Origin of the sequence: Rahnella sp. CG8 (assembly GCF_023701875.1) — a bacterium.
GTDB classification, from domain to species: domain Bacteria; phylum Pseudomonadota; class Gammaproteobacteria; order Enterobacterales; family Enterobacteriaceae; genus Rahnella; species Rahnella aceris.
In genome coordinates this window covers 130409-185468 of record NZ_JABAED010000005.1, presented here as the reverse complement: position 1 = coordinate 185468, position 55060 = coordinate 130409, and the positions used below count along the sequence as shown (strand labels likewise).

The 55060-nt window shown below is 52.1% G+C and carries 65 protein-coding genes (2 of these 65 cut by a window edge); 31 read left to right on the top strand and 34 right to left on the bottom strand.

Going from position 1 to position 55060, the window contains the following annotated elements; all coding sequences use genetic code 11:
* On the bottom strand, positions 1-1066 hold the 5' portion of the coding sequence (locus HGO41_RS07070; protein WP_013575876.1) for a M20 family metallopeptidase. It extends 356 nt beyond the left edge of the window; 1066 of the gene's 1422 nt are visible here — the first part of the coding sequence; its start codon is at positions 1064-1066; the stop codon falls past the left edge of the window.
* A gap of 156 nt (positions 1067-1222) precedes the next feature.
* Between HGO41_RS07070 and HGO41_RS07065 the strand changes: the two genes are divergently transcribed.
* A complete protein-coding gene (locus HGO41_RS07065; RefSeq protein ID WP_013575875.1) occupies positions 1223-2146 on the top strand; it encodes a LysR family transcriptional regulator in 924 nt (307 codons plus the stop codon).
* Between the two features lie 3 nt (positions 2147-2149).
* On the opposite strand, the gene HGO41_RS07060 is transcribed toward HGO41_RS07065, so the two are convergent.
* Positions 2150-2863, bottom strand: a complete 714-nt coding sequence (locus HGO41_RS07060; RefSeq protein ID WP_250980898.1) for an HAD family hydrolase — start codon at positions 2861-2863, stop codon at positions 2150-2152.
* Positions 2864-2955: 92 nt separating this feature from the next.
* Positions 2956-3297 (bottom strand): GlpM family protein, encoded by a 342-nt coding sequence (locus HGO41_RS07055; protein WP_013575873.1) that lies wholly within the window; start codon positions 3295-3297, stop codon positions 2956-2958.
* A gap of 308 nt (positions 3298-3605) precedes the next feature.
* Between HGO41_RS07055 and HGO41_RS07050 the strand changes: the two genes are divergently transcribed.
* Entirely contained in the window at positions 3606-4817 is a 1212-nt protein-coding gene (locus tag HGO41_RS07050; RefSeq protein ID WP_013575872.1) for a serine hydrolase, read from the top strand.
* A 71-nt stretch (positions 4818-4888) separates the two neighbouring features.
* Here HGO41_RS07050 and ybjG read toward each other — a convergent pair whose 3' ends face one another.
* Positions 4889-5494, bottom strand: coding sequence for an undecaprenyl-diphosphate phosphatase (ybjG, locus tag HGO41_RS07045; RefSeq protein ID WP_153375778.1), 606 nt, complete (start codon positions 5492-5494; stop codon positions 4889-4891).
* A 280-nt stretch (positions 5495-5774) separates the two neighbouring features.
* On the opposite strand from ybjG, the gene HGO41_RS07040 reads away from it, so the two are divergent.
* From HGO41_RS07040 to HGO41_RS07020, 5 genes are all read left to right on the top strand, one after another.
* Positions 5775-6290 carry a GNAT family N-acetyltransferase gene (locus tag HGO41_RS07040; protein WP_119261729.1) on the top strand — a complete coding sequence of 172 codons (516 nt, stop codon included), beginning with the start codon at positions 5775-5777 and terminating at the stop codon, positions 6288-6290.
* Positions 6283-6570, top strand: a complete 288-nt coding sequence (locus HGO41_RS07035) for a hypothetical protein (RefSeq protein ID WP_013575869.1) — start codon at positions 6283-6285, stop codon at positions 6568-6570. Before HGO41_RS07040 ends, HGO41_RS07035 begins: the two co-directional genes overlap by 8 nt.
* 446 nt (positions 6571-7016) lie before the next feature.
* A complete protein-coding gene (gene ompC / locus HGO41_RS07030) occupies positions 7017-8126 on the top strand; it encodes a porin OmpC (RefSeq protein ID WP_223509799.1) in 1110 nt (369 codons plus the stop codon).
* 161 nt (positions 8127-8287) lie between these two features.
* Positions 8288-8653 (top strand): bleomycin resistance protein, encoded by a 366-nt coding sequence (locus HGO41_RS07025; RefSeq protein ID WP_112152303.1) that lies wholly within the window; start codon positions 8288-8290, stop codon positions 8651-8653.
* Positions 8654-8738: 85 nt separating this feature from the next.
* Complete coding sequence (locus tag HGO41_RS07020; RefSeq protein ID WP_250980897.1) at positions 8739-9050, top strand: hypothetical protein; 312 nt, start codon at positions 8739-8741, stop codon at positions 9048-9050.
* 60 nt (positions 9051-9110) lie between these two features.
* On the opposite strand, the gene HGO41_RS07015 is transcribed toward HGO41_RS07020, so the two are convergent.
* The 4 genes from HGO41_RS07015 to HGO41_RS07000 all read right to left on the bottom strand — a co-directional run bounded on the left by HGO41_RS07015 (position 9111) and on the right by HGO41_RS07000 (position 12454).
* The gene (locus HGO41_RS07015) at positions 9111-9587 is read right to left on the bottom strand and encodes a hypothetical protein (protein WP_013575865.1); all 477 of its coding nucleotides are present in this window, start codon (positions 9585-9587) and stop codon (positions 9111-9113) included.
* Complete coding sequence (locus tag HGO41_RS07010) at positions 9551-9916, bottom strand: tlde1 domain-containing protein (protein WP_013575864.1); 366 nt, start codon at positions 9914-9916, stop codon at positions 9551-9553. Before HGO41_RS07010 ends, HGO41_RS07015 begins: the two co-directional genes overlap by 37 nt.
* Positions 9917-9926: 10 nt before the next feature.
* Positions 9927-10412, bottom strand: coding sequence for an Hcp family type VI secretion system effector (locus HGO41_RS07005; RefSeq protein ID WP_013575863.1), 486 nt, complete (start codon positions 10410-10412; stop codon positions 9927-9929).
* Between the two features lie 359 nt (positions 10413-10771).
* Complete coding sequence (locus tag HGO41_RS07000) at positions 10772-12454, bottom strand: aspartate:alanine antiporter (RefSeq protein ID WP_013575820.1); 1683 nt, start codon at positions 12452-12454, stop codon at positions 10772-10774.
* A gap of 323 nt (positions 12455-12777) precedes the next feature.
* Between HGO41_RS07000 and ybjM the strand changes: the two genes are divergently transcribed.
* Entirely contained in the window at positions 12778-13149 is a 372-nt protein-coding gene (gene ybjM, locus HGO41_RS06995; RefSeq protein ID WP_013575819.1) for an inner membrane protein YbjM, read from the top strand.
* 78 nt (positions 13150-13227) lie between these two features.
* Here ybjM and HGO41_RS06990 read toward each other — a convergent pair whose 3' ends face one another.
* Positions 13228-13494 (bottom strand): GrxA family glutaredoxin, encoded by a 267-nt coding sequence (locus tag HGO41_RS06990; protein ID WP_013575818.1) that lies wholly within the window; start codon positions 13492-13494, stop codon positions 13228-13230.
* A 285-nt stretch (positions 13495-13779) separates the two neighbouring features.
* Here HGO41_RS06990 and nfsA point away from each other — a divergent pair, with 285 nt between their 5' ends.
* The 9 genes from nfsA (at position 13780) to rlmC (ending at position 22533) form a co-directional block, all read left to right on the top strand.
* Positions 13780-14502, top strand: a complete 723-nt coding sequence (gene nfsA / locus HGO41_RS06985) for an oxygen-insensitive NADPH nitroreductase (protein WP_013575817.1) — start codon at positions 13780-13782, stop codon at positions 14500-14502.
* 18 nt (positions 14503-14520) lie between these two features.
* Positions 14521-15423, top strand: coding sequence for a 30S ribosomal protein S6--L-glutamate ligase (gene rimK / locus HGO41_RS06980; RefSeq protein WP_013575816.1), 903 nt, complete (start codon positions 14521-14523; stop codon positions 15421-15423).
* A 148-nt stretch (positions 15424-15571) separates the two neighbouring features.
* Positions 15572-16054 carry a type III secretion system chaperone family protein gene (locus HGO41_RS06975; RefSeq protein ID WP_013575815.1) on the top strand — a complete coding sequence of 161 codons (483 nt, stop codon included), beginning with the start codon at positions 15572-15574 and terminating at the stop codon, positions 16052-16054.
* A gap of 431 nt (positions 16055-16485) precedes the next feature.
* Positions 16486-17595, top strand: a complete 1110-nt coding sequence (gene potF, locus HGO41_RS06970) for a spermidine/putrescine ABC transporter substrate-binding protein PotF (RefSeq protein WP_013575814.1) — start codon at positions 16486-16488, stop codon at positions 17593-17595.
* Positions 17596-17862: 267 nt separating this feature from the next.
* Positions 17863-18996 (top strand): putrescine ABC transporter ATP-binding subunit PotG, encoded by a 1134-nt coding sequence (gene potG, locus HGO41_RS06965; protein ID WP_013575813.1) that lies wholly within the window; start codon positions 17863-17865, stop codon positions 18994-18996.
* A 12-nt stretch (positions 18997-19008) separates the two neighbouring features.
* Positions 19009-19962 (top strand): putrescine ABC transporter permease PotH, encoded by a 954-nt coding sequence (gene potH / locus HGO41_RS06960; RefSeq protein ID WP_013575812.1) that lies wholly within the window; start codon positions 19009-19011, stop codon positions 19960-19962.
* The gene (gene potI, locus HGO41_RS06955; RefSeq protein WP_013575811.1) at positions 19959-20804 is read left to right on the top strand and encodes a putrescine ABC transporter permease PotI; all 846 of its coding nucleotides are present in this window, start codon (positions 19959-19961) and stop codon (positions 20802-20804) included. The genes potH and potI overlap by 4 nt, the downstream gene beginning before the upstream one ends.
* Positions 20805-20871: 67 nt before the next feature.
* The gene (locus HGO41_RS06950; protein WP_013575810.1) at positions 20872-21318 is read left to right on the top strand and encodes a YbjO family protein; all 447 of its coding nucleotides are present in this window, start codon (positions 20872-20874) and stop codon (positions 21316-21318) included.
* An 84-nt stretch (positions 21319-21402) separates the two neighbouring features.
* On the top strand, positions 21403-22533 hold the full coding sequence (rlmC, locus tag HGO41_RS06945; protein WP_241917088.1) for a 23S rRNA (uracil(747)-C(5))-methyltransferase RlmC: 1131 nt from the start codon (positions 21403-21405) through the stop codon (positions 22531-22533).
* A 5-nt stretch (positions 22534-22538) separates the two neighbouring features.
* Here rlmC and fliR read toward each other — a convergent pair whose 3' ends face one another.
* The 13 genes from fliR to fliF all read right to left on the bottom strand — a co-directional run bounded on the left by fliR (position 22539) and on the right by fliF (position 33822).
* On the bottom strand, positions 22539-23324 hold the full coding sequence (fliR, locus tag HGO41_RS06940) for a flagellar biosynthetic protein FliR (RefSeq protein ID WP_013575808.1): 786 nt from the start codon (positions 23322-23324) through the stop codon (positions 22539-22541).
* Between the two features lie 3 nt (positions 23325-23327).
* Positions 23328-23597, bottom strand: a complete 270-nt coding sequence (gene fliQ, locus HGO41_RS06935) for a flagellar biosynthesis protein FliQ (protein ID WP_013575807.1) — start codon at positions 23595-23597, stop codon at positions 23328-23330.
* A gap of 167 nt (positions 23598-23764) precedes the next feature.
* Positions 23765-24547: a flagellar type III secretion system pore protein FliP gene (gene fliP, locus HGO41_RS06930; protein ID WP_013575806.1), complete on the bottom strand. Its 783-nt coding sequence runs from the start codon at positions 24545-24547 to the stop codon at positions 23765-23767.
* Positions 24544-24981 carry a flagellar biosynthetic protein FliO gene (gene fliO / locus HGO41_RS06925; protein WP_013575805.1) on the bottom strand — a complete coding sequence of 146 codons (438 nt, stop codon included), beginning with the start codon at positions 24979-24981 and terminating at the stop codon, positions 24544-24546. The genes fliP and fliO overlap by 4 nt, the downstream gene beginning before the upstream one ends.
* A complete protein-coding gene (fliN, locus tag HGO41_RS06920) occupies positions 24981-25397 on the bottom strand; it encodes a flagellar motor switch protein FliN (protein ID WP_013575804.1) in 417 nt (138 codons plus the stop codon). The genes fliO and fliN overlap by 1 nt, the downstream gene beginning before the upstream one ends.
* Positions 25390-26412, bottom strand: a complete 1023-nt coding sequence (fliM, locus tag HGO41_RS06915; protein WP_013575803.1) for a flagellar motor switch protein FliM — start codon at positions 26410-26412, stop codon at positions 25390-25392. Before fliM ends, fliN begins: the two co-directional genes overlap by 8 nt.
* A 7-nt stretch (positions 26413-26419) precedes the next feature.
* A complete protein-coding gene (gene fliL / locus HGO41_RS06910) occupies positions 26420-26920 on the bottom strand; it encodes a flagellar basal body-associated protein FliL (protein ID WP_013575802.1) in 501 nt (166 codons plus the stop codon).
* A 208-nt stretch (positions 26921-27128) separates the two neighbouring features.
* Positions 27129-28517: a flagellar hook-length control protein FliK gene (locus tag HGO41_RS06905; RefSeq protein ID WP_015690045.1), complete on the bottom strand. Its 1389-nt coding sequence runs from the start codon at positions 28515-28517 to the stop codon at positions 27129-27131.
* Complete coding sequence (fliJ, locus tag HGO41_RS06900; protein ID WP_013575800.1) at positions 28514-28960, bottom strand: flagellar export protein FliJ; 447 nt, start codon at positions 28958-28960, stop codon at positions 28514-28516. The genes HGO41_RS06905 and fliJ overlap by 4 nt, the downstream gene beginning before the upstream one ends.
* 21 nt (positions 28961-28981) lie before the next feature.
* A complete protein-coding gene (gene fliI / locus HGO41_RS06895) occupies positions 28982-30346 on the bottom strand; it encodes a flagellar protein export ATPase FliI (protein ID WP_013575799.1) in 1365 nt (454 codons plus the stop codon).
* Positions 30346-30999, bottom strand: a complete 654-nt coding sequence (gene fliH, locus HGO41_RS06890) for a flagellar assembly protein FliH (protein WP_370447467.1) — start codon at positions 30997-30999, stop codon at positions 30346-30348. The genes fliI and fliH overlap by 1 nt, the downstream gene beginning before the upstream one ends.
* Positions 31000-31123: 124 nt before the next feature.
* Positions 31124-32116, bottom strand: coding sequence for a flagellar motor switch protein FliG (gene fliG / locus HGO41_RS06885; RefSeq protein ID WP_013575797.1), 993 nt, complete (start codon positions 32114-32116; stop codon positions 31124-31126).
* Complete coding sequence (gene fliF / locus HGO41_RS06880) at positions 32113-33822, bottom strand: flagellar basal-body MS-ring/collar protein FliF (protein ID WP_013575796.1); 1710 nt, start codon at positions 33820-33822, stop codon at positions 32113-32115. Before fliF ends, fliG begins: the two co-directional genes overlap by 4 nt.
* A 282-nt stretch (positions 33823-34104) precedes the next feature.
* Between fliF and fliE the strand changes: the two genes are divergently transcribed.
* On the top strand, positions 34105-34419 hold the full coding sequence (gene fliE / locus HGO41_RS06875) for a flagellar hook-basal body complex protein FliE (RefSeq protein ID WP_013575795.1): 315 nt from the start codon (positions 34105-34107) through the stop codon (positions 34417-34419).
* A gap of 855 nt (positions 34420-35274) precedes the next feature.
* Here fliE and HGO41_RS06870 read toward each other — a convergent pair.
* On the bottom strand, positions 35275-35574 hold the full coding sequence (locus HGO41_RS06870) for a hypothetical protein (RefSeq protein ID WP_191996173.1): 300 nt from the start codon (positions 35572-35574) through the stop codon (positions 35275-35277).
* Between HGO41_RS06870 and HGO41_RS06865 the strand changes: the two genes are divergently transcribed.
* A complete protein-coding gene (locus HGO41_RS06865; protein ID WP_037034430.1) occupies positions 35524-36429 on the top strand; it encodes a bestrophin family protein in 906 nt (301 codons plus the stop codon). The two genes, HGO41_RS06870 and HGO41_RS06865, sit on opposite strands and share 51 nt — an antisense overlap.
* 144 nt (positions 36430-36573) lie before the next feature.
* A complete protein-coding gene (locus HGO41_RS06860) occupies positions 36574-36813 on the top strand; it encodes a hypothetical protein (RefSeq protein WP_013575792.1) in 240 nt (79 codons plus the stop codon).
* Positions 36814-36893: 80 nt separating this feature from the next.
* Here the strand turns inward: HGO41_RS06860 and HGO41_RS06855 are convergent, their stop codons facing one another.
* Positions 36894-37358: a GNAT family N-acetyltransferase gene (locus HGO41_RS06855; RefSeq protein WP_013575791.1), complete on the bottom strand. Its 465-nt coding sequence runs from the start codon at positions 37356-37358 to the stop codon at positions 36894-36896.
* A gap of 330 nt (positions 37359-37688) precedes the next feature.
* Here HGO41_RS06855 and HGO41_RS06850 point away from each other — a divergent pair, with 330 nt between their 5' ends.
* Entirely contained in the window at positions 37689-37862 is a 174-nt protein-coding gene (locus tag HGO41_RS06850; protein ID WP_013575790.1) for a hypothetical protein, read from the top strand.
* 65 nt (positions 37863-37927) lie between these two features.
* On the opposite strand, the gene HGO41_RS06845 is transcribed toward HGO41_RS06850, so the two are convergent.
* Complete coding sequence (locus HGO41_RS06845) at positions 37928-38128, bottom strand: DUF7736 domain-containing protein (protein WP_013575789.1); 201 nt, start codon at positions 38126-38128, stop codon at positions 37928-37930.
* Positions 38129-38286: 158 nt separating this feature from the next.
* Here HGO41_RS06845 and HGO41_RS06840 point away from each other — a divergent pair, with 158 nt between their 5' ends.
* On the top strand, positions 38287-38556 hold the full coding sequence (locus HGO41_RS06840) for a hypothetical protein (protein ID WP_013575788.1): 270 nt from the start codon (positions 38287-38289) through the stop codon (positions 38554-38556).
* 69 nt (positions 38557-38625) lie between these two features.
* On the opposite strand, the gene HGO41_RS06835 is transcribed toward HGO41_RS06840, so the two are convergent.
* Both HGO41_RS06835 and HGO41_RS06830 read right to left on the bottom strand, forming a co-directional pair.
* On the bottom strand, positions 38626-38901 hold the full coding sequence (locus HGO41_RS06835; RefSeq protein WP_013575787.1) for a hypothetical protein: 276 nt from the start codon (positions 38899-38901) through the stop codon (positions 38626-38628).
* Between the two features lie 233 nt (positions 38902-39134).
* On the bottom strand, positions 39135-39656 hold the full coding sequence (locus HGO41_RS06830) for a DUF4186 domain-containing protein (protein ID WP_013575786.1): 522 nt from the start codon (positions 39654-39656) through the stop codon (positions 39135-39137).
* Between the two features lie 41 nt (positions 39657-39697).
* On the opposite strand from HGO41_RS06830, the gene HGO41_RS06825 reads away from it, so the two are divergent.
* Together HGO41_RS06825 and HGO41_RS06820 are read left to right on the top strand one after the other, a co-directional pair.
* Entirely contained in the window at positions 39698-39952 is a 255-nt protein-coding gene (locus tag HGO41_RS06825; protein ID WP_013575785.1) for a hypothetical protein, read from the top strand.
* A 70-nt stretch (positions 39953-40022) separates the two neighbouring features.
* The gene (locus HGO41_RS06820; protein ID WP_015690040.1) at positions 40023-40181 is read left to right on the top strand and encodes a YqaE/Pmp3 family membrane protein; all 159 of its coding nucleotides are present in this window, start codon (positions 40023-40025) and stop codon (positions 40179-40181) included.
* A 94-nt stretch (positions 40182-40275) separates the two neighbouring features.
* On the opposite strand, the gene HGO41_RS06815 is transcribed toward HGO41_RS06820, so the two are convergent.
* The 5 genes from HGO41_RS06815 to fliD form a co-directional block, all read right to left on the bottom strand.
* Positions 40276-40452 carry a GhoT/OrtT family toxin gene (locus HGO41_RS06815; RefSeq protein WP_013575783.1) on the bottom strand — a complete coding sequence of 59 codons (177 nt, stop codon included), beginning with the start codon at positions 40450-40452 and terminating at the stop codon, positions 40276-40278.
* A gap of 118 nt (positions 40453-40570) precedes the next feature.
* Positions 40571-41218, bottom strand: a complete 648-nt coding sequence (locus HGO41_RS06810; RefSeq protein WP_223509750.1) for a helix-turn-helix transcriptional regulator — start codon at positions 41216-41218, stop codon at positions 40571-40573.
* A gap of 419 nt (positions 41219-41637) precedes the next feature.
* Complete coding sequence (gene fliT / locus HGO41_RS06805) at positions 41638-42000, bottom strand: flagella biosynthesis regulatory protein FliT (RefSeq protein WP_013575781.1); 363 nt, start codon at positions 41998-42000, stop codon at positions 41638-41640.
* The gene (gene fliS, locus HGO41_RS06800) at positions 41975-42412 is read right to left on the bottom strand and encodes a flagellar export chaperone FliS (protein WP_013575780.1); all 438 of its coding nucleotides are present in this window, start codon (positions 42410-42412) and stop codon (positions 41975-41977) included. Before fliS ends, fliT begins: the two co-directional genes overlap by 26 nt.
* A gap of 14 nt (positions 42413-42426) precedes the next feature.
* Complete coding sequence (gene fliD / locus HGO41_RS06795; RefSeq protein WP_013575779.1) at positions 42427-43863, bottom strand: flagellar filament capping protein FliD; 1437 nt, start codon at positions 43861-43863, stop codon at positions 42427-42429.
* A 375-nt stretch (positions 43864-44238) separates the two neighbouring features.
* Between fliD and HGO41_RS06790 the strand changes: the two genes are divergently transcribed.
* From HGO41_RS06790 to tcyN, 7 genes are all read left to right on the top strand, one after another.
* The gene (locus HGO41_RS06790; protein WP_013575778.1) at positions 44239-45519 is read left to right on the top strand and encodes a FliC/FljB family flagellin; all 1281 of its coding nucleotides are present in this window, start codon (positions 44239-44241) and stop codon (positions 45517-45519) included.
* Positions 45520-45827: 308 nt separating this feature from the next.
* Complete coding sequence (locus tag HGO41_RS06785; protein ID WP_013575777.1) at positions 45828-46550, top strand: RNA polymerase sigma factor FliA; 723 nt, start codon at positions 45828-45830, stop codon at positions 46548-46550.
* 54 nt (positions 46551-46604) lie between these two features.
* A complete protein-coding gene (gene fliZ / locus HGO41_RS06780) occupies positions 46605-47111 on the top strand; it encodes a flagella biosynthesis regulatory protein FliZ (RefSeq protein WP_013575776.1) in 507 nt (168 codons plus the stop codon).
* A gap of 188 nt (positions 47112-47299) precedes the next feature.
* Entirely contained in the window at positions 47300-48310 is a 1011-nt protein-coding gene (locus HGO41_RS06775) for a D-cysteine desulfhydrase (protein ID WP_013575775.1), read from the top strand.
* A 135-nt stretch (positions 48311-48445) separates the two neighbouring features.
* Positions 48446-49246, top strand: a complete 801-nt coding sequence (gene tcyJ / locus HGO41_RS06770) for a cystine ABC transporter substrate-binding protein (protein WP_015690037.1) — start codon at positions 48446-48448, stop codon at positions 49244-49246.
* Between the two features lie 70 nt (positions 49247-49316).
* A complete protein-coding gene (gene tcyL, locus HGO41_RS06765; RefSeq protein WP_013575773.1) occupies positions 49317-49985 on the top strand; it encodes a cystine ABC transporter permease in 669 nt (222 codons plus the stop codon).
* Entirely contained in the window at positions 49982-50734 is a 753-nt protein-coding gene (gene tcyN, locus HGO41_RS06760) for an L-cystine ABC transporter ATP-binding protein TcyN (RefSeq protein ID WP_013575772.1), read from the top strand. Before tcyL ends, tcyN begins: the two co-directional genes overlap by 4 nt.
* 102 nt (positions 50735-50836) lie before the next feature.
* Here tcyN and HGO41_RS06755 read toward each other — a convergent pair whose 3' ends face one another.
* Together HGO41_RS06755 and putA are read right to left on the bottom strand one after the other, a co-directional pair.
* Complete coding sequence (locus tag HGO41_RS06755) at positions 50837-51103, bottom strand: hypothetical protein (RefSeq protein ID WP_250980896.1); 267 nt, start codon at positions 51101-51103, stop codon at positions 50837-50839.
* Positions 51104-51132: 29 nt separating this feature from the next.
* A protein-coding gene (putA, locus tag HGO41_RS06750) for a trifunctional transcriptional regulator/proline dehydrogenase/L-glutamate gamma-semialdehyde dehydrogenase (protein ID WP_250980895.1) crosses the window boundary here: on the bottom strand, positions 51133-55060 show its 3' portion. Its footprint extends 47 nt past the window's final position; the window shows 3928 of its 3975 coding nt (coding positions 48-3975); the start codon falls outside the window, past its right edge; its stop codon occupies positions 51133-51135.

The following is a 55060-nucleotide window of genomic DNA, read 5'->3' as shown; positions in this document are numbered from 1 at the left end:
GGAAACCCTGTGCATCAAGATGGTCACGCACGTGTTTCGCCAGGTTTTGCCAGTCAGTGCCGACCACAAACCGTAGCTGACACACTGCCGTGGCGTTGCCGGGAATCGCGTTCATCGGGCGCTGCGGATTACCGGTCAGGAATGACAGCACTTCCAGCGTATTCCAGGCATACAAACGCTCGGCTGGCGTCAGACCGGCTTCTCCCCAGTCCGGGTCGATCTGCGGATCACTTTCGCCGCCACCGACGTCAACATCACGGAGAATGTCTCGCACTGCCTCACTGACTGCCGGCGGTTTAAGCGCTTCCACCTGCAACTGACCCTGCTGACTGACCAGCGAGGCCAGCGCATTGGCCAGCTGAATGCCGGGATTGGTCAGCAGACCGCCCCAGTTGCCGGAGTGATAGGCGTTGTCGCGGGCATTGATGGTCAGACGGAAATTGACCGCACCCCGCGAGCCGAGGAACAGCGTCGGGCGCACAGCACTCAGGCGCGGGCCGTCGGAGGCCAGGAAAATGTCGGCGCTGAGTTGGTCGTGATAATCGCGGCACAGTTCGGCCAGCCCCGGCGAGCTGATTTCTTCACCCATTTCGAACAACAGTTTGCAGTTAAAGCCGAGACGGCCACCACGTGCTTTGAAGATTTGTTCCAGCGCCGCAATATTAACGCTGTGCTGGCCTTTGTTGTCGGCGCTGCCGCGTCCGTACCAGCGGTCACCTTCTTCTTTCAGCGTCCATGGCGACAAATCACTGCGCCAGTTTTCATCGTCGCCGAACACCACGTCGCCGTGGCCATAGCTCAGTATGGTGGGCAATTCGCTGTCTTCAATGCGCGTAGCAATCAGGAAAGGACGGTTGGCAGCATGAGGATTTTCCACGCTGAGCAGGCTGAAACCCATCGCCGAAAGTGCCGGTTTAATCTCTTCATCGAGATAACGTGCCAGTTCAGCGTCTCGCTGATTGCTCTGGCTTTCGGTGGCAATAGCCACCCTGCGTGCCAGTGTTCTTTTGTATTCACCCTGATCGAACCAGGCTAATGCCTGTTCAACGATATTTTCCGCTGTCATGAATAACCTGCTTTTTAATGTTTTGAGGATTTATTGTTGGTTTTTTTAGCAGTTTCACTCTACGCGCGGCGCAAGCGTTGCCACAATAATAATAATTGCAACTTAGCGTTGCTTTTATTGTAATGCTTGTCTGCACAGTTATGAGGCAATACGGCCATGCAAAGTACGGAAATTCGCTACTTCCTGGTAGTGGCAAACACCGGTTCGCTGAGTGCGGCGAGTAAGCAATTATTTGTCGCAGTGTCTGCCATCAGTCGCCAGATCCAGCGCCTCGAAGAACGTATCGGTGCGCCGCTTTTTGAGCGTCATGCCCGCGGCATGGTGCTGAATGATGCCGGACAAATTCTGGAAAACCATGTGCGCAAAAGCATGATGGACATGGAACACGCCATGGCAGAAATCCAGGGGCTGAACGCGGTACGCCGCACGGTGATCCGCATGGCCTGCACCGACGGGCTGGCGTTTGATTTGCTGCCGCAGCTGTTTTCACAGTTCCGGCTGAACAATCCGGGTGTGATGTTTTATCTCAACGTCGGCACGGCGGTTGAAGTGTCGGAGATGATCCACAACGGCGAAGTGGAACTGGCGTTGCAGTTCAGTCTGGCGGCGGAGCGCGGTGTGGATATTCTGGCGTCTTTTCCCGCGCCGGTGCGCATGGTGATGCGTCCGGATCATCCGCTGGCGGAATCTGAGGTGCTGCTGACGGATTTGCACCCGTACCCGCTGGCGATGAACGAGCAGGGCAGCACCATCCGCCAGTTGTTTGATTTGTCCTGCCGGATGAGCGGCATTTTTCTTGAGCCTGCGGTGAGTTGTAACCGTTTCTCGACGTTGTACGATTTTATGGTGCAGACACCGGGCGCGATTGCGGCATGCAGCCATTTTTCCATTATGTACAAAGCGCGCCGCGACAATTTGCGGGTGAAACCGGTGAATATTGAACAACTGAGTCAGCGTACGTTGCAGTTGCAGTCACCGGCAGGCAAGCGGCGTCCGGCGGCACTGAGTCAGTTCATCGATTTTATTCGTGATGAACTGACGCGTGAAAACGAGAATTTTATTCGTGATTTCCGGCTGTAGCCGTCAGCATGCGTCTTGTTGCCGATGCGCGTAGCGTGACCAGTGCAGGTTGTGCCAGCCTTTTGCAGCAGCGAGCTTTTGCAGGGGCTCGCTGGCATTAATGACCGTAGCGACATCGGCAAACTCCAGCAAAGGCTGATCATAAAGCGTATGGCTGTAGGCGAAAATTTGCTGATAGAACGTCGGCTCGCGATTCTCCAGCCACAGTTTTAAGCGCTCAAGACGCCCCTCATGAAAGGTCAGTTTACCTTCGACCCTGCCGCTGAAACGCTGGTTAACGATACCGGCTTGCAGCCCGAGTCCGGCATTCGCACCCAGACGTCGGGCGACCGGCATGACCAGATGGTCGCCCGATGCGGAGATAATCAGGATTTCATCCCCGCGCATACGGTGCCAGTCGAGCCGTTCACGCGCCTGCGGATAAACCCGTGGCATGATATCCCGATGGATAAACCGCTGAACCCAGTTCGCCACAGTGGCACAGTTCAGGCCGCTCATGGGCTGTAACGTCTGAGAAAGATAGCGGCGGTAACGCTCGGTGGTTTGCGGGCAAATAACACCGCTGGCCGGAGTATTGTGCTGATGAACGACATTCAGCCGGTAATGACTGAGTTCATCGCGGGGGGCGTAGCCCTGCGAAACCAGCCAGTGCAACCACAGATTGTGGCTGTCATCGCAAATCAGCGTGTGGTCGAGTTCAAATATTGCGAGATCCATGGGGCGGATTCCCTCATCTGAAAGCCTTCATTCAGCGTAGCGCAATTTCAAATATTGAGTGTTTTGTGAACAACATTGTCACGCGATCTTCATCAGGCGTGAAAGCGAGTCCACAGGCTTATCAGCAACCATGCTGCCAGTGACCAGCAGACCACGGCGCCAAACAGGGCGTAGGGGAGTTTCATCGAGCCGATGAAGAAATAGAGAGAAATCAGATACACCATGTAAGGGATAACGGCCCACAGTCCGAAAATAATGGTGGTGCGCAGGGCTTCAATGCTGCGTTCGGTGCCGACGATATAATGGGCAATCAGTGCAAAAGTGGGGAACAGCGGAACCAGTCCGGCAATGTAATAATTGCGGGTTTTAGACAACACGCCGATCAGAATCACAACCAGTGCGCCAATCAGCGCTTTTACCACCAGACCTGTCATTGATGCCCCTGCGCCTGTTCACTCGCATTGATTTCTGTGGTGAATAAGCCCTTTATTGTTATAGGTATTTTGTATGTGATTTACAGACAAACTGCCCCAGCCGGATGGAATGGTCAAGTGCTTACTGCTGTTTTTATCGTCAGTTGAATCTGCGCAAGCAGCGGAAAACTCTACTATTCTTAAGATCTTTACACTATTTAGGTTTATTCCCGACCCGGAAAGCAGTAGGTTTTACCTCTGACAGAGTTGCACAATCTGATTGAAAGATAAGATAAATTTCAGTTACCCGGACAAAAGCGCTGATACCTATGACAATTTCTTCCCAATTCAAACGGACTTTCATTTACGCGCTGGGCGGTGGAGTATTGCTGCTGGCGCTGCCTGCCGCTCAGGCGGATAACGCCCCGGTCGCGCCGCAGATTAACGCGAAATCCTGGGTACTTATGGATTACAACAGCGGGAAGATCCTGACGGAATCTAATCCCGATGCGCGTCTTGACCCTGCCAGCCTGAGTAAAATCATGGTCAGCTATGTGGTAGGGCAGGCGATCAAATCCGGCAAAATCAAATCAGATGATCTGGTTTCCGTCGGTAATGACGCCTGGGCAACCGGCAATCCGGTGCTGCGCGGCTCCTCCCTGATGTTCCTCAAACCGGGCGACCGCGTGCCGGTTTCTGAGCTTAACAAAGGTATTGTGATCCAGTCAGGTAACGACGCCAGTATTGCGCTGGCGGATTTTGTGGCGGGCAGCCAGGATTCATTCGTCAATCTGATGAATCGCTATGCCGAACAACTGAAACTGCAAAACACCCATTTCAAAACCGTTCACGGGCTGGATGCGGACGGGCAATATACCTCAGCTACTGACATGGCCCTGTTGTCGCAGGCGCTGATCCGCGATACGCCGGATGAATATGCGCTGCACAAAGAAAAAGAATTCACCTTCAATCACATCAAGCAGATTAACCGCAACCGCCTGTTGTGGAGCTCTAACCTGAACGTTGACGGCATCAAAACCGGTTACACGTCGGGCGCGGGCTACAATCTGGTTTCTTCCGCCAGTGATTCCACCGGCATGCGTTTAATCGCTGTGGTGATGGGTGCGCCAAGCGACAGGATCCGTTTTAATGAAAGCGAAAGCCTGTTGACCTGGGGTTTCCGTTTCTATGAAACGCTCACGCCAATCAAGGCGGGTGATGCCTTTACCAGCCAGCGCGTCTGGTTTGGTGAGGAGAAAATGGTGCCACTCGGCGTGGCTGAAAATGCCTCGCTGACCATGCCTAAAGGCCAGCTGAAGAATCTCAAGGCCAGTTTCAATCTGACCAGTCCGCAGCTTGAAGCACCGCTGGCGAAAAATCAGGTAGTGGGTACAGTAGATTTCAGTCTGGACGGCAAGGTCATCGAACAGCGTCCTCTGGTGGCGTTGCAGGAAGTGAAAGAAACCGGTTTTATTGGCCGTATCTGGGACTTCGTGATGATGAAGATCAGTGGATTGTGGGGCAGTATTTTCGGCAAATGATAATCTGCTGACATAAAAAACGAGGCTCAGGTGGCCTCGTTTTTTTATGCTTTGAATAACGGAGCAGGGGATCAGTGCTGAACCCAACCTTTCTTGATCGGGAAAGCAAAACCGAAACGGTAAACCTTGCACATCAGGGCATTAATCGGTTCGCCGAACAAGTTCCACACCAGTTGCGCGAACAGGCACCCCAGCATACCTACCAGGAAGCCGCCCAGCATATCCAGCGGCCAGTGCACACCAAGGTAAACGCGTGACCAGGCGATCGACAAGGCGGTTACCATCAGTAAAGCACCTGACCAGACACGGTGCCAGAACAGGAAGGCCAGTGCGAAGGTGAAACTGACTGTACCGTGATCACTCGGGAAGGAATCGTCCGGTGAATGATGCAGGAAGTTATAACCAAAACCTTCCACAAAAGGACGGGCATGAGGGAACAACATGGAAAACGTTTTAGCCGTCGTCATCGCAAAAAGAAGCGCAATGGCTGTCTTACTGATCATTTCGCGTTGCTTATCGATACGCTCCTGATGGCCCCACAGCCACAGGCCGATAATCAGCAGCGGGACAATCATAATCAGGTCATTAGCCAGAAAAGTGGCCAACTGAATCAGCGCTTTCGGCGAATCCGGTGTGGCGTTAATCCATAGAAAAATCAAATGATTTAGTTGCTCCATAATACTACCCTCATTTATACAGGCCAAAATAGCCATCAAAAGAATCCGGTAACTTGCTGACAGGACGAAAAAATTTCAGATACGTTAATTTGTGCTGCCCTGCAGGTAAAGGGGTCTGGTCTGAATATCCGCATTCATTGAATAACGGTATAGTTTCACGATGAAATAGAGTGTAAAGAGAAGAACTTAAGGAAGCCTTAAGCGGATGGTCATACCCCCTGATCGGGGGACAGACAAAGTCTGAATACGGTAACGAGTGATTTCACAGGAGAGTGTCAGAATGGAGATTCGTGAGGCTGATATCGGCGATTTAAGCCTGTTGCAGCGCCTGGGGCGGGAGACCTATCGCCATTATTTTGGTAGTTTATGGCAAAGCGGGGACGAACTGAATGCTTTCCTGGAGGAGGGTTTTGGTGATGAGGCGCTAGCCCTGAGCCTGGAAAGTCCGGATTGCTGCTGGCTGGTTGCGCAGGATAACGGTGAGGCGGTCGGTTTCGCCAGACTGAATTTTAATACGCCGCTGGACGTTGCAGAAGGTCAGGGGGCGAAGTTATGCAAACTGTACTTCACCCCGCTGAACCGTTCGCGTGGTTTGGGATCTGAAGTTTTTGCCTTCGCCGAACGTGTGGCAAGAGCGCGTAACCAGCCCGTTCTCTGGCTTGATGTGTTGCAAAGTAATTTGCCCGCCATCGGATTTTATCAGCGTCAGGGGATGCATCTGGCGGCTGAGACGACATATGTCACCGCCACCCAAACCACCCGGTTGTGGATCATGAAAAAGGATATCAATGATTAAATTACGCCTCGGCGGTCTGTTTATCACACTGGAAGCAGGGGAGGATATTCCTTATGCGCCGGAATTTTGTGAACATTATACCTACCTTCTCCACCCGGTTGACGGTGGCTATGAGATTTTGCGCTACGATGCTTATTCCGGCTGGCATAGACGTCCTGACCAGCTATTTGAAGATGGTCATCAGGCATTTGTATTTGCCTATCAGGCGTACGAAAAGGAATGGAATCAGACCGACGGGCGTTTAGGCGGTAAAGGCCAGCGCCTCGAACGGATTATGTAATAACCTGTTCTTGCGAATAGTCATCTACAGCCCCTATTTCAGGGGCTTTTTGTTGTCCTTAATGCAACCTTATTTTTAGAAAAATACAAAACATGACAGAGAACAGGCTGAATTCTGTGAATTATGTTTTCATGCCATAGTATCGCGGTGAAATTATTATAGGATTTAAATATCACTGTGAGAATGATATGAAATCACTCCAGGTCAAACAATGCCGTAACTGTATGTTTTTAATTGTCTTATTATTGTGTTGTGGGCAGTTTTAAACTTAAACAAACACCAAACGAAAGGTATTTCAAAATTTTTCTGGTTGCAACGAAACTTACCCTCGTTTATTTTTACGCCCATCTGTCCGGCCCGAAGGAGAAATATAACTTCATGGTGGCGGATAATAAAATTGCCGGACGGAAATTTAAACAGTTTATAAATAATCAAGGATATTGATGATGAAATTACGCGCGCTTTCTCTGGTAATTCCCGCACTGATGATGGCCGGCACTGTTGGCGCTGCCGAAATTTATAATAAAGACGGTAATAAACTCGATCTGTTCGGTAAAGTCGACGGCCTGCATTATTTCTCCAGCGATGACAGCGCTGACGGTGACCAGTCATATATGCGTTTAGGTTTCCGTGGTGAGACTCAAATCAATAATGAACTGACCGGTTACGGTGAGTGGGAATATCAGGCTTCCCTGAATACTGCAGAAAGTGAAGATGCAAACAATTTCACCCGCGTAGGTTTTGCCGGTCTGAAATTCGGTCAGTGGGGCTCACTGGATTACGGTCGTAACTACGGCGTGATGTATGACGTGGCAGCATGGACGGATGTTTTGCCTGAGTTCGGTGGCGATACCTACGGCGCGGACAACTTCATGTTCCAGCGTGCGAACGGTGTACTGACATACCGCAACAAAGATTTCTTCGGCGTGGTCGATGGACTGGATGTGGCGGTGCAGTATCAGGGCAAAAATGGCAGTGCGACTGAATCTAACACTGGCCGCGATGTCCTGGCGCAGAATGGTGACGGCTACGGCATGTCCCTGACATATGATCTGGGCGAAGGTTTCAGCGCAGCAGCAGCGATGATGGCGTCTGATCGTACCAGCGAACAAAATGGCCGTAACAATCCGGCAATCATTGGTAACGGTGATAAGGCAACGGCTTACAGCGGCGGCCTGAAATACGACGCAAACAATATCTATCTGGCAGCAATGTACACCCAGAGCTACAACGCCAACCGTTTCGGTAAAGCGGGCAGCACGGCTTACGGTTACGCGGATAAAGCACAAAACTTTGAAGCCGTTGCACAGTACCAGTTCGATTTTGGTCTGCGTCCTTCGATTGCGTATGTACAATCACATGCCCGAAATGTTCCGGGTTACAGCAACCAGAACCTGACTAAATATGTTGATGTAGGCGCGTCATACTTCTTCAACAAAAACATGCTCACCTACGTTGATTATAAAATCAATCTGATGGATGACACCCGCCTGACCCGCGACGCCGGCATCAATACCGATGACATTGTAGCCGTCGGTCTGGTTTATCAGTTCTGATAAGCCGGCGCGCCCCTGTTAGTTTCAGGAACCGCGAGCCATGTGTCTGATTCCCCTGCCAGTTGGCAGGGGATGACTCACTGACTTTTCCTTCTTTCCTCATCCTTCCCACTCAGGCATCATGGCGCAACATTCAATGCATTACTGCTGATGAGGCCAGGATGACCGACTACGCCACCCCTAATCTTCCTTCCCGTAATTTCGAAGAAACCCAGTGCTTTTATGGCAGCTTTGGATTCATTACCACTTACGTTGATGACGGCTGGCTGATCATGACCCGCGGAACCCTTACGCTGGAATTCTTCCTGCACACGGATCTCGACCCGCTCACCAGCTGGTTCAGCTGCTGCCTGCGCGTCGATGACGCCGATGCACTTTTTGATGCGTTTATGGCGGCAGGAATCGGGCAGGATAAAAAATCCCATCCGCGCATTCATCAGCCAAAAATGCAGCCATTCGGGCTGAGAATGGGCGCAATGATCGATATCGACGGCACGCTGGTGCGGGTGATTGAGAATGAGAAATAAGCGCTGAAACACGTTCAGATACTCTTCAACTCACGTTAAATTTTCGCTATGTTATTGAAGTGAATATGATTGAGGAGATGAAAACGTGATAGTTAGAACATGGCACGGATGCGTACCCGTAAAACATGCAGCAGGATTTGCTGAACATCTGCAACTGACGGGCGTCCAGCATTCTCAGGGTATCGAAGGCAATTTAGGCGTTTTGGTCAAAAGCGTTTCGCAAGGGGATTGGGAGCATTTTTTCCTGGCAACCTACTGGCGGGATATCGAAGCGGTAAAAGCCTTTGCCGGTGATGACTATCATGTTTCCGTGACCTATCAGGACGATGAACAGTTTGAACTACTGTCTGATCCTTATGTATTTCAGCATGAGGTTGAGGGTGTGGTGGGGTTGTAGGGAAAAATGTTATCTGACTGCCCGTTTCTGAGGCAGTCAGAGGATATTAAGCCGGTGTGGTTAAAACCCGCGTTCTACCGTGATATAACCGCCAAAGCCTACAGAGCATTCATCATCATTTCTGAATGCCGATCCTATGAAGATATTTTCCTTTCCAGCGTTATCTTCAAAAGTGAATTTCACTATCAGGTTGTAGACATTGCCTTCAGTATACGTTGAATAATAATCCTTCCACGTCATTCCCGTTTGATCTTTCCCTGACTCGACCTGATCTTTTTTGGCAAGTTGAGCTGCCAAAGCAGGGGTTACTTTCGTTTTACTTATTAACGTCATGAGTGTTTTTTGGTTATTAACTGCTCCAACGTCAACATCTAATTCATACTGCATAGCATCTTTCATGGCAGATTCAATGTATGAACCAGGCTTCATGCAAATATCTTGTGGTTCCTGTGCCATTGTGCTGAATGCGACGCCATTCAGGAAAAAAAGAAGGATATATTTCATTTTACGGTTAACTCCCTGTCGCCGCTTGCCCATATTCTTTTCCTTTCAGTGAGACTGGTTACAATACAGCCACTTGATGCCTCGCCGGGGTGCTGACTGCTATCTCCATGAATTTTAAATGCGTCCCGTCCGCACATATTATTGCTGCTGGAAGGTGTCAGAGATAATGAGTATTTTCCGGTTCTATGGGAGGTATGAGGCGAACCAATCTGATAACTACCTCTGGGTAAAGGTCCCCGGTCCTTAAGGCATTCCTGTGCCGGGTCATTTTTATAACCAGGTGCGCCAGCATAAGAACCGGTGAACTGATAAGTCCCGTCATGATAAAATTTCCGGGAGCTGACTTCATAAGTCCATGACATATATTATCCTTTATGCTCTTTCATTCCAGGTATCAGAATGGACTATATTTCCGTCCAGATAGTGCCAGATTATCTTTTCATAGCTTAATTCAACGTATTCATGATGAGTGTGGCGTTCGAATAATTCATTCTTGATGTCATGCATAAAAGGTTCGACAGATATAACCTTTACATTCTCTAATGTTACGCGGAAATATTCTTTCTCCTGTCCCCCATAATCAATGCAATAAAATTTAAACTCAGCATTCTTTAACGTCTGACCTGAAGAGACTGCTTTGTAGAGATAAGGGCTTGAGGCATCGACCTCCTTTTCAAACGCATAACCGCAATGGATACGTTTTGCGATGAGTTTCCCCGTCTGTGAATCGACGGGGACTTCAACTGCATGCATCAGTTCTAAAACCTCGATGCTGCCTTCTCTCTGAAGGATATCTACCGAACCTTTGATGTCTGTACCATCATCGTACTTAAGCCATAAATAAACAGGTATTGCCATTTTAACCTCCCGGAAAGTAATGAATGCCGGAAGCGAAATTACGCGCGTTGGAAGCAAGTTTCTTTTAAGTCCTAGTGCTTTAGGTATTTTTAAGACTGTTTGCAGAAAGGATTTTGCGTTTAAGCACGCAGAACGGCGGAGGTGTGATGAATTTGAAATCTACAGTAAGCAGAAAAGAAAAAACCCGGCAATCTTGAACCTAATAAGGCGGGATTGACGGGCTCTCCAAATTTGGGGACTTCAAAGAAAAGCAGTGGCACTAATTAAGACTCTGGCTAACTTTAAAAGTTCGTGCGAGGGGGCAAAAATTTAAAAAAATATTGATTTTTTTTTGCCCCATTACACTTCAATGAGTTACGTCATGCACCGGGCCAGATGATGACGATTAGCGTACCGGCGAGCGTCAGTAATACGTTAGCAATGGCATAGGTTCCTGCATAACCGAGTGCCGGAATGTTACTGCGTGCCGTGTCGCTGATGATTTCCATCGCCGGAGCGCAGGTTCGTGCACCCATGATGGCTCCGAACAGCAAAGCGCGGTTCATGCGTAAAACATATGCCCCGAAGATGAAGCAAATCACCACCGGCACCAGGCTGACAATCAGGCCGGAAAGCAGCATCTGGCCGCCTATTGCGCCGAGACCATTATTGATACCCGCACCTGCACTGAGGCCGACACCCGCCATAAACACCATCAGGCCAAACTCTTTCACCATATTTAGCGCGCCCTGCGGGATATAACCGAAAGTAGGGTGGTTGGCTCGCAGGAAGCCGAGCATGATCCCGGCGAACAGCAGTCCGGCGGCGTTACCGATGCCAAAACTGAAGTTTTTGAACTGGAAAGTGATGAGGCCGATCATCAGGCCGACAATAAAGAAGGCGCAGAAGGCCAGCAAATCCGTGAGCTGACTGTGTACGGAGATAAACCCGATACGCTCCGCCACGCTTTTCACCCGTTTTGCGTCGCCGCTGACCTGCAACACATCGCCTTTATTCAGCACGATACTGTCATCGATAGGCATTTCAATCTGACTGCGGATCACGCGGTTGAGGAAACAGCCCTGATCGGTGAGATTCAGTTGACTCAGACGCTTGCCGACCGCGTGGTTATTCTTGACCACCACTTCTTCGGTCACGATACGCATGTCGAGCAGGTCGCGGTCAAACACTTCCTTACCGTTACGGAAACTCGGGTCGAGGCGTGAATGTGCGTCCGGATAACCGACCAGTGAGATCTCATCGCCCACCTGCAATACGGCGTCGCCGTCCGGTGTCGCCAGGATGCCATTACGGCGGATTCGCTCTATATAGCAGCCAGTCTGACGATAGATCCCCAGTTCACGCAGGTTTTTGCCATCGGCCCAGGCCACCAGCTCCTGTCCCACGCGATAGGCGCGGATCACCGGCAGATACACTTTTCGTTTACTGTCGGTATCCAGGCCACGCTCGCGCGCGATCTGCTGGGCGCTGGTAGGCAAATCCTGATGTTGCAGCTTCGGCAGATAACGTGCGCCGAAAATCAGGCTCACCAGACCGATGAGATAGGTCAGGGCGTAGCCCAGGCTCAGGTTATCCAGTTCAGGCCCGAGCATCTTGTTACCGCCCATGGTATTACGCAGCGTGTCTCCGGCGCCGACCAGAACCGGGGTTGAGGTCATTGAACCCGCGAGCATCCCGGCGGTGAGGCCGATGTCCCAGCCGAACAAACGTCCGAGTCCGAGTGCCAGTAACATGGCGCTGCCGACCATCACCAGTGCCAGCATGAAATAATTTTTGCCGTCACGGAAGAAAATGGAAAAAAAGTTTGGCCCTGCTTCGACGCCTACGCAGAAAATAAACAACATAAAGCCGAGGTTGAGCGCTTCAGTATTAATACTGAAATGCTGCTGACCCAAAAGCAGCGAAACCACTAATACGCCGATAGAATTTCCGAGCTGAACGGAACCCAGGCGAATTTTCCCCAGGCACAGACCGAGTGCCAAAACCACAAATAATAACAGGATGTAATTCCCGTTTAACAAACTAGCGACGTTTATATTCACAAGGATAACTTATTGTTTACCAACAAATTCTTGATATAGGAGAATGTAAAGGATAAATTCAGAAACAGAAAATTCCTACTCAGGATCGCACGGTCTGTTTCAGCCCCGGCGGGGTGGAAAATTGGGTTTCGGGCGTCATTTTAGTCACAGAACGCCAGTTCAGCCAGAGAAATGCCCGTATAAATCTTCTGAAAGCTTTTTTTGTGTTTCGCGGGAGTGCGGAACGCTCTGGGGAAATGAGCCAGAAGGCTCTGACAGGTAACAAAGAACGCATTTTATGCAGAGAACCTGTGAAATCTCGCCAACTTTAAGGAGGAAGTAAAATGGCAATTTGGCGAAAAGTGGTAGCCCCATTAATTTGTTGCACAATGTTCTTAATTATTTTTCTTATGTTAAAAAATGGCTGGATTATTGTTAGAAATATCGCGCCAGGCCCGGAATATGGCCTGTTATTATTTTTAATTCCCGGCGTGGTGACGTCGCTGATTTCCCGCGATTCGGCGATATTTTCGTCCTTTGTCGGCGGGCTGGTTTCCATCCCTGTGTGCTTTTTATTGCGCATGGCCTTTTATCCACGCGTTCGTCCGCTGATGCAGGAACTGGCCTATGCCACCAGTGCGATATTTTGGTGTGTTCTGGGCGCTATGCTGGTTCATTTGCTGGTCATTGCTTACCGGCAGTTCAGGCAACACTGACATGTCATGATGTAGAAGCCATAAAAAAGGCGCTCACTGAGCGCCTTTTGGCTGTGTATATCTTTATTTTATCGCGGATCAGTTGCTGAACAGCGCCAGATGCTCTTTGGCATAGGCTTCGAAGTCAGTACAGCCACCGATGTGTTTCTGATCGAGGAAAATCTGCGGAACGGTTTCTACCGGTTTACCCACGGTTTTTTCCAGGTCGGCTTTAGTGATGCCTTCCGCGTGAATATCGATGTAGCGGAAGTTGAAATCATCACGTTCTTCAGTCAGTTTTTCAGCCAACTCTTTAGCGCGTACGCAATAAGGACAGCCAGGACGCCCAAAAATTACTGCAAACATGGAGACTCCTTTGTTAATGCCAACAAGATAAATGAAAGGGGAATGTCTGTTTTTGTTAACCACATCACCTTTTTGATGTCGCTACTATGCCTGTTACAAACCATAAAAAAAAGCAGGAATTACCTGTCAGTCCGATACCTTTGACCTATCTGAATGAACCGGCAGTCTTTTTCAGACACAGCACATTGTTACAGCTACAGGTGCCGGAATCCTTGCAAACGGTGCTCACAGCATGAATGATTGGGGCAACTTTTTTATTTATCCTTACCGCTCAGGAATTTTTTAATGACGCCGACCATCGATCTTCTGCGCTCACACCGCTCCATCCGTGCTTTTACCGATCAACCGGTCCCGGACGAGCAACGTGAAGCCATTATTGCCGCCGCTCAGGCTGCTTCGACTTCGAGCTTTCTGCAATGTTATTCGATTATCCGCGTGACCGATCCTGTGCTGCGGGAGACGCTGGTGCAGTACACCGGTGGTCAGAAATATGTCGCCAGCGCCGCTGAATTTTGGGTTTTCTGTGCTGATTTCAATCGTAATTTACAGATCAACCCTCAAGCCGAGCTGGGTCTGGCCGAGCAGTTGTTACTCGGTTGTGTGGACACCGCGCTGATGGCGCAAAATGCCATGACGGCGGCGGAGTCACTGGGGCTGGGCGGTGTGTTTATCGGCGGTATCCGTAATCAGGTGGAAGACGTAGTGAATCTGCTGAAACTGCCTAAATTTGTGATGCCTTTGTTTGGTTTATGTATCGGAACCCCCGCGCAGGATCATCAGGTCAAGCCGCGTATGCCGCAGTCTCTGCTGGTGCATGAAAACAGCTATCAGCCGGTAGATAAAGAGCAACTGGCAGAATATGACGACGCGCTATCGGCGTATTATCTGCAACGCGACAGCAATGCCCGACGCGATACCTGGAGTGATTTGATTATTCGTACCCTTAAAAAGGAACAACGTCCGTTTATGCTGGACGCATTGCACAAGCAAGGTTGGGCAACACGCTAAACGGCGACGGAGTGTTGGATGAAAATTGCAATTCTTTCCCGTGACGGGTCGTTGTATTCGTGTAAACGCCTGAAAGAAGCGGCTGAAGCACGCGGACATGAGATCGACATTATCGATCCACTGTCCTGCTACATGAATATCAATCCTGCTGCGCCCAGCGTGCACTATCGCGGGCATCAGCTGGATAAGTACCATGCGGTGATCCCACGAATTGGCTCCGCGATTACCTTCTATGGCACAGCGGTGCTGCGTCAGTTTGAAATGCTGGGCAGTTTCCCGCTGAATGAATCGGTGGCGATCACCCGGGCGCGCGATAAATTGCGTTCCATGCAGATTCTGGCGCGTGAAGGCATTGATCTGCCGACGACCGGTTTTGCTAATGCGCCGGATGACACCGCTGATTTGATTGCGCTGGTCGGTGGTGCGCCGCTGGTGGTGAAGCTGGTTGAAGGAACACAGGGGATTGGTGTGGTGCTGGCAGAAACCCGTCAGGCGGCAGAAAGTGTCATTGACGCATTTCGCGGCCTGAACGCGCATATTCTGGTACAGGAATATATCCGCGAAGCAGAAGGGCGCGACATTCGTTGTCTGGTGGTGGGGAAAAAAGTGGTCGGAGCGATTGAGCGTCAGGCCAAACCGGGTGATTTCCGCTCGAACCTGCATCGCGGCGGGACGGCCACCAATGTCAAAATTACGCCGCAGGAGAAAGACATTGCGGTTAAAGCCGCGCAGACTCTGGGGCTGGACGTCGCCGGGGTCGATATTTTACGTTCAAACCGCGGGCCGCTGGTGATGGAAGTCAATGCCTCGCCGGGGCTCGAAGGGATCGAAGCCACCACCGGTCTGGATATCGCCGGTATGATGATTGACTATATCGAACAAAGAGCGCGGCCGGGATTCCGTCTGAAATCCGGTGGCTAATTCTTATTCCCGTGCGTTAAATGTCCATCAATCCGGTAATGATCGTAGCGCTGACCGGCAATATTCCGTAAGCTATGACCCCTTCGTAATGCCGCTGGCGTTACGAAGGGTTTGTTTTTTTCGTTGTGTTGAACTCGTGAGGCATTCTATGGATTCGCTCATCGTCCCTGATTTAGCGCTGCTGCGGCGCTGGCTGGATCAGCTGGGCATCTCTTTTTTCGAGTGTGATTCCTGTCAGGCTCTCCATTTGCCGCATATGCAGAATTTTGACGGCATTTTTGATGCCAAACTCGATATTGTAGATAATGTGATTTTGTTTTCTGCACTGGCCGAAGTCAAACCGACGGCGTTGATCCCGCTGGTGGCCGATCTGAGCTCGATTAATGCCAGTTCACTGACCATTAAAGCGTTCGTGGATATTCAGGACGACAATTTGCCGAAACTGATTGTTTGCCAGTCACTGACGATTGCAGTGGGTGTGACGGAAGAGCAGTTTGCTTTCTTCCTGCAACAGGCTGAGGAGCAGATGTCGATGATTATTCTCGAAGCGCACGCCAATGACCTGCTTTTCCTTGGCGAGGAAGAAGAAGGCATGCCGGTCACTTCTGTGAATCTGCCTTTACTGCATTAATTTTCCATTTCCGGACATTCATTTCCCCCCTCTGAAGATCCTTTCCTGCGAGCCGTGCTTATTGCGGCTCCGCTGCCTTTATCCGCTTTCGCCATAAGTTATGCTGCATTGGTGTGGTTGTTGCCAGATATTTCACTTTGTTAAAAGGCAAAATGCCAGACGGTATAGACTAAATCTGCATAATTAATCGATAAACGCCGGTTTTGTCTCAGGAGGCTGGTACACAAGGGTTGCAGGCGCTATGCTTCTGACTCTGCATCAAGCGTGATTACGTCGTAAAACCAAACGGTTAATTCGCAGGCAGCGTATGCGTCAACGTTGAATGCCTATGCATATTCCATGGGTGTCGGTTGGCAGTTGTGTGAAAGGTTTTGTATCCGTCTCAATGATACAAATTCGATTTATATTCCCTGTCTTGGAGGTAGTAACGGATGTTCACCCTGCGTAAAAAGTGGTTATCGGGTGTTGTCGCCGGCCTGGTTATGGCTGCGTCCGTCACAGCGTCTGCGGATGAAAAAACGCTGCATATCTATAACTGGTCCGATTATATCGCACCAAATACCGTGCCTGATTTCCAGAAGGAAACCGGCATTAAAGTGGTTTACGACGTGTTTGATTCCAATGAAGTGCTGGAAGGCAAACTCATGGCAGGCAGCACCGGCTTCGATCTGGTGGTACCGTCGGCCAGCTTCCTCGAACGTCAGCTGGCGGCTGGTGTGTTCCAGCCTCTGGATAAGAGCAAACTGCCAAACTACAAAAATATGGATCCTGAGCTGCTGAAGATGGTGGCGCAACATGATCCGGGCAACAAATACGCGATCCCTTATCTGTGGGCGACCACCGGTATCGGCTATAACGTCGATAAAGTGAAAGCCGTACTGGGTAAAGATGCCCCGGTAGACAGTTGGGATCTGGTGCTCAAGCCTGAAAACCTCGAGAAACTGAAAAGCTGCGGTGTTTCCTTCCTCGATGCCCCTGCGGAAATCTACGCAACAGTCCTGAATTATCTGCATCTGGATCCGAACAGCACCAAAGCATCAGATTACACCGGTGCAGCCAACGATCTGCTGCTGAAACTGCGTCCGAACATCCGTTATTTCCACTCTTCTCAGTACATTAACGACCTGGCGAACGGCGACATTTGTGTGGCAATCGGCTGGGCTGGTGATGTGATGCAGGCGGGTAACCGCGCGAAAGAAGCGAAAAACGGTGTGAACGTGGCGTACAGCATTCCCAAAGAAGGGGCGCTGGCCTTCTTCGACGTGTTTGCTATCCCGGCGGATGCTAAAAATCTCGATGAAGCCTATCAGTTCCTCAATTACCTGATGGAACCAAAAGTTATCGCGCAAATCAGTAACACCGTTTACTACGCCAGCGGAAACAAAGCCGCGACACCACTGGTTAACGAAGATGTGCGTAACAACCCGGGCATTTATCCACCGGCCGATGTTCAGGCGAAACTCTTCACCCTGAAAGTTCAGGATCCGAAGATTGACCGCGTGATCACCCGTTCGTGGACCAAGGTTAAAACCGGCAAATAATACTCTTCATCCTTCAGGCTGCCTCTGCGTTGGCTGCGCGAACGCGCCCCGGTCACTGACGTGTGTCAGCTCCCGGGGACTTGCTCACTTGCCGCCTTGATGCAACCAGAATGATTTTGAGTATCGTTAACGCGGCTCCGCTTATTGATGGCGGGGCCGCTGACGTTTTGCTTCCGGCTGTATTTTGGGTATACCGATCAGGCACTTTCCCCCCTGACTGTTATGCTTATTTGAACTGCTTTATTCTGATACCGGAGATTTCTCTGAGTGAACGACGCTATCCCCCGCCCGCAGCCTAAGACCCAGAAAGGTTTCACGCCTTTGCTGGAAATCCGCAATCTGACCAAATCTTTTGATGGCCAGGCCGCCGTCGATGATGTGAGCCTGACCATTTATAAAGGCGAGATTTTCGCACTGCTCGGCGCGTCCGGCTGTGGGAAATCAACCCTGTTGCGTATGCTGGCCGGTTTTGAGCCGCCCACGCAGGGCCAAATCGTACTGGATGGCGTAGATCTTTCGCAGGTGCCGCCGTATCAGCGTCCGATCAACATGATGTTCCAGTCTTACGCCTTGTTCCCGCACATGACGGTCGAACAAAACATCGCGTTCGGCCTCAAGCAGGACAAACTGCCGTCAGCGGAAATCAAAAGCCGCGTGGCGGAAATGCTGACGCTGGTGCATATGCAGGAATTCGCCAAACGTAAGCCGCACCAGCTTTCCGGCGGTCAGCGTCAGCGTGTGGCATTAGCGCGCAGCCTGGCGAAAAGACCAAAACTGCTGCTGCTCGATGAGCCGATGGGGGCGCTGGATAAAAAGCTGCGCGACCGTATGCAACTGGAAGTGGTGGATATTCTTGAGCGCGTCGGCGCGACCTGCGTGATGGTGACACACGATCAGGAAGAGGCGATGACCATGGCGGGGCGTATCGCCATCATGAACCGCGGTAAATTCGTGCAAATCGGCGAGCCGGAAGAAATTTATGAACACCCGACCAGCCGTTTCAGCGCCGAATTTATCGGCTCCGTGAATATATTTGAAGGTGTGCTGAAAGAGCGTCTGGACGATGCGCTGCTGCTGACCTCACCGGGGCTGAGGCATCCGCTGAAAGTCGATCCGGATGTGTCTGTGGTTGACGGCGTGCCGGTGTATGTTGCGCTGCGTCCGGAAAAAATCATGTTGTGTGAAGACGTGCCGCAGGATGGCTGCAACTTCGCGGTCGGAGAGGTGGTCAATATCGCCTATCTTGGCGACCTGTCGATTTATCACGTCAGGCTGCACAGCGGGCAGATGATTACGGCGCAGTTGCAGAACGGTCACCGTTTCCGCAAAGGTATGCCAACCTGGGGCGACGAAGTGCGCCTGTGCTGGGAAGCCGACAGCTGTGTCGTGCTGACTGTTTAAAGGGGGATGAAAATGTCTGTAATCTCCGAAACCCCGGCCAGCAAACCTCCGGGCGGATTTAAAGCCTTCACCGGTCGTCTGCAACAGCGGCATGGCCGCAAGCTGGTGATCCTGCTGCCGCTGGTCTGGTTCCTGCTGCTGTTTTTACTGCCATTTCTGATTGTTTTCAAAATCAGTTTTGCTGAAATGGCGCGGGCCATTCCGCCGTATACCGATCTGGTTACCTGGTCAGACGGCATGCTGGATATTGCACTCAACATCGCCAACTACATCGGCCTGACCCAGGATCCGCTGTATATCGATGCGTATTTGCAATCGCTGCAAGTGGCAGCGATTTCCACGCTGCTTTGCCTGCTGATTGGGTATCCGCTGGCGTGGGCGGTGGCACACAGCCGCACCTCGACGCGCAACATCCTGCTGTTGCTGGTGATCCTGCCATCATGGACGTCATTCCTGATCCGCGTTTATGCCTGGATGGGCATTCTTAAAGACAACGGTGTACTGAATAACGTACTGATCTGGCTGCATGTTATCGACCAGCCTCTGGTGATTTTGCACACCAATCTGGCCGTGTATATCGGCATCGTGTATTCGTATCTGCCGTTTATGGTGTTGCCGATTTACACCGCGCTGACCCGCATGGATTACTCACTGGTGGAAGCGGCGCAGGATCTCGGTGCGCGTCCGATGAAAACCTTCTTCAAAGTGATTATGCCGCTGACCAAAGGCGGGATTATTGCCGGTTCGATGCTGGTCTTTATCCCGGCGGTGGGGGAGTACGTGATACCGGAACTGCTCGGCGGGCCGGACAGTAATATGATTGGCCGTGTCCTGTGGCAGGAATTCTTCAATAATCGCGACTGGCCGGTAGCCTCGGCGGTGGCAGTGGTCATGTTGTTGCTGCTGATCATGCCTATCCTGTGGTTCCAGAAATACCAAAACAAAGAGCTGGGAGATAAAGAATGAATCAGTTACCGGTTGTCCGTTCGCCGTGGCGAATTCTTATTCTGGTGCTCGGCTTTACGTTTTTGTACGCCCCGATGCTGATGCTGGTTATTTACTCATTCAACAGCTCGAAGCTGGTAACGGTCTGGGCTGGCTGGTCTACCCGCTGGTATACTCAGCTTTTCCATGATTCGGCGATGATCAATGCTGTCGGCATGAGCCTGTCGATCGCCACCGCTGCCGCCACCATGGCCGTGGTGGTCGGTACACTGGCCGCCGTGGTGATGGTGCGTTTCAGGCGTTTTCGCGGTTCAACCGGTTTTGCGTTTATGCTGACTGCGCCGCTGGTCATGCCTGATGTCATCACCGGTCTGGCGTTGTTGTTGCTGTTTGTGGCGATGGGGCACACTTTTGGCTGGCCGGCTGAACGTGGCATGTTCACTATCTGGCTGGCGCACGTGACGTTTTGTAGTGCGTATGTCGCGGTCGTGGTCTCGGCGCGTTTGCGTGAACTGGACCGTTCCATCGAAGAAGCGGCAATGGATTTAGGCGCACCGCCACTGAAAGTGTTCTTTATTATTACGCTGCCGATGATCTTGCCAGCGCTGATTTCGGGCTGGTTGCTGGCGTTTACGCTGTCGCTCGACGATCTGGTGATCGCCAGTTTCGTCGCCGGGCCGGGCGCGACCACGTTACCGATGCTGGTTTTTGCCAGCGTGCGTATGGGTGTCAACCCTGAAATCAACGCACTGGCGACGCTGATCCTGCTGGTGGTGGGCATCATCGGCATGATTGCCTGGTGGTTTATGTCGCGTGCCGAGAAACAACGGCGCAAAGAAATTCAGCGCGCTCAACGTGCTTAAATTTTAAGATAATTTTCAGGGCGGATGTATTCCGCCCTGAACGTAAATGGAGAGCCCAAACGGATTTATGAAACTGGCATTTATCCCTGTTCCCGTCATGATCGGTGCGTCGGCGATTGTCGCGACGCGCTTGCTCGAATTCATATTATTGTTTGATGCTATGGGCTTTTCAGGGCTGATGAGCTTTATTGAAGTCAGTGCCGAGTCCTGGCTGAACTGTTTCATCATGCTGGCCAGTTTGCTGATTGTGTTGACCGAATGCCGTGCCGCGTACGCCATGATGCGTGGCCGCCGCTGGGGGCGCCGGGCATTCATCGGTTGTCAGGTGATCGTGGTCGGTTACATGCTGCTGGCGTCATTTGACTGGTTCGGCCCGCGTATCTTTCGCTTTAACGTCGAAACACAGGGCGAATTTCTCTATGCGCTGCTGATGCAAAAAATTCCCGATATGCTGGTGCTGCTACTGTTGTATGTGCCTGCCAGCAGCCGCAGATACTTTTCCCGTCGCAAATAGCCTCGATGTAAGTGAGTCTTTCCCGCCGCGCAGTGATAGACTGCGCGCCAGTTTTTTACTGCATCTGATGACCGGAAATTTTTCATGCATTGCGCACTTTACACCGCCGGAACCTGCCGTTCCTGCCAGTGGCTCGACAAACCTTATTTACAACAGTTAGCCGACAAGCAGCGGGATCTCAGCGATTTGCTGTCAGATTTGCCGGTGGCTGAATGGTGTGAACCGGTCACCGGCCCGGAAAGTGCGTTTCGTAATAAAGCCAAAATGGTGGTCAGCGGCAGCGTGGAACGCCCTTTACTTGGGATGTTGCACCGCGACGGCACGCCGGTCGATTTGTGTGAGTGCCCGTTGTATCCGGCCAGTTTCCCGGCGGTATTTTCAGTTCTCAAAATCTTTATTGCCCGCGCGGGCCTGACCCCTTACAACGTTGCGCGCAAACGCGGCGAGCTGAAATTCCTGTTACTGACTGAAAGCCAGAAAGATGGCGGCATGATGCTGCGCTTTGTGTTGCGTTCAGACGGCAAACTGGCGCAATTGCGTGCGGCACTGCCGTGGCTGCAACAGCAGTTGCCACAGTTGAAAGTGATTTCCGCCAACATCCAGCCGGTGCATATGGCGATCCTCGAAGGTGACACTGAAATTCCACTGACGGATGTTCAGCGGCTGGAAGAAGATTTTAACCATGTCCCCCTGTTTATCCGCCCGCAAAGCTTCTTCCAGACCAATCCGGTGGTGGCTGAAAAGCTTTACGCCACGGCGCGTGACTGGGTGAGGGGGCGAGGGGATATCCGAAGTATGTGGGATCTGTTCTGTGGCGTGGGCGGCTTTGGTCTGCATTGTGCAACACCGCAGATGAAACTGACCGGTATCGAAATCAGCGCGGAAGCCATTGCCTGTGCGAAAGAATCGGCGGTGCGTCTGGGGCTGCAAAACGTTGAGTTTCAGGCGCTCGATTCCACCGGTTTTGCGACCGGCAAAGGCGAGGTGCCGGATCTGGTGCTGGTGAATCCGCCGCGTCGCGGCATCGGCAAAGCATTGTGCGAATATCTCAGCCACATGGCGCCGGACACGATTCTCTATTCAAGCTGTAACGCCCAAACTATGGCGCAGGATCTGGCGTTACTGCCGGACTATCACATTCTGCGTGTCCGGCTTTTCGACATGTTCCCGCATACCGCGCATTACGAAGTGATGGCGCTGCTGGTGCGGCGTTAAGCCATTCAGTCAGCCGCCAGCTGATTCATGATCAACACAATCTTATCCAGAATTTCACTGAACAGATGCTCGCTGAACGGGGCGAGCATCGGCATCATCAGGCTGATCGCCAGAATCCCAATGCTGAGGGTCAGCGGGAAACCGATGACGAAAACGGAAAGCTGTGGCGTCACGCGGTTTAACAGACCCAGCGCCATGTTGAGCGTCAGCAGCAATGTCACGATTGGCAGAGCCAGCATCATCCCGCCGCTGAATACAATGCTGCCCGCTTTGGCGACGGCCATAAAACCTTCGGCATTCACCGGATTATGGCTGATGGGCAGGGTATGAAAACTGTCGGCCAGCAGGGAAATCAGCCACAGATGCGCGTTGAAACTCAGGAACAACAACACCGCCAGCAGATTTAAAAACTGTGCCAGCAGCGGGGTATTGAGACGGTTGCTCGGATCATAAAACGTCGCAAAGGAAATCCCCATCTGCAAACCCATAATTTCACCGGCCATACGGATGGCGGCAAAGGCCAGTTGCATGGTGATACCCAGCGCGGTGCCAATCATAATCTGCTGCATCGCCAGCCACAGTGCAGGCGTGGAGAAGATCGGCGTGTCCACCGGCGGCAGGGAAGGCGCAATCAGGAAGGTAATCATCATCCCAAGACCGAGTTTCACGCGGTTTGGCACTGACTTTTCACTGGTGATCGGCGCGGTGCTGATCAGCGCCAGAATTCGCAGCAGGGGCCAGAAATACATGCTCAGCCATCCGGCTAACTGGGTGCTGTCGAAGGAAACCATAGATTAACCGATGATGTAAGGCAGGTTGGTAAACAACGTGCGCATGTAATCGAGCAGCAGATTCAGCATCCACGGCCCGGCGATCACGATAGTCGCCACAACGGCCAGAATTTTAGGAATGAAGGACAGCGTTTGTTCGTTGATTTGTGTCGCCGCCTGCAACAGGCTGACGATAAGCCCGGTCACCAGCGCGGCCAGCAACAAAGGCGCAGCAACGGCAAGCGCCACTTTCATTGCCTCGTTACCCAGTGCCATTACCGATTCAGGAGTCATAAGATTCTCGTAAAAGAAGACGGGCGACTCCCTCCCCTGCGAAGGGGAGGGTTGGGGTGGGGTATGAATAGCAGCTCAGAATTTCAAGTTGCCTGTAAAACCCCCTCCCGGCCTCCCCCTTCGCAGGGGGAGGAGCAAAAAACGCCCAACAATTTTAGCGTTTTGAATTAACTGTAAAAACTCTGCGCCAGCGATCCGAGCAGCAGTTGCCAGCCATCGACCAGCACGAACAACATCAGCTTGAACGGCAGTGAGATGGTGGCGGGTGGCACCATCATCATCCCCAGCGCCATCAGTACGCTGGCGACCACCAGGTCGATAATCATGAACGGTATGAATACGGTGAAGCCAATCTGGAAAGCGGTTTTCAGTTCACTGGTGACGTAAGCCGGTAACAAAATACGCATCGGCACGGCTTCCGGGCCTGCAAGAGGCGGGATATTGGCCAGACGCGCATACAAAGCGAGATCGCTTTCGCGGGTCTGGCGCAGCATAAACTGGCGTAACGGCTGAGCGCCTTTGTCCATTGCTTCCTGCATGGTGATCTTGTTTTCGCTGAAGGGCTGATAAGCATCGCTGTAAATTTTGTCGAATACCGGTGCCATCACGAAGAAGGTCAGAAACAGGCCAAGGCCGAGCAGCACCTGGTTTGGCGGCGCGGAAGGAGTACCCAGTGCATTTCGCAGTAAACCCAGCACGATAATGATGCGGGTAAAACTGGTACACATCAGCAGCATCGCAGGTAACAGGGTCAGTGTGGTGATAAACACCAGCGTCTGGATCGGCAGCGACCAGTTTTGTGTCCCGTTAGACATCTGCTGGCTGATGATCCCCGGTAACTGTGCAAAAGCTGCCGGGCTGGCAAGCAATAGCAGCGGCAGACACAGGTGAGTGACCAGGCGAACAGGGCGCTGACGGGCAGCGGTAAGGGCGGATTTCAACAAGGTCATGCCTGCTTTCCCGGACGTTTCAACATTTTCTGCATCAGCTGACGGAAATCAGCGGGTGGGTGATTGGGATTGCCTGAGTCTGGCGTCTGTTCAACCGGAGGCGCGCTCAGCGTATGCAGCGGGGTGATGTTTTGCGCCGTTACGCCCAGCACCAGCCAGGTATTGTCGACCTCTACGATCACTACTTTTTCACTGCGACCGACCTGTACACTGGCGGTCACTTTCAGCAGTTTGTTATTTTTAGACTGTGGCGCGAAACCGGCACGCTTAACCACCCAGCCGATAAACAGGATCAGTAGCAGGATGCCGCCGAGTACAGTACTGACTTGTGTCAGCACAGAACTGGCAGGCATCGCCTGAGGTGATGCCTGGGTGGTGGCGTGATTGACCGGGCCGGAAATGTACGGAGAATCCGTCGCGGCATTCTGGCTCATCAGCGGCTCAGGCGACGCATACGTTCGGACGGGGTGATGATGTCAGTGATACGCACACCGTATTTATCGGCGACCACCACCACTTCACCCTGAGCAATCAGATAACCGTTGATCAGGATATCCAGCGGTTCACCGGCCAGACCGTCGAGCGACACCACGGAACCCTGCGACAGACGCAGCAGTTCTTTGATGGTCATTTTGGTGCGACCTAATTCCACGGTCAGTTTCACCGGAATATCGAGGATCATGTCGATATCTTGCAAACTGCCTGTTCCGTCCTGGGCACCCAGCGCGGCGAAAACACCGTCAGTTGACGCTTTCGCGCCGCCCGCAGACTGTTGTTCGTTAAACGCATCAGCCCATAAATCGTCAACGTTATCCGATCCGGCGTCAGACGGTTTATTGGTGTCACTCATGGGGCTGTTCCTCATCTAGAGAATTTAAAATTGGGTTGATCAAATGTTCAACGCGCAGGGCGTATTGTTCGTTTAAGGTGCCATATTGGCTGGTCAGCACAGGCACGCCATCGACGTGAGCGATCAGGCGGTCCGGCTTCTCAATCGGCAGTACATCGCCCGGTTTCAGTTTCAGGATCTGCGACAGGCGCAGCGGGATTTCGACGAAATTCGCCACCAGTTCGAGCTCAGACTGCTGAACCTGATGCACCAGGTTTTCACGCCACTGACTTTCTTCATTACGTGAGTTTTCGACCGGCGGATTGGTCAGTAACTCGCGTAAAGGTTCGATCATGCTGAACGGAATACAGATGTTGAAATCACCGCTCAGCGCACCGATTTCCACATGGAACGGCGTGGTCACCACGATGTCGTTCGGGGAAGAGGTGATGTTAGTGAATTTGATCTGCAATTCGGCACGCACATATTCAACGCTGAGCTTGTAAACGCCGCTCCAGGCATCTTCGTAGGCATCCAGTGCCAGCCTGAGCATGCGCTTAATCACGCGCTGTTCGGTGTGAGTAAATTCGCGGCCTTCCACTTTGGTCGGAAAACGACCATCGCCCCCGAACAGGTTATCCACTGCGATAAACACCAGGCTCGGTGCGAACACAAACAGCGCCGTGCCGCGCAGAGGTTTCAGGTGGATAAGGTTCAGGTTGGTGGGCACCGGTAAGTTGCGTGCGAAATCGTGGTAGGGCTGGATTTTGATCGCCCCTACGGTGATGTCCGGGCTACGGCGCAAGAGGTTGAACAGCCCCATACGGAAATGACGGGCAAAACGCTCGTTAATGATTTCCAGAGCCTGCAACCGCTCACGCACAACGCGACGCTGCGTCGTAGGGTCAAAAGGTTTTACACCGTCATCAGACGCGGCAGTCTTTGCTGCAGCCGCAGTGTTGCTTGCATTATCACTGTCACTGTCACCATTGAGCAGCGCGTCGATCTCGGCCTGTGAAAGTATGCTGTCGCCCATAATTTGTTTATCGCAGTATGAAAGCAGTGAAAAGCACGTCGTTGATCACCTGAGGAGGCTGACCTTTGACCAGTGGCGCGTCCAGAACCTGTTTGATGTCCTGAACCAGCTGTTGTTTACCCGCTTCGCTGGCTAACTCCGTCGACTTCTGACGGGAGAGCAGCAACAGCAGGCGGCTGCGAACTTCAGGCAGGTATTCATTAAGCGTAGCGCGATTTTTTTCGTCCGGCAGACGCAGGGTCAGCCCGACATACAGCACGCGGTCAGGATCGTTATCCGCCGTTTGCAGGTTAACGGTGAAGGTATCCAGTGCCAGGAAAATCGGTGCCGCAGGCGGTTCGTTCTTTTTCACTTCAGTCGTCTGTGTTCCATTTCCGGATTGTTGCTTGTGCAACATCCACCAGGCGTAACCGGCCGCACCACAGGCTCCGATGGCAATCAGTAACAGCAGAATCATCATTAACGGCCGCTTTTTTTTACGCGACGCCGAGAGAGCAGAGTCAGACATGGATGAGGCGATTTCCTGTAAGTATGAGCCGTCTGGCGCGAGAAGCACCACACTGCTGAGTCAATTCTGAAAACGATTATCCCGCTTATCCCGTTGTTCAATAGTCAGAATAGGCGGGGTAAATAAGGTCAGCTCTGCCGTTTGAATTAAGGACGAACTGACCGTCAGCAATTATCTGAAACAATTCTGCGAACTTTTACGCAAATTCCTACGCAAAAATGTCCACGCTGTTGTTGCCGCTGACCCGTGAAGCGAGGGAGGCCGGAACCGGCAAGGCATCGCTGGCAGAGGGAGTGCTGCCGGAGCTGAACGCCGCCCAACTGGCGGCATTACCTTGCTGCGAACCGGACTGACTTTGCTGCTGGGCTTGCTGCCACTGCGAACTGTCACTGCCGACGCTGCTCTGACCCAGGCTGATGCCGTTGTCTGCCAGCGCGGTTTTAAGCTCCGGCATGGCGGCTTCAATTGCCGAGCGCACGCCGCTGTGACCGGACACAAAGTGGAGCTGTGCCTGATTGTTTTCAATCTTCATGCTGATCTGGATAGAGCCCAGATCAGCCGGATGCAGACGAAGTTCCGCGGTCTGTTGCCCCTGACGGTTGAACATCATCACCTGCTGACCCAGCTGTTGCTGCCATTCCGGTGTACCGAGTTGTGCATTAAGCAACGGCGTTGTTGGCGCGGTCACGGCGCTGGTCATGGTTGGCGTGCTGGAAACCGGCGCGGAAGAGACGGCAACGGCGGCGGTGTTGAGCTGATTCAGTGCCTGCGTGCCGTTATCGGCAGCGCGGCTGTCATTTTGCTGCAGAGCCGCGGCATTGCCGGCTGCTGCGCTCATTGACGCCAGCGCGCTGCTAAAATCAGGTGTGTTGCTGGTGGCCGCTTTACTGCTGGCGGCATGTTGTGCGGAGCCCGACGCGGTATTGCCTGAGGCGGCTGCCGCTGCTTTCGGATCGGTGTCCGTTACTGCGGCGGTTTTGCCATCAGCCGTCAGTAAGGAAGAGGCGGTCAGACCGGCGAGCAGTGAACTCTGCTTATCGGTTGTGGTGGGTTCGCTGCTGACGGTTTGCGTGGCGACGGTGGTGGCGGTTTGAATCTGCTGAGCCGGTTGCTGCTGCGCCGCAAGTTGCGCGAGCAATGACTGAACAGAAAGGTCAGCACCGGCGTCAGTGCTGTCTTTATCTTTATCGCTCAGGGCGGCATCTTTGACCGGGACGGAGCCCGTGCCTTTCAGATTGCCGGTCGGCAATATCTGAATCGCGGCGATCATTTTGCTCAGATCACTTTCATCCAGCATCAGGCTGCCGTCTTCTTCACCAGAAGTCACTGCCTGCGTCAGGGTTGTTTTATCGACGACCACCCCTTTGGCAGAGATTTGCTGGCCGAGTTTGGCTAACGTACTGGTGATTTTCGGATCCACTTTTTCGCCGAGCTGGGCTTCAAGCTGGCTGGCGAAATCCGCCGGGCTGGTAGCGCCCGGCTCGGTGATCGCACTGACGTCCGTTGCCGGTGACGTACTGACAGAGGCACTGCCGGTCGCCGCGCTCGCGGTGGTCTTCGCCGTGGTAACGGCTGCAGGCAAAATATTCAGATTCATGGTTGTTTCTTCCTGTGTGCGCTGCGCTGGGCGAACTCATCGTTCTGCTTTTGATCAATCTTATTTTCCAGAGAACGTTGCTGCTCACTGGCGCGGGTTTGCAACGTCTGGTACGCATTGAGCCGTTGCTGCTTGTCCTGCCACTGGTTAACCGCCATATTCAGCCGCTGATCCCATTGTTGTAGCTGTTTGCGGTGCTGCTCAATCGCCACTTCCAGTGTGCCGATAAACTGTTGGTAGTTTTGCCAGGTATTCGCGGCAATCCCGTCGGTCATGGTGGAATTGAGTTTTTCCCGGTATTCACGCTGATAATTGAGCAGCATGGTGAGCTGCTCGTCAGCCTGACGTTGCGATTGTCGGATTTGGCCCAAATGACTGGTCGCCTGATCCAGCGCTTTTTGCGCCAGCGAGCAAAGTGTGATTAACGGCGATGAACTTTCCATTTATGCCTCGCTTATCTTGGTTTAGCCCGGGAACAACATGTTCAGTTCCAGACAGGCGTCTTCATATGTGCTGCGTTCCATGATGTCCTGTTGCAGGAAGTTCTCCATCTGCGGATACAGCTTGATAGCGCGATCGAGCATCGGATCGCTGCCTGCGGCGTATGCACCGACGCTGATCAGGTCACGGTTGCGCTGGTAGCTGGACAACAATTGTTTGAAATTACGAACGCGCCCGTACTGGGCGTCGTCAATAAGCGAGGTCATGGCACGGCTGATCGACGCTTCAATATCGATTGCCGGATAATGGCCGGATTCCGCCAGACGGCGCGACAGCACCACGTGGCCGTCAAGAATGGCGCGGGCGGAGTCAGCAATCGGATCCTGCTGGTCATCCCCTTCGGTCAGTACGGTATAAAACGCGGTAATCGAGCCGCCGCCGCTGATGCCGTTACCTGCGCGTTCAACCAGCGCAGGCAGTTTTGCAAACACGGAAGGCGGGTAGCCTTTGGTGGCCGGTGGTTCGCCGATCGCCAGGGCGATTTCACGCTGCGCCATGGCATAACGGGTCAGGGAATCCATAATCAGCAATACGTGCTGACCGCGGTCGCGGAAGTCTTCGGCGATACGCGTGGCGTAAGCGGCACCCTGCATACGCAAAAGAGGAGACACGTCAGCCGGTGCTGCGATAACCACAGAACGGGCACGACCTTCGTCGCCCAAAATGTTCTCGATAAAGTCTTTGACTTCACGGCCACGTTCACCAATCAGTCCGACCACGATCACGTCGGCTTTGGTGTAGCGCGCCATCATGCCGAGCAGGACGGATTTCCCGACACCTGAACCGGCGAAAAGCCCCATACGCTGTCCGCGACCCACGGTCAGCAGGGCGTTAATGGCGCGGACGCCGACATCCAGCACATCGGTGATCGGTGTACGTTGCAGCGGGTTAAACGGCGGCGTGATAAGCGCCGCGCGATAGCCGGTGTCCGGCGGCGGTAATCCATCCAGTGGCTTGGCGCTGCCATCTAGCACACGGCCGAGCAATTGCGTACCGAGCGGCAGTTGTTTACCTGCGGTCTGGCCGTCGGCGGCAATACGGGCATACACCCGCGCGCCCGGCAAAATACCTTCCACTTCTTCCAGTGGCATCAGGAACAGGCTCTGACCGTTAAAGCCGACCACTTCGCTTTCGACTTCCTGTACGACCGGCCCGTCATGGCGCTCAATCAGGCAGGTCGCACCCAGCGGTAACTGCAAACCGGTGGCTTCCAGTACCAGACCTGTTGCCCGCGTCAGACGGCCATAACGACGGACTGACGGCGTACGCGCCATGCGTTTTTCCGCGTCATCCAGCGTTTTCAGCAAACGGCTCAGTCGGGCGGTCATCAGAGATCTCCCGGTGCGGCGAGACGGCACAGTTCATGCCAGCGGGTGGCCAGCGAAGCGTCCATATCGCCATCTTCGGCACTGACTTTACAGCCGCCGCTGTGGATCTGGCTGTCGGCCAGCAGTCGCCAGCCGTTCATGCTCAGGCTGGCTCCCAGTTGCAGTTCCACACGCTCGAAATCTGCCGGGTTAACGCGCAGTTGCGGTTTGCCCTTGAACATCGGTTCCTGCTGGATAAGTTGTTGGATCTGATTAAGCAGGGCGGAACCGTCACAAATCGGCGCCTGACCAATAATCTGTTTGGCGGCAGTCAGCGCCATTTGCATCAGACGGGAAGCAATGACGCTGTCCAGCGCATCCAGTGTTTGCTGGAAGTCAGAAACCATATGCTGCCAGTGTTCAGTCAGAACCGCCTGCTGTTGCTGACCTTCCTGCAAACCCTGCTGCTGCCCGGCTTCCAGACCTTGCTGGAAACCGGCGGCGTAACCTTGTTTCTGTCCGGCTTCAAGACCCTGCTGGAAACCCTGTTGTTCGGCGTGACGCTGAAGATTGAGCAATTCATTCTGGTCTACCTGAACTTTTGGCAGACCGTCGTCTTGCTCTGGTTCGCCGCCGGCCAGCAAAGGTTCATCGGGCGTGGTAAAGACGGGCATTCTGAGGTCGCCCGGTCTCCACCGCTGCCATGGCAAAGCATTGATGCGCTCAGCATGACGTTCTTCCGCCGTTTTCTTTTCCGGTGCCGGTTTGTCAGACTCTGGTGAGTCAGTATTAGGAGCATCAGACATAAGAATCCTCGCCGCCGCCAACCATCATTTCGCCGGACTCTGCCAGGCGGCGAACCGTCTGCAGAATTGCTTTTTGTTCGTTCTCGACCAGAGACATACGCATCGGTCCGCGGTTTGCCAGATCGTCGCGCAGGATATCTGCCGCACGTTGCGACATGTTGCGCAGGAATTTGTCGCGCAATGGCTGTTCCGCCCCTTTCAGTGCAACCAGTAACGATTCGCCTTCGACTTCCTGCAACAGGCGCTGGATACTGCGGTCGTCCACATCCACCAGGTTTTCGAACAGGAACATCTCGTCGATAATTTTCTGCGCCAGTTCGCCGTCGTAACCGCGAACGGCTTCGATAACCGCCTCTTCCTGCTGAGTTTTCATCAGGTTGATAATTTCTGCCGCAGTACGAACACCGCCCATCTTCGAACGTTTGAGGTTCTGGCCGTCGAGCAGGTTGTTCAGCACTTCGGTCAGTTCCGCCAGCGCCGCTGGCTGGACACCGCCGAAGGTCGCGATACGCAGCATGACGTCGTTGCGCAAACGCTCGTCGAACAGCGCCAGAATATCGGCAGCCTGACCACGTTTGAGGTGAACGAGGATGGTGGCGATAATCTGCGGATGTTCGTCGCGGATAAGATCGGCTGCCATCAGCGGTTCCATGAAGTTCAGTGTTTCCATGCCGCTGGTGGTTTCGCGCGATTCCAGAATGTCTTCCAGCAGGCTTGACGCACGCTCCTCGCCCAGCGCTTTGGTCAGTACCGCACGCAGATATTCGCTGGTATTGACGCTCAGTGCGGCGTACTGCTCGGATTCGTCCTCGAACTCGTTCAGCACTTCCGCCAGCTGCTTGTTAGAAATTTGATGGATATTCGCCATCGCGCCACTGATTTGCTGCACTTCGCGAGGGGAGAGGTGTTTGAACACCTCCACCGCGCGGTCTTCACCCAGCGTGATCATCAAAATGGCGCTTTTTTCGGTTCCGGTCATAGTCATGGTTGTTCGGTACTCATCCATTGGCGGATAACCAGGGCGACGATACGAGGATCCTTATCGGCCAGCTCCTGCACACGTTGGGTCTGAACTTCAACACTGACACGCTGTTGTGAACGTTTACGTTTTTCCAGCTCGTCATTGCTGAGTTTGACCGGTTTACTGCCTTCAGGCTGTGGCATGGTGGCGGCAAGCGCGGCTGCGGCTGCGGCATCTTTCTCTGCCTGCTGTTTGCGCAGCATCGGACGAACCATCTTGCGCCACAACAGCCAGGCCACAATCAGCACCAGTAACCAGCGACCTGCATTGAGTAACTGATCGAAGAACGCCTGTTGTTTCCAGAACGGCAGCTCGCCGGAATCGTCAGCCGCTTCGTTGAACGGTGTATTCACCACGTTCAGCGTATCGCCACGTTCCTGAGAGAAGCCCATCGCTTCGCGTACCAGATCATCAATTTTCTTCAACTGATCGTCAGTCAGCGGCTTCGCTTTGCCATCCGGTCCGACCTGGTAGTTAACGACAACCGCCGCAGACAGACGCTGCACGGCGCCGGCGCTGTGCTGGGTATGCGTGATGGTGCGGTCAACTTCATAGTTGGTGGTTTCATCACGACGACGGTTAGACGGCACATTGGCATTCGCGGTGGTGGCTGCATTTTGCGCATTATTGCCGGTCTGATTTTGTGTGCCATTTGCATTGTTTGCCGCTGGCGGGTTCGTCACCGGTGCCGTCGCTGCCGGAGCAGGCTGGTTGCTCAGTGCACCCGGCACGCCGCCGACCGATGACGCGCCAATCTGGTCGCTGGTGCTTAACTGACGTGACCGCACAGCCGCTTTATCGGCTGAACCATTTGGCTGATAGTTTTCATCTGTCTGTTCACGGCTGGCGTAATCAATCTGCGCGGTGATTTGCGCATGCACGTTACCGTTGCCGACCACCGGTTGCAGAATGGACTCGATACGACGTTGCAGACGACCTTCCACTTCATTGGCATATTTCAGCTGGGAAGCATTCAGGTCACGCCCGTTGTTATCAGATTGCGTCAGCAGATGACCGCTCTGATCCACCACGGTAACGTTCGCAGGCGGTAAGCCGGAAACACTGCTCGACACCATATAAACGATGGCGTTGATCTGGCCGTCATCCAGCGCACGCCCCGGCTGTAAATTCAGGGTCACAGAGGCGGAAGGATTTTTTTGTTCGCGGACAAATAAGGAAGGCTTAGGAATGGCTAAATGGACACGGGCGCTGCTGACCGGGCCCAGCGTTTCGATGGTACGTGAGAGCTCACCTTCCAGCGCGCGCTGATAGTTGATCTGCTCGCTAAACTGGCTGATGCCGAATTTTTCCTGATCCATTAATTCAAAACCAACCGCGCCGCCTTTAGGTAAACCGGCAGCCGCCAGTTTCAGACGCGTTTCATACACTTTGTCGGCAGGGATCAGCAACGCACCGCCGTTATCAGAAAACTGATAAGGAATGTTCATTTGGGTCAGCTGAGTGACGATGGCGCCGCCATCCTGGTCACCGAGATTACTGAAGAGCACCTTATAAGTAGGCTGCTTAGCCCACAGCATCATGACAACAACAATAGCCACGGCTGCCGCAGCAGCGATGGCGATAGGAACTTTTGGGTTGGCGCGCAGGCGATTAAGCAACGCAGTAAAACCGCTTGGAGGGGTTTCTGCGCCGGCTATTGCGGAACTCATACAAGATCCCTATTTAGCTGTTGAATGGTGGTGTTCATGTTGTCTCTTAACAAAACAGACTCCCAAGTGCGCAATCGTTGAAGCGTGACATTTTTCAGTCCTCCATACAGGCAGGCCTATTTTCTAGGTGAGCCATTATTTGCCGCTTAACGCAAAGTTAATGGCCCGATAAGCCATGGTTTTTAGGTTCAATTACCGCGTTTAGGAAAAAACTGATGTGATAGGGTGTCATTCCATGAAAGAAGCCATTTGTTCACCGACACCCCGATAACCGGAGAAAGCATGTCAATTCAAGGCATTGAGAGCGTTTTACAGCAGATGCAGGCCACGGCTATTCAGGCCGGTGCCGCACCAAAGACCGATACCGCATCAGAGGCCGGTTTTGCCAGCGAATTAAAAGCGGCATTAGGTAAGATCAGCGAGACCCAGAACAACGCAAAACTGGAATCTGAAAAGCTGGAGATGGGTGTTCCCGGTGTCAGTCTGAACGACGTGATGGTCGATCTGCAAAAATCCTCGATTTCATTGCAGCTTGGGGTCCAGGTAAGAAATAAACTGGTAGCAGCGTATCAGGATGTGATGAACATGTCGGTGTAGGGGAGAATCTGGCGGATAAAGCGAGTGCAGGGGGTGAGCAAAAAGTTTGCCCTGTTATCACCTCCATTGAACACAATGAAAATATTATTTTCTAACTGATTAATTTGTATTAATAACTGCTAATTATTTCTCCTTCCTATTTCACTTAATAAATAACATCAGAAACACATCCGTTTTTTACGTTTAAGGCGTACTTTTACCGTTGTTATTCGCATGATAGCTTTTAATTAGCTTGTTAATCATCATGCGAGTTATTTCACCCGGATTTTTACAATCTGACACCATTGTTTTTAATTTGTATTAAGTTTGGTGTTCGGATATTTATTGTCCGGTAATTCTTATGAAGCCTGTAGATCCATGCGCAGGCAGGGGAAAATGATTAATAATCATTATCAGCATCCTTCGCGGCTGACCGGAGTATCAGCCAGATCAACAACCCGATGACCGCCAGAACGATGAGTACAATAAAAAGAATTTTCATCAGTACACCATGCTTAAATTTTCCGCCATGCTCTCTCAGATTGACATAAATTGACAATCTATTTCGGCGTGAAGTAAGCGTAATTATTGCTTCAAAACGTTACGTTATAAAAAGTTTAATTTAAGAGATGAAAAAGACAATGAAATTAACCCCGCCATGATTGAAAATGACCGGACGGGATGCCGCCCGGCGGGGTTGTGAATCATTCAATAATCGTTTCGGATATCATTTATTGATGAGCTGATAAAGAACCATGCGGCAATACCTGTGATCATCGCAATACTTAACATTATGTTCATGGCTCCAGTCCTTCACGTCAGTAGGGTGAGTTGCATCTTTACGGAGCATCTGATCGAATTGTTACAGGAAGTCAGTTATGGGGGAATTTTGGCCACTTTATTTACTTTCCTCCTGTTACTATTATCGACCTTAACGGGCAGTAACTTGAGGTTGCAGAGGGAATAAATCAGCGTTGTGAATGGGATAACCGGCGAGTTGTAACGGAGAACTGTAAGTTTCAGAAAAAATGTTACCGGTGTCACAAAATTGTCCTTTGCATGGGCAGGTTTATTTGCCAGAATCGCAAAAAAAAACGCTTCACCTGCATAAAGCACCTGCACAAAATGATAATCCGTCCCCCTCGTCACTGGTTCTTGCGTTTGTTCGCCTGGCATGGTTCTGTCCTGCCCAGTATTCTGTTCCGTCTGAGTCTCAATTTACTGATGTCACTTGCCGCCATTCTCACTCTTCCCTGGTATGAGACCCTTGGCGTGAAACTCACACTCGCGCCTTTCAGCCTGCTCGGTGTCTCTATTGCGATCTTCCTCGGCTTTCGTAACAGCGTCGCGTACGCACGTTATATTGAGGCGCGGCAATTATGGGGTGGTTTGCTGATTGCCTGCCGGACATTACAAAGTCAGGTGATGGCTGTGTGTCCGGGAGAGGCGCAGCGCGTGACTGCGTTGCTGCTGGCGTTCTGTTTCAGCCTCAAGCACCAGTTGCGTCACAGTGATCCGCGTCCGGATCTTCAGCGTTTGCTGGGTGACGATGCGGAAGATATTCTGTCGCGCCGTGCGCCGACAAATATGGTTCAGCTGCGGTTGTCACAATGGCTGGCTGAACGACGCCGCAGCGGTGAACTGTCGGATATTGTCTATACCCATATGGATTCCACGCTGTTACAGCTTTCACAAGTGGTCGGTGGGTGTGAACGCATCGTTAGCATGCCGATTCCGTTTGCGTACGGTCTGTTGCTGCACAGGACGGTATATCTGTTCTGTAGTTTGTTGCCGTTTGCACTGGTGGTGGATTTGCACTACATGACGTTGCTGGTGTCAGGTTTTATTTCTTATAGTTTTTTGTCGCTTGATACGCTGGCGGAAGAGCTGGAAATGCCTTTTGGTCTGGCCAATAACCATCTACCGCTGGATGCTATGTGCACCAACGTAGAGATTAACCTGCGTGAGATGAACAACCAGACGCAACTGCCGGATACCCCGATGCCGGATCCGCGCTTCCGTCTGACGTAGAGGTGATCGTGCGCACGAATTGGCTAATTATTAATCAGTGCAATGGCAAAATTCTTAATGTTCATGAAGCTGTCATAATTTAGAAACAAAAGTGAAATAGGATGTAGGAGCTAAAACAATCCCTTCCGATATCACGAGGTCGTTATGTCAGTTATTCAGGCCAAATCATTGCACGAAGCTGAAGATCTGCTTAATTCCGGTATGGTGAAAAAAGTCGAGCTGGCTTTTAATATTAACAGTGATGAGTTTTTCAAACTTGCGCTGGAATGTGGTGACCGTGGTGCGAAAATTACCAAGGGTAAAAATTTCTTTATCATCACACTTAAAAAATGGGTTATTCCGTCGAATGACCAGACTGCAACAAAAAGCAACGTTCTGATGTAATTGCTTTTTGCATCTCCATAACCCTGTCATAAGACAGCGTTATGGAGGTATTTATTGCCACTTCTGCCGTTTCCCGTGCGTTACCTCATCGCTTTCATCATATAAACACTCAGCGGATCCGGGGACAACGCATAGTCGCCAAACGCTTCTGTCCGGCAATAACCCAGTTTTTCATACAGCGTGATGGCTTTTTCCTGAAACACACCCGTTTCCAGAAACAGGTCTTTGTACCCCAACGCTTTCAGTTTCTTTTCCATTGCGGCAATCAGTAATGAGGCAATGCCCTGACCGCGATACAGCGGGCTCACGTAAACACGTTTCATTTCCGCGAGGCCGTGTTTTGTGATAAACAGACAGGCGCAACCGGCCCAGTCATCATCAACCCTCGCCATAAAACACGTGATCTCACCTTCATCAAGTTCAGTGATGTTAATTCCCTGAAACGATTCCGGCGGGTAGAGCGGATATTGATAGGCATCCAGCTCAGCAATCAGTCGTGTCAGATGCGGATGAGTCGCATCGGTTTCAAAAATCTGGGCACTCACAGCGCAGGCTCTCAATGTAACAAAGTGGATTTATATTTTTAACTTAAATCACCCCGAAAACAAGGGACTGGCAGGCAGAAGTGTGGCGGAAAACCGCCTTTGCGTAAGAAGAGTGTAAAATTTAATTATGTTCCTGATACGTCTGTCAGAGTTATCCGATTTTAAGTGCCTCCGCTTCATTTTATACATGTTCTTTATTTCTTTTATGTAACATTCATCCCGAGTGATTAATGTATGCGATGAAATAACCTGGAGTGATTAATGATTTGCGTGTTATCGCGCTGGGGGAAAGGAAGTATATTATAAGAGGTTGATTGAAAGGATAAAATTATGGCTGTCTATCCTGTTGGCGTTTTTGTCACGCTTACTTTTACACCAGGTTTATTTGAAATTGTCGCTGTTCTGGATGAGGTTAAACCAGTGCAATATCAGGTCATTAACGTTGAAACGGGCAATGTGATCAGGGTGAATGAACACTTTATCCGCGGCATCGTGAAGCCTTAGTGATTTGTATTAAATGACGATGAACTCAGGAGGCCGGGCAATACTGTTTGCCCGGCCTTTCGTTTTTAGTCCGGCATCAGGTTGTTAAAATCCTCTTCATACAGGCTGCGGCATTCTTCCATAAACTCCGGGTATCCCAGTTCTGAGGTCTGAACTTCACGGCCAAGTCGCTTTTCCAAATCTTCGTGAAACCACTCAAATTCGCCATGCAGGATGCCGGTAAATCCGGTCAGTATGATGCATTGCTGTGGCGTCAGTTTTTTCACAGGGGTTCCTCATGATTTTCGGGTGGCAAAAGACGGTTACGCCAGCTCTTGCGCAATATAAATGTTGAAAGAGAGAAGTGCTTCACGCCGGTATCCGGCAGGACGCGGCAATATATTCTATCCTCTAATTAATTCCACTGGAAAACAAGGAGTCACATATGGATCAGGATCTGTTTGAACAGGCACCGCTGCCGCTGCTTACACGGTTTGAGATCGGTGACAGGGTCAAGTTGCTGACGTTTCCGGTAGGCGTACATCCGGCCAGCTATCAGCTTGATGTGGCGATCACCAGAATTCATGATGGTGAATTTGAAGGTGAAATTGTGCGCATTGCGCCACTTGGCCGTCTGGGGCATCACGAGGCGCATTTTACGGTGGGCGGGCATGTTGAATTTTTCGCCCGCAACATTCAGGGGATGGCGGCCTGAAAGTCAGGTGGCTCCTGAAAACAAAACCCCGCGTTAATGGCGGGGTTTATGGCTTTCAAAAAACAATTTTTACATCAAGGGTTTCACGTGCTTGGTGAGCGCCTGGGTGGTTAATTCGTCGGCTTTAATTTTCGAACAATTTCCACAATAGCCCACAAGATACCAGTTCCCGTCTGCGCCTTTTTCCGGATTAACTTTGTAGCGTTCGTTGCGTTTACCGTAAAACTCGCGTTCCGCGTTCTGTGCTGCGTCTTCCCAAAAGCACAACGAAAACTGATGTTGTTTATCAACATGCCGTTGTCCGTTGCGGCTTCCGCCAACCAGTAAATAATGATATTCAGACATGCATCCTCCTTTTCCCAATACGGGCAATTATCCTGACAACAAGTGTAAAACTCGTTTCACCTGGAAAAGCTCATCCGAAAGACTGCAAAAACTTCAAAGGGCGTGCTGAAGACAACCCGTCGCACAATTCTTATTCCTCTAAAATTATAGAGCACGATCTTACTTGGGGATGGGAAAGCGGGAAAAATGTGACCATTATCACTTTTTATTTTTTACCGAGTGTGATGCGCCTCTTACAACAAATTCATCTGTTGTGCGTTGTCCGGTGTGTCTGAGATTTTTTTGTTAGATTTTCGTTCTTTAGCGACCGGAGCAGGGCGCTGCATTTCCTGATGAAGCCAGTGCAAAATCACCGTCACGGCATAGTGCTGCTGTGCGGGTGTCATAGCCGTATGTGCGGGGATGTGATGCCACTTTTCCAGACAGCCGCGACAGCAGGTGGCCGTTGCGTGCTGGGCAATGAATACCGGGTGACCGCGCATCGGCGTCTGTTTTCCATCCTGTTCTGGCTCTGCCGGGGCAAGGCGCTTAGCAATGAAATCCGCCGCGTGCTGGCTGACCGTCTCCGGCCCTTTATCCTGGCAATACCGGTACTCTTTGGCACCGAGATGGAAACGCTGGCGGAAAGGTGAAGCGGCCAGGCGCTTAAAAACATGATCGATGGAAAACATAATCTGGATGTCCGGGTCAATTCTAGGCGCAGAAATAGCGGCGTTAATCACATCATCAGTCGCCATCAGCGGCTGCCAGACCATGTTAGTCTGGCCTGACTATTCCACTCCCGCAGGAACCTGCAATGGCAGAAAAACATGTTATAGATTTGGTCATGTCGGTCAACAAGCAAGCTGAAGAAACTGCCATGCAACAGATAATGCTGCGAAACTTTATCATTGTGATGTGTCGCAGTATGACCGACGAACAAAAGAATCAGGTGAGATGGCAGATGCGCCAGATCCACCAGGTGTCGGATGCTGAACACCGCAACGGCGATACCGACATGCTGGAAAAAACACGGCGGGATGTTGAAATTATGCTGGAGCTGATCAATTAGGTTTCATCTGATGCCCGTTTCATTTCTCATGCGCTATCGTTAACACAATGATAACCAAAGGGAGAGTAAGATGGGATTCTGGAGAGTATTGATCACAATTCTTGTGCCGCCATTGGGCGTATTGATTGGCAACGGTTTCGGCGGTGCGTTTCTGCTGAACATTATCCTGACACTTTGCGGTTACCTGCCGGGTCTAATCCACGGATTTTGGGTGCAGACTCGCAAATAACACATTGTCTCGCAATAACACAGTCTTGCCGTTATCTGATCCCGGTCAGCAGGCCGGGTTCAAGATATTAAGAGGGCATTCAGTGCAGGCAAACTCAGAACAGAGAGAAGAGAAGGACGACCGGCAGACTCATCGGCCAGGTAAATCCGATAATGCCGGAAGTTAACAGTCTTATTTTTATCGTATCGCGGCTCACCAGCAAAGTGAACAGCACCGCAATGCCCAATCCGCCCCAGTAAATTGTTTTAATCACTTCCCACCAAACGTGCACAACTCACTCCTGCCCATGAATAAAATAACGGCGTGTATGATATTCCGTTAACATCTGGTAATCAAATATTGTGTGATGTTACTCAAGGTTTTGTATTGTATCTGTTTGGCGCGAGTTGTTATATGTTGTCGATTGTGAGCAGCGCAGGGGTAGAAAGGGGGCGTAAATGACCACGGATGGCGGTAGGGGCGAATCCAAAACGTTTCCGGAAACGCTCGGCAAAACGCGAGCCGCTTTCATAACCTACCTGATGTGCAATATGTGAAATGGCCAGATCGGTGCATTGCAACAACCGCAGTGCGTGGGTCATGCGTACATCGATCATCAGATTTCGCAGCACGCAATTTTCGCCCGCAAGACGTCTGCGCAACATCACTTCATTCATCATCAGCTTTTCTGCCACTTCGGCGGCGGTAAATGATTTATGCAGATTATTGACTAATAATTCACGTACGTTATCTGTCACGCTTTCACTGTGCTGCACTGAATACCGCACACCCAGTTGCGACAGCCAGAGTAACTGTTCGAGCATGCGGTGGCGGGTTATCGGTGCGGGCAGACCATGGTGCCAGAGAATGGCTGAGTGAGTGTCGGTAAAACTTTGTTTGAACGCACCGGGGATGTGCGGAATGACTTGCAGGGTATTAACAGCAAGAAGTGGCGGGCTGAAGCCGGTTGCGTGCAGGCCTGCATCACTGAGTAACTGATGATCCCATGCCATGATGGCGCAGCTGAAAGGGCCATTTCCGGATAAATGGTGAGTCATGCTCAACGTTTGTCCACTGTTAAGCACCAGCATTTCGCCAGCCTGCAGTGTGACTTGCTGTGCCTGATCCGTAATTGAGAGGCTTCCGTTCTGAATGAGAACCAATTGTGGCTTATCAATATAAACATCATGAATAAAAAGTTCACTATGCTGAATAAGCAGAGAAATGGTTCCTATCCCTGGAGTCACTTTTATTTTACGAACCATGATGATGATGCCCGAAAATGACGACGGCAACCTGTAGTGTGCTGCCTGATAAATAATTCCCGCTTTGCTAATACAAACAGGCTGCCGGTTAATATGTGTAAGTTATGGGAGCAGACAGAGAGAACTAGCCCTGGCAGCCAGGCGCTCTCTGCCTCTGAAACCTTATTTTTGCACAAGAAATATTGGAAAGAAAACAAACAAATATTTAATAATTATTGGCGATCGCCGAAGGCAATCGAACGGAGGTCAATTTTTCCGTAAGTCGTATTCACTTGTTGTTGTCGGGACGACTGACCAATCAGCTCGGTGAGTTTATTCATCCGGGCTTGTAACAATGTTTTAATCGTATTTTCGTTATCAAGAATAATGCGCAAATAGCGGCGGACATCATTCTGAATCATTACCGATGTCTGTTCTGACATCGGTAACCGGGTCGTGGCTTCGACTGCTTTGACGTAACTGACTTCGAGCTCAACCAGCTCATCCCATTTCTCTTCTCTCGCCAGCCGCAACATCTGCTCGCTTAAAGACAGGATCAGTTGATATTCATTAACCAGATACTGATGTTGATCCATTATATTGGTCCTGCGACGGGTGGTAGTTTGGGCCGATTTGCCGCCAGGCATCGGCGATATTTTCAAGCAAGGTCAGCACCTCAGCGATGGCCTCTTGATCGTTGTGTAAATTTGCATGCAATAAACGACGGACCATATAGGAATAAAGCGCTTCGAGGTTATCCACTAATTCAGGATCGCCTTTTTCACGACTTAATCCGGCTTTCAGTCCGCTGTCGATAATGTTAATTGCCATAGACAGTGATTTGCCTTTTTCGGCAATGCTGCCCTGCTGGATAAAAATACGAGCACGGATCAGGGCGCTGCGCGCCCCGTCGAATAACATCGTCACCAGCTGATACGGAGTGGCGCTCATGACGCCACTTTCAAGGCCTACCTGTGCGTAGGCCTGAGTTCCTTTTGCATTATACATATTCAGTTTCCTTACTAGCTTGAACTTGATGAGGACATAGCTTCGAACTGCTGCGTCAGATAATCCGCTGTGCTGTTGAGCTTCTGGATCGAGACATCAAGTGCCGTGAATTGCGTTTTATAACGGGCGATGGTGTCGTTAATGCTGGTGTTCACCTTGTTGTACTGCTCGGTGAGGCTTTTCAGCGTGGTGTTCACAGCCGTCTGGGCATTAGCAATCGTACCGGTGCTGGTGTTCAGGAACCCGCTGTTCAGGTTGCTGATGTTGGTCATCACGCCGGTGGTTTTGCCGTCACCTACCATCATGGTCTGCACAGCATTCGGGTTACTGGTTAACGCTGCACTCAGCTTGGTGCTGTCAACTTCCAGCTTACCGGTGTCCGGGTCAGTGGTAATACCGATACTCTGCAATGAACTTACTGAACCAGAACCCGAGACGCCGGTGATCGCTGACTTCAGACGTGTCTGGATGGTACGCAGTGCGCTGTCACCCAGTAATGCGCCGTTGGTACTGTCAGCCGTATCGGTGTTCGTCGCGGTGGCTGTGAACTTGGTCAGGCTGGAGAACGTATCCTGCAACTTGTTATACGCATCAACAAAAGTCTGGATAGCGGTGGAGGCTGTGGAGGTATCTTTCGCCACTGTCAGCGTTGCTGCGGTTGTGGTCGTGCCGGTCAGATTTAACGTAATCCCGTCCTGCGCGTCACTGATGGTGTTGCTTTGACGTTCCAGATCGATGCCATTAAAGGTCAGCTTGGCATTGCCTGCTGTGGCATTTTCGGTCATCGCACCGGTGCCGGTGGATGAGTTATATCCGATAATATTATTCAGCTGGTCATCACCGGTGACGCTGACGGTCATTTCTGAATTGGTACCGGTATTGTTCGCGCTCAGTACCAGCTTGTAGCTGCTGTCATCCACTTTGACGATACTGGCCGTGACACCGCCACCGGCTTTATTGATCGCATCACGAACGCCGGTCAGTGAAGTCTGATCATCGGTCAGTTTGATGCTCAGTGGTTTACTGCCGTCGCCCTGGCTGATGGTCAGGGTACGGGTATTATCAGTGGTCGTAGCGCCCAGTGCGGTTTTATTGCTCGACTGCGTGGCAGAAACCAAAGACTGCGCAGAGGCCAGCTGTGTCACGGAAACGGAATATTTACCCGCCGCGGCGCCGGTGCCGGTTGTCACACTGAACGCAGACGTGTTGCTCGACGAAGCCGTGGTCGCCCCGTAAGTATTGGTCGATGACAATGCGGTCGCAGCGTCAGAAAAAGTTTGTAATGCGCTTTGGAGCGTGCCATAAGCCGTCAGTTTGGCGCTATAGCTGGTTTGTGCCGCGGTGATCGGGGTTAAACGTTTTTTTTCTGCAGTCGTCAGGTTATCCAGCAGGTCTGAAAGTTGTAAACCTGAACCGATACCTAATGAAGAGATAGTGCCTGAAGTGGCCATAATTATCCTTTACAGTTTGATTGCCCTGAGTACGTGAATTTACAGTCGCCTTCGCTTCGTTCGTTCACCGGTTTTCCTGACGGATGTCAGGTAACGGGTTCACTCCCTCGCCGCTTACTGCAACTCCAATGACTTTAGGTATAAAAGAGTCTTTAAGCCCTATCGGCACGACGGAGAAAAAGTTTAATAGATCACAACAAAAAGTAATGGCGTGAATAGGCGGTATAAGGAAGGGTAATTCTCAAAGTAAGAAAACCGGATTTTTTGAGAAATAATTCTAAAGGTTACCGCAGTACCGCCGATACAAGTTTGGACGGTGATGAACGCCGTGGGCAATAAGCCCGAACCCTTAACCAGATTTGAAGGAATACACTCATGGCTCAAGTTATCAATACCAACACGCTGTCTCTGATGACTCAGAACAACCTGAACAAATCCCAGTCCGCTCTGAGCACCGCTATCGAGCGTCTGTCCTCCGGTCTGCGTATCAACAGCGCAAAAGACGATGCTGCTGGTCAGGCGATTGCTAACCGCTTCACTTCTAACATCAACGGTCTGACTCAGGCTTCACGTAACGCCAACGACGGTATCTCTGTTGCGCAGACCACTGAAGGTTCACTGAGCGAAATCAACAACAACTTACAACGTATTCGTGAGCTGTCTGTTCAGGCTGCTAACGGCACCAACTCCGATTCCGACCTGACCTCAATCCAGGACGAAATCACTTCCCGTCTGTCTGAAATCGACCGTGTATCTGGTCAGACTCAGTTCAACGGCGTGAACGTACTGGCCTCTAACCAGACGATGAAAATCCAGGTTGGCGCTAACGATGGTCAGACTATCGACATCGACCTGCAGAAAATCGACTCTACCACTCTGGGTCTGAACGGTTTCTCAGTAGCAAGCAACGCACTGAAAACCAGCGATGCAATCACTCAGGTTGGCGCAAGCGGCTCCCTGAAAAACGTTGACCTGTCTGCAGCGGCAACTTCTCTGGGCCTGGACGCAAGCAAACTGTCTCTGAAAAACGTTCAGACAGCAGCTGGCGCAGCGACTGCAACTTACGTTGTTTCTGATGGTACCAGCAACTACGCTGCATCTGTAGATGACGCAACTGGCGCTGTAACACTGAACACCACTGACGTTTCTTACACTGACACTGACAACGGTGTTACTGCAGGTACTCAGACTGGCAAACTGGTTAAAGTTGGCGCAGACGCCACTGGCGCAGCGGTAGGTTACGTTACCGTTCAGGGTAAAGACTACAAAACTGCAGCTGGCGCTATCGTTGACGGCGGCGCTACCGGTACTGCGAACGTTGCAAGCACCATCGGCGACATCGCCAGTGCTGCTAACACCAACGCTTACACTGGCGTTGCGACTTCTGATCCACTGAAAGCAATCGACGCTGCCATCGCTAAAGTTGACACCTTCCGTTCTTCACTGGGTGCGGTTCAGAACCGTTTCGATTCTGCCATCACCAACCTGGACAACACCACGACTAACCTGTCTTCTGCACAGAGCCGTATTCAGGATGCTGACTACGCAACAGAAGTTTCAGCAATGTCTAAAGCACAGATCCTGCAGCAGGCTGGTACTTCAGTATTGTCTAAAGCTAACCAGGTTCCTCAGTCTGTACTGTCCCTGCTGCAATAATTGTCTTAGTCGACAAATTACGCAGTTCGGTTACAAACAGAACAAACCCCGCTCCGGCGGGGTTTTTTTTAACTAAAATTTACCATTCTTAAGGATTAATGCGGGGCATTCGCTGGTATAATTTAAGATAATCTTTATGTTGCGATTGTTTTTTAGTCAATCGTTTGCGGTGTTACCGGCGGACGTCTGCAAACAGAATCTGCGAGACATAATCAAAATAACCGCGTTTTTCAGGCCTTATTCAGCCGATTGATTAGCGATTATCACTGGCACAATGATACTGACCCTAAATTTGCCAGGTTACGACAGTGAGCGATCTGTATACCGCCGACGGCGTGATAGACAAAAATTCTTTGTGGCAGCGCTATGTTCCGCTTGTGCGCCATGAAGCCCTGCGTTTGCAGGTGCGGCTTCCCGCCAGCGTAGAGCTTGATGATCTACTGCAAGCGGGCGGGATCGGCCTGTTAAATGCGGTTGAGCGTTTTGATGCGATGCAGGGGACGGCGTTTACGACGTATGCCGTTCAGCGTATTCGCGGCGCGATGCTCGATGAGTTGCGTAGCCGCGACTGGGTGCCGCGTAGTGTCAGACGTAATGCGCGTGAAGTGTCCCAGGCGATGCATAGCGCAGAACAGAAATTAGGGCGACCGCCGAGTGAAGGAGAGGTGGCGCAGGTGCTGGATATTCCCATTGAGGAATACCGGCAGATATTAATGGATACGAACAGTAGCCAGTTGTTTTCTTATGACGAATGGCGCGAAGAGCACGGCGATACTGCCGAGGCATTGATGGAAGGGCACGAAGAGGCCAACCCGTTACATCATCTGTTGGAGGGTAATTTACGCCACCGGGTGATGGAAGCTATCGATGCGTTACCTGAACGGGAGAAGTTGGTACTTACGCTTTACTACCAGGAAGAGTTGAATTTAAAAGAGATCGGGGCGGTGCTGGACGTCGGGGAATCCCGTGTAAGCCAGCTCCACAGTCAGGCGATTAAGCGTTTGCGAACACGCCTGGCCAACGACCACTGATCCGCTTTTTCCTGGCCGGTTATACATTTTATATCCCTTATCAGGAATAAATTTATGCCAGCGGGAATCAAAACAAGGCCTTTAAGCCGTTATCTTAAAGATTTTAAACACAGTCAGACTCATTGCTCACAGTGTGCAAAAGAACTCGACAGGATGGCACTGGTGTTTCGCGGGCAAATCATCAATAAAGAGGCCATCGCCAAGATGGACCAGCCTATTGATGATGACGTGTGGCACAACCTGTCGCAGGAACTGACCGCACTGTGTCGTTTTTGCAGTGAGATAAGCTGTAACAGCCATTCGTCCTATTTTGACATTATGGCGTTTAAGCAATATCTGTTTGAGCAGACTGAGATGAATCACAGCACGGTGCGCGAGTATGTTGTCCGCCTCCGCCGTCTGGATGAAATCCTCTCTGCAAACAACTATCCTCTGGATAAACTTTCAGGGGACAGTATCCACCAGCGGATCATCAATGATTTGCCGGTGGCGGGTCATGACAACTACCGTATTGCCCTGCGCAAATACGACCAGTATCTGGCCTGGCAGAAATCCGCGTAATCGGATCTCAGACAGACTGACACGCAATGCACAAACAGGCTCCTCCGGGAGCCTGTTTTTTTGTCTTGAATCTGTCCGCAGTTTCTATAAATTCTTTATATACTTACTCAATAACCTGTCTCTAAACTCAAACCAACTTCGACTATAACGACTTCGTGCGGCACCGTGCTGTGCGTCAGGGGAACATCGTGCCTGCTAAAATTTCTTTGCTTAAAACCCGGCTGGAAGCCTTCGATCGGATCGATTTACTGGGCAGCGCCACGCCGCTGGAAAAACTGCATCGTCTTTCCGAATACGCCGGACGTGACATTTACATTAAACGCGATGACATCACGCCGCTGGCGATGGGCGGTAACAAGCTGCGCAAACTGGAATATCTGGCCGCCGCAGCGCTGGCAGAAGGTGCGGATACGCTGGTGACCGCTGGTGCCATTCAGTCAAATCATGTACGCCAGACCGCCGCCGTGGCCGCCAAACTGGGCCTGAAATGCGTTGCGTTGCTGGAAAACCCGATCGGCACCACCGAAGTCAATTATCTGAGCAACGGCAACCGTCTGCTGCTGGATCTGTTCAATGTGGAAGTGGTGATGTGTGACGCGCTTGATGACCCGATGGCGCAGCTTGCAGAACAAGCCGAACGTCTGGAAGCACAAGGTTTTCGTCCCTACGTCGTGCCGGTTGGCGGTTCCAATGCGCTTGGTGCACTCGGCTACGTGCAGTGCGCGCTGGAAATCGCCGAGCAGTCTTCGGCCAGTTTTGTGGATTTCAGTGCCGTGGTGGTGGCATCGGGCAGCGCCGGTACGCACGCTGGTCTGGCCGTCGCTTTGCAACATTTAATGCCAGACACGCAGTTGATTGGTGTGACAGTGTCGCGCAGTGCCGATGCCCAGCGTCCCAAAGTTGAAGCCATTGCCCGGGAAGTGACAACACAATTACAACTGGGTGAGAAAACGCCGTCAATTACCTTGTGGGACGAATATTTTGCGCCACGCTACGGTGAGCCGAATGAAGCCGGAACCGCCGCCGTGAAATTGCTGGCAGAGCAGGAAGCCATGCTGCTGGATCCGGTGTATACCGGCAAAGCGATGGCCGGATTGCTCGACGGTATAGCGCGTGGTTTGTTCCCGGATGAAGGCCCGATCCTGTTCATTCACACCGGCGGTGCACCGGCACTGTTTGCGTATCATCCGCAGGTTTAATACTCTAAAATCCGCTTATGCTTTTTTGAGCTAAGATTATAGAATTATATTCCTGATAACTGACGCAGCGGGTGCTACTGTGCGCAAATTCGTAGGGGATATAGCGTTCTATAACTAACTATAACTGAGGTGAATATGGGTTTTTCTACACTGCGTCGTCGTTTACTTCTGGGTGCTGTTGCGGTCACGCTGACAGCAGGCATGGTCAGCAATACTTTTGCTGACGAAGGGTTACTGAAGAAAGTCAAAGATCGCGGCACCTTGATTGTCGGGCTGGAAGGGACTTACCCTCCGTTCAGTTTCCAGGGTGAAGACGGCAAACTGACCGGCTTTGAAGTCGAGTTCGCCGATGCACTGGCGCAGCACATGGGCGTTAAAGCGAAACTGCAACCGACCAAATGGGACGGCATGCTGGCTTCGCTGGAATCCAAACGTATTGATGTGGTGATCAATCAGGTGACCATTTCGCCTGAGCGTGAGAAAAAATATGACTTCTCTACGCCATACACCGTTTCCGGTATTCAGGCGCTGACTAAAAAAGGTCAGGAAGGCACCATCACTAAACCTGAAGATCTGAAAGGCAAAAAAGTCGGCGTAGGTCTGGGCAGTAACTACGAGCAATGGTTGCGCGAGAATGTGCAGGGCGTGGACATCCGTACTTATGATGATGACCCGACTAAATATCAGGATCTGCGCGTAGGCCGTATCAACGCCATTCTGGTTGACCGTCTGGCAGCACTGGATCTGGTGAAGAAAACCGGTGATACCTTAGCCGTTGCAGGTGCACCGTTCTCCCGTCTGGAATCTGGCGTGGCCATTCGCAAAGACAACCCGGAACTGCTGGCTGCTATCAACAAAGCGATTGCTGAAATGCAGAAAGATGGCTCGCTCGCCAAAATCTCTGAAAAGTGGTTTGGTGCTGACGTCACAAAATAATACCCGTAAAACCGGAGCGTCAGACTGGCGCTCCGGCTCATTACGAACTGATCCATAAGGTTCTTATCGGATGCAAGAAAGTATTCAACTGGTGCTGGATTCAGCACCATTTTTATTGAAAGGAACACTGTTTACGCTCCAGCTCAGTCTGGGCGGAATGGTGTTCGGTCTTATCCTGGGCTTCGTGCTGGCGCTGATGCGCCTTTCGCATTTCTGGCCGCTGTCATGGTTATCGCGTTTTTACGTCTCCGTTTTCCGTGGCACGCCGCTGATCGCCCAATTGTTTATGATCTACTACGGTCTGCCACAGTTTGGCATCGAGCTGGATCCTATCCCGGCAGCCATGATTGGCCTGTCGCTCAATACCGCGGCCTACACCTCCGAAACCCTGCGTGCGGCGATTTCGTCCATTGAAAAAGGGCAGTGGGAAGCGGCGGCCAGTATTGGTATGAATCCGTGGCAGACCATGCGCCGCGTGATTTTGCCGCAGGCCGCCCGCACCGCGCTGCCACCGCTCGGTAACAGCTTCATCGGCCTGGTAAAAGATACCTCGCTGGCCGCGACCATCCAGGTGCCGGAACTGTTCCGTCAGGCACAGCTTGTGACGTCGCGCACGCTGGAAGTGTTCACCATGTATCTGGCCGCATCGGTTATCTACTGGGTGCTGGCGACCGTTTTATCCTTCCTGCAAAACCGTCTGGAAGACCGCGTTAACCGTCAGGATCAGGAGCCTTCATGAGTACCATTGACGTAAAGCAACTGACAAAAAAATTCCACGGACAAACGGTGTTGCACGGTATCGATTTACAGGTCAACGCCGGCGAAGTGGTAGCGATCATCGGGCCAAGCGGTTCGGGTAAAACCACCTTGCTGCGCAGCATTAACCTGCTGGAAGAGCCGGACGGCGGTACCATAAAAGTCGGCAATATCGAAATTGATGCCAGCAAGCCGCTCAGTAAACAGAAGAATAACGTTCGTGAGCTGCGCAAGCAGGTGGGGTTTGTTTTCCAGAACTTCAACCTGTTCCCGCACCGTTCAGTCCTGGAAAATATCATCGAAGGACCGGTGATTGTGAAGGGCGAGTCAAAAGAAAAAGCCATCGCCACAGCACGTCAGCTCCTGGAAAAGGTCGGGTTAAGCGGCAAAGAAAATGCCTATCCGCGACGTCTCTCCGGTGGCCAGCAGCAACGCGTTGCCATCGCCCGCGCACTGGCGATGAGCCCGGAAGTGATTTTGTTTGATGAACCGACCTCCGCGCTCGACCCGGAACTGGTGGGTGAAGTGCTCAACACTATCCGCGCACTGGCACTTGAGCACCGCACCATGGTGATTGTGACCCACGAAATGAGTTTCGCCCGTGACGTGGCAGACCGCGCTATTTTTATGGATCAGGGGAAAATCGTGGAGCAGGGGCCAGCGAAAGAGCTGTTTTCGAATCCGCAACATGCCAGGACGAAACAGTTCCTGGAGAAATTCCTGGCACACTGAGGTCAAAACCGTGGGCGTCGGCCCACACCGACTTGGGGGACGGCTTATCGCCACCGCCCCCCAAGACCCCCCCGGCTCTTTCACTGCGCGCTTCACTGGAGGCTATGTTTCAGCGAGCGAGGTGACAGCCGCAAAATCCCGCCGCTGCGCGGCAAGATCTCCAGCCTGTCGCAGTGTTTCCTGAAACATAGCTTGCGTGCGGATCACTTGTTTGAAAAAGCGAGGGGAGTTCAGAGGGGAAAAGCTTTTCCCCTCTGGTCGGTTTCGGCGCGAAAGGCCGCGTGATAACCGTTCTTGAGAAACCGAAACTGTCTCGATCCAGCCCTTAATGTAACGGGAAATTTTTTCAGGCTTTTTAAAAGCCGCCACTTGCAGCGGCTTTCCTGCAATCCCAACCTTTACCCGATCGTCATCAGACTCGCATTTCCCCCGGCGGCTGCCGTATTCACACTCAGTGAACGTTCATGCAGCAGGCGTTCCAGCAGAATATTATCCTCGCCGCGTGCAAAGCCCTGTACCGATATAATGGCGCCCGGACGCTGCGCAATGGTCTGACAAAGTTCGCGCAACTGATCCGCATCACCGTGATAAATCACTGCATCAAATACCTGCGCATCGTTCTGCCAGTCTTTGGCGAAATCGACTCGCGCCTGCACTGCTTTTGGCAGGATGCTGAACAAATCACGTTGCAATGGCGCTTCCGGCCAGAGAATGCGGCAACCTGTCGCGGTGACAGCGGCAAGCTGGGTCAGGGCATCTTCCTGATTATCCGCCAGTGCCAGGACGCGCTCACGCGGTAACAGTGCGTAAGTGTTACGCTCGCCGGTTGGCCCCGGCAGTGTGCGCAAGGTGCCGCCCTGACTGGTTTGGGCGAAACGTTCGCAAACTGTGACAAATTCCTCACGGTGTTTCTGCTCCGTTGCCCATTGTTGCAGCGCCCGGTGTGGTGCCAGCAAGGCTTCGCGCACGGAGGTATCGAGCGGCAGTTCGCGATCCTGACGTAACAGAGTTTGCTGGACGGCGTCTTGCGGACGGCTGCTCAGCAGACGATAAAGATACAGCGGGCCACCGGCTTTCGGACCGGTGCCGGACAAGCCTTCGCCGCCAAAAGGTTGCACACCCACGACAGCACCCACCATATTGCGGTTCACGTACATATTGCCGACGTGTGCCTGCTGCGTAACGCGATGAATGGTTTCGTCGATGCGGGTATGAATACCCAGCGTCAGGCCATAACCGGCGGCATTAATCTGACCGATCAGCTTATCCAGATCCTGTCGGGCATAACGCACCACGTGCAGCACCGGCCCGAAGATTTCTTTCTTCATCTCATCGAAGCTTTCCAGCTCGATCAGCGTCGGTTTAACAAAGGTACCGCGGCTCCATTCCTGCTGGTCAGCCGTAAATTCCTGCGCAGCCTGATACACGGTGCGGCCTTTGGTGCGCATCGCATCGATGTGTTTTTCGATACCGGCTTTGGCTTCGGCGTCGATCACCGGCCCGATGTCGGTAGACAAGCGCTCCGGATTGCCCATCCGGCATTCCGCCATCGCACCGCGCAGCATTTGCAGCGTGTGGTCAGCGACGTCGTCCTGAATACACAACACGCGCAGGGCGGAGCAGCGCTGACCGGCGCTGTCGAAAGCCGACGCGACCACATCCGTCACTACCTGTTCGGTCAGCGCGGAAGAATCGACAATCATGGCGTTCAGCCCGCCGGTTTCGGCGATAAGCGGCGTCGGACGCCCCTGCAGATCCAGACGACCGGCGATGTTGCGTTGCAGAATACCCGCGACATCCGTCGAACCGGTAAACAGCACGCCGCGTACACGTTCGTCATTGACCAGTTGCGAACCGACCGTTTCACCCCGGCCCGGCAGCAACTGCAATACGCCTGCCGGAACTCCGGCTTCATGCAAAATGCTGACGGCCAGCGCAGCGACCAGTGGCGTTTGTTCAGCGGGTTTTGCCAGCACGCTGTTCCCGGCGGCCAGCGCGGCAGCAATCTGACCGGTAAAGATCGCCAGCGGGAAGTTCCACGGGCTGATACAGACCACCGGCCCCAGCGGACGGTGCGTGTCATTGGCGAAATCTTCGCGGATCTGACCGGCGTAGTAATGCAGGAAATCCACGGCTTCACGTACTTCGGCAATGGCGTTATTAAAGGTTTTTCCCGCCTCGCGCACCAGCACGCCGAGCAGGTTTTGCAACTGCGCTTCCATCAGTTCTGCAGCGCGTTGCAGGATGGCGGCACGTTCTTCGGGAGGTGTCGCAAACCAGATTGACCCGGCAGCGGTTGAGGCATCCAGCGCGCGGCTGATTTCAGCTTCTGTCGCTTCGCGAACATACCCGACAATATCGGTATTTTCAGACGGGTTGATCACCGGCAGGAATTCGCCGTCGTCCGTTTGCGCATCAATTATCGGCTGCGCTTTGACCGGGTGGCTGGCGCTTTGCAGCAGGGCGCTGGAAAGGGAGGCCAGACGGTGCTCGCTGGACATATCCAGACCGGCAGAATTCACACGTTTGTCGCCATAAAGATTGCGCGGCAGGGCGATTCGCGGATGGGGTAATCCGACCTGACCTTCGCTGGCGGCCAGCGCTTCGACCGCCAGAACCGGATCGGCAACCAGTTCATCGATCGGTAACGTGGCATCGGCAATACGGTTAACAAAGGAGGTATTCGCGCCGTTTTCCAGCAGACGACGTACCAGGTACGCCAACAGTGTTTCGTGTGTACCGACCGGGGCATAAATGCGGCACGGGCGGTTCAGTTTGCCGTCAGAAATTTTCCCCACCACCTGCTCGTACAGCGGTTCACCCATACCGTGCAGGCACTGGAATTCGTACTGACCGGGATAATAGTTATTACCGGCCAGTTGATAAATCGCCGCCACGGTGTGGGCGTTATGCGTCGCGAACTGCGGATAAATCAGGTTCGGCACGGCCAGCAGTTTACGGGCGCAGGCCAGATAGGAGACATCGGTGTAAACCTTGCGGGTATAAACCGGATAATCTTCCAGACCGTCCATTTGTGCGCGCTTAATTTCGCTGTCCCAGTACGCACCTTTCACCAGACGGACCATCAGACGGCGGCGGCTGCGCTGTGCCAGACTGGTCAGGTAATCAATCACCATCGGGCAGCGTTTCTGATACGCCTGAATCACGAAGCCGATGCCGTTCCAGCCCGCCAGTTCGGGTTCGAAGCAGAGTTTTTCCAGCAAATCAAGAGAGATTTCCAGGCGGTCAGCTTCTTCGGCATCGATGTTGATACCGATGTCGTAACTGCGTGCCAGCAAGGTCAGTGAAAGCAGGCGCGGATACAACTCTTCCATTACACGCTCATATTGCGCACGGCTGTAACGCGGATGCAGGGCGGAAAGCTTGATGGAAATGCCGGGGCCTTCATAAATGCCGCGACCATTGGAGGCTTTGCCGATGGCATTGATCGCCTGCTGATAGGACTGCAAATAGGCCTGCGCGTCTTTCGCGGTCAGCGCGGCTTCACCCAGCATGTCGTAGGAATAGCGGAAACCTTTTTCTTCATGTTTGCGGGCATTGGCCAGCGCTTCGGCGATGGTTTCGCCGGTCACGAATTGCTCTCCCATCAGGCGCATTGCCATGTCCACACCTTTGCGGATTAGCGGTTCGCCGCTTTTGCCGATAATGCGGTTCAGCGATTTTGACAGACTCGCTTCATTATGCGTCGCCACCAGCTTGCCGGTGAACAGCAAACCCCAGGTCGCGGCGTTAACGAACAGCGACGGGCTGCGGCCCAGATGCGAATGCCAGTTACCGTTGCTGATTTTGTCGCGGATTAACGCATCGCGGGTTGGTTTGTCGGGAATACGCAGCAGCGCTTCCGCCAGACACATCAGCGCCACGCCTTCCTGAGAAGACAGAGAGAACTCCTGCAGCAGGCTTTGCACCATAGCGGCGCGGCCGTTTGCACTCTTTTGGTTCCTGAGTCTGGTGGCAATGTCAGCAGCCAGTTTCAGCGCAGCATCATTGAGCGGGGCAGGCAAACGCGCCTGTTCAAGCAGCATCGACACGGCTTCAGGTTCAGGGCGGCGATAGGCGGCAGTGATGGCAGAACGGCTGACTGACTGTGGCAGGATCTGCTCGGCGAAATCTAGGAACGGCTGATGGGCTTCCTGAACCAGTTGCACAGCGACATCTTCCATACCTTCAGGCGCAGCGCCATTCAGCGCCGGAATTTCCGGCAGCGTATCGCCATTTTCCAGTCGTTCCAGATAGGAAAATATCGCTTGTTTGATCAGCCAGTGCGGCGTGCGGTCAATTTTGTGAGCCGCTTCTTTAAGCCTG

Excerpts from the sequence above, each read along its gene's own strand:
- HGO41_RS07015 (WP_013575865.1), bottom strand. The coding sequence starts at position 9,587 with ATGGGCAAGCGGCGACAGGGAGTTAACCGTAAAATGAAATATATCCTT.
- HGO41_RS07040 (WP_119261729.1), top strand. The coding sequence starts at position 5,775 with ATGGAGATTCGTGAGGCTGATATCGGCGATTTAAGCCTGTTGCAGCGC.
- nfsA (WP_013575817.1), top strand. The coding sequence starts at position 13,780 with ATGACGCCGACCATCGATCTTCTGCGCTCACACCGCTCCATCCGTGCT.
- rimK (WP_013575816.1), top strand. The coding sequence starts at position 14,521 with ATGAAAATTGCAATTCTTTCCCGTGACGGGTCGTTGTATTCGTGTAAA.
- fliR (WP_013575808.1), bottom strand. The coding sequence starts at position 23,324 with ATGGTTTCCTTCGACAGCACCCAGTTAGCCGGATGGCTGAGCATGTAT.
- HGO41_RS07050 (WP_013575872.1), top strand. The coding sequence starts at position 3,606 with ATGACAATTTCTTCCCAATTCAAACGGACTTTCATTTACGCGCTGGGC.
- HGO41_RS07065 (WP_013575875.1), top strand. The coding sequence starts at position 1,223 with ATGCAAAGTACGGAAATTCGCTACTTCCTGGTAGTGGCAAACACCGGT.
- HGO41_RS07010 (WP_013575864.1), bottom strand. The coding sequence starts at position 9,916 with ATGTCATGGACTTATGAAGTCAGCTCCCGGAAATTTTATCATGACGGG.
- HGO41_RS06975 (WP_013575815.1), top strand. The coding sequence starts at position 15,572 with ATGGATTCGCTCATCGTCCCTGATTTAGCGCTGCTGCGGCGCTGGCTG.
- HGO41_RS06825 (WP_013575785.1), top strand. The coding sequence starts at position 39,698 with ATGGCAGAAAAACATGTTATAGATTTGGTCATGTCGGTCAACAAGCAA.
- HGO41_RS06835 (WP_013575787.1), bottom strand. The coding sequence starts at position 38,901 with ATGTCTGAATATCATTATTTACTGGTTGGCGGAAGCCGCAACGGACAA.
- HGO41_RS07005 (WP_013575863.1), bottom strand. The coding sequence starts at position 10,412 with ATGGCAATACCTGTTTATTTATGGCTTAAGTACGATGATGGTACAGAC.
- fliS (WP_013575780.1), bottom strand. The coding sequence starts at position 42,412 with ATGTATAATGCAAAAGGAACTCAGGCCTACGCACAGGTAGGCCTTGAA.
- fliD (WP_013575779.1), bottom strand. The coding sequence starts at position 43,863 with ATGGCCACTTCAGGCACTATCTCTTCATTAGGTATCGGTTCAGGTTTA.
- potF (WP_013575814.1), top strand. The coding sequence starts at position 16,486 with ATGTTCACCCTGCGTAAAAAGTGGTTATCGGGTGTTGTCGCCGGCCTG.
- HGO41_RS07035 (WP_013575869.1), top strand. The coding sequence starts at position 6,283 with ATGATTAAATTACGCCTCGGCGGTCTGTTTATCACACTGGAAGCAGGG.
- HGO41_RS06990 (WP_013575818.1), bottom strand. The coding sequence starts at position 13,494 with ATGTTTGCAGTAATTTTTGGGCGTCCTGGCTGTCCTTATTGCGTACGC.
- HGO41_RS07060 (WP_250980898.1), bottom strand. The coding sequence starts at position 2,863 with ATGGATCTCGCAATATTTGAACTCGACCACACGCTGATTTGCGATGAC.
- HGO41_RS06850 (WP_013575790.1), top strand. The coding sequence starts at position 37,689 with ATGGCTGTCTATCCTGTTGGCGTTTTTGTCACGCTTACTTTTACACCA.
- fliZ (WP_013575776.1), top strand. The coding sequence starts at position 46,605 with ATGCCAGCGGGAATCAAAACAAGGCCTTTAAGCCGTTATCTTAAAGAT.
- rlmC (WP_241917088.1), top strand. The coding sequence starts at position 21,403 with ATGCATTGCGCACTTTACACCGCCGGAACCTGCCGTTCCTGCCAGTGG.
- potI (WP_013575811.1), top strand. The coding sequence starts at position 19,959 with ATGAATCAGTTACCGGTTGTCCGTTCGCCGTGGCGAATTCTTATTCTG.
- fliH (WP_370447467.1), bottom strand. The coding sequence starts at position 30,999 with ATGCCCGTCTTTACCACGCCCGATGAACCTTTGCTGGCCGGCGGCGAA.
- HGO41_RS06860 (WP_013575792.1), top strand. The coding sequence starts at position 36,574 with ATGTCAGTTATTCAGGCCAAATCATTGCACGAAGCTGAAGATCTGCTT.
- fliT (WP_013575781.1), bottom strand. The coding sequence starts at position 42,000 with ATGGATCAACATCAGTATCTGGTTAATGAATATCAACTGATCCTGTCT.
- fliE (WP_013575795.1), top strand. The coding sequence starts at position 34,105 with ATGTCAATTCAAGGCATTGAGAGCGTTTTACAGCAGATGCAGGCCACG.
- ybjG (WP_153375778.1), bottom strand. The coding sequence starts at position 5,494 with ATGGAGCAACTAAATCATTTGATTTTTCTATGGATTAACGCCACACCG.
- fliF (WP_013575796.1), bottom strand. The coding sequence starts at position 33,822 with ATGAGTTCCGCAATAGCCGGCGCAGAAACCCCTCCAAGCGGTTTTACT.
- HGO41_RS06830 (WP_013575786.1), bottom strand. The coding sequence starts at position 39,656 with ATGGTCTGGCAGCCGCTGATGGCGACTGATGATGTGATTAACGCCGCT.
- fliJ (WP_013575800.1), bottom strand. The coding sequence starts at position 28,960 with ATGGAAAGTTCATCGCCGTTAATCACACTTTGCTCGCTGGCGCAAAAA.
- HGO41_RS06870 (WP_191996173.1), bottom strand. The coding sequence starts at position 35,574 with ATGCCAGGCGAACAAACGCAAGAACCAGTGACGAGGGGGACGGATTAT.
- HGO41_RS06810 (WP_223509750.1), bottom strand. The coding sequence starts at position 41,218 with ATGACTCACCATTTATCCGGAAATGGCCCTTTCAGCTGCGCCATCATG.
- potH (WP_013575812.1), top strand. The coding sequence starts at position 19,009 with ATGTCTGTAATCTCCGAAACCCCGGCCAGCAAACCTCCGGGCGGATTT.
- fliL (WP_013575802.1), bottom strand. The coding sequence starts at position 26,920 with ATGTCTGACTCTGCTCTCTCGGCGTCGCGTAAAAAAAAGCGGCCGTTA.
- HGO41_RS06840 (WP_013575788.1), top strand. The coding sequence starts at position 38,287 with ATGGATCAGGATCTGTTTGAACAGGCACCGCTGCCGCTGCTTACACGG.
- fliI (WP_013575799.1), bottom strand. The coding sequence starts at position 30,346 with ATGACCGCCCGACTGAGCCGTTTGCTGAAAACGCTGGATGACGCGGAA.
- HGO41_RS06950 (WP_013575810.1), top strand. The coding sequence starts at position 20,872 with ATGAAACTGGCATTTATCCCTGTTCCCGTCATGATCGGTGCGTCGGCG.
- HGO41_RS06820 (WP_015690040.1), top strand. The coding sequence starts at position 40,023 with ATGGGATTCTGGAGAGTATTGATCACAATTCTTGTGCCGCCATTGGGC.
- ompC (WP_223509799.1), top strand. The coding sequence starts at position 7,017 with ATGAAATTACGCGCGCTTTCTCTGGTAATTCCCGCACTGATGATGGCC.
- tcyN (WP_013575772.1), top strand. The coding sequence starts at position 49,982 with ATGAGTACCATTGACGTAAAGCAACTGACAAAAAAATTCCACGGACAA.
- fliG (WP_013575797.1), bottom strand. The coding sequence starts at position 32,116 with ATGACTATGACCGGAACCGAAAAAAGCGCCATTTTGATGATCACGCTG.
- tcyL (WP_013575773.1), top strand. The coding sequence starts at position 49,317 with ATGCAAGAAAGTATTCAACTGGTGCTGGATTCAGCACCATTTTTATTG.
- fliN (WP_013575804.1), bottom strand. The coding sequence starts at position 25,397 with ATGAGTGACACCAATAAACCGTCTGACGCCGGATCGGATAACGTTGAC.
- HGO41_RS06865 (WP_037034430.1), top strand. The coding sequence starts at position 35,524 with ATGATAATCCGTCCCCCTCGTCACTGGTTCTTGCGTTTGTTCGCCTGG.
- fliQ (WP_013575807.1), bottom strand. The coding sequence starts at position 23,597 with ATGACTCCTGAATCGGTAATGGCACTGGGTAACGAGGCAATGAAAGTG.
- HGO41_RS07025 (WP_112152303.1), top strand. The coding sequence starts at position 8,288 with ATGACCGACTACGCCACCCCTAATCTTCCTTCCCGTAATTTCGAAGAA.
- fliO (WP_013575805.1), bottom strand. The coding sequence starts at position 24,981 with ATGAGCCAGAATGCCGCGACGGATTCTCCGTACATTTCCGGCCCGGTC.
- fliM (WP_013575803.1), bottom strand. The coding sequence starts at position 26,412 with ATGGGCGACAGCATACTTTCACAGGCCGAGATCGACGCGCTGCTCAAT.
- HGO41_RS06790 (WP_013575778.1), top strand. The coding sequence starts at position 44,239 with ATGGCTCAAGTTATCAATACCAACACGCTGTCTCTGATGACTCAGAAC.
- fliP (WP_013575806.1), bottom strand. The coding sequence starts at position 24,547 with ATGACCTTGTTGAAATCCGCCCTTACCGCTGCCCGTCAGCGCCCTGTT.
- HGO41_RS06905 (WP_015690045.1), bottom strand. The coding sequence starts at position 28,517 with ATGAATCTGAATATTTTGCCTGCAGCCGTTACCACGGCGAAGACCACC.
- tcyJ (WP_015690037.1), top strand. The coding sequence starts at position 48,446 with ATGGGTTTTTCTACACTGCGTCGTCGTTTACTTCTGGGTGCTGTTGCG.
- ybjM (WP_013575819.1), top strand. The coding sequence starts at position 12,778 with ATGGCAATTTGGCGAAAAGTGGTAGCCCCATTAATTTGTTGCACAATG.
- HGO41_RS07055 (WP_013575873.1), bottom strand. The coding sequence starts at position 3,297 with ATGACAGGTCTGGTGGTAAAAGCGCTGATTGGCGCACTGGTTGTGATT.